The 57,671-nt window shown below is 72.1% G+C and carries 38 protein-coding genes and 1 pseudogene (2 of these 39 cut by a window edge); 25 read left to right on the top strand and 14 right to left on the bottom strand.

Annotation, left to right across the window (positions count from 1 at the left end; translation table 11 throughout):
- From ACGFNV_RS39230 to ACGFNV_RS39215, 4 genes are all read left to right on the top strand, one after another.
- On the top strand, nucleotides 1-1,416 hold the 3' portion of the coding sequence (locus ACGFNV_RS39230; RefSeq protein WP_393629443.1) for a protein kinase. Its footprint begins 477 nt before the window's first position; only the last 1,416 of its 1,893 coding nucleotides appear in the window; its start codon lies beyond the left edge, outside the window; its stop codon occupies nucleotides 1,414-1,416.
- Nucleotides 1,417-1,763: 347 nt separating this feature from the next.
- A complete protein-coding gene (locus ACGFNV_RS39225; RefSeq protein ID WP_393629442.1) occupies nucleotides 1,764-2,114 on the top strand; it encodes a VOC family protein in 351 nt (116 codons plus the stop codon).
- Between the two features lie 78 nt (nucleotides 2,115-2,192).
- Nucleotides 2,193-2,585 (top strand): MarR family winged helix-turn-helix transcriptional regulator, encoded by a 393-nt coding sequence (locus ACGFNV_RS39220; protein WP_393629441.1) that lies wholly within the window; start codon nucleotides 2,193-2,195, stop codon nucleotides 2,583-2,585.
- Nucleotides 2,586-2,712: 127 nt separating this feature from the next.
- Nucleotides 2,713-7,002 carry a trypsin-like peptidase domain-containing protein gene (locus ACGFNV_RS39215; RefSeq protein WP_393629439.1) on the top strand — a complete coding sequence of 1,430 codons (4,290 nt, stop codon included), beginning with the start codon at nucleotides 2,713-2,715 and terminating at the stop codon, nucleotides 7,000-7,002.
- Between the two features lie 135 nt (nucleotides 7,003-7,137).
- Here the strand turns inward: ACGFNV_RS39215 and ACGFNV_RS39210 are convergent, their stop codons facing one another.
- On the bottom strand, nucleotides 7,138-7,536 hold the full coding sequence (locus tag ACGFNV_RS39210) for an SseB family protein (protein ID WP_393629437.1): 399 nt from the start codon (nucleotides 7,534-7,536) through the stop codon (nucleotides 7,138-7,140).
- A 117-nt stretch (nucleotides 7,537-7,653) separates the two neighbouring features.
- A complete protein-coding gene (locus ACGFNV_RS39205) occupies nucleotides 7,654-8,640 on the bottom strand; it encodes an AsnC family transcriptional regulator (RefSeq protein WP_393629435.1) in 987 nt (328 codons plus the stop codon).
- 98 nt (nucleotides 8,641-8,738) lie between these two features.
- Here ACGFNV_RS39205 and ACGFNV_RS39200 point away from each other — a divergent pair, with 98 nt between their 5' ends.
- Both ACGFNV_RS39200 and ACGFNV_RS39195 read left to right on the top strand, forming a co-directional pair.
- Nucleotides 8,739-9,569: an inositol monophosphatase family protein gene (locus ACGFNV_RS39200; RefSeq protein ID WP_393629434.1), complete on the top strand. Its 831-nt coding sequence runs from the start codon at nucleotides 8,739-8,741 to the stop codon at nucleotides 9,567-9,569.
- Between the two features lie 9 nt (nucleotides 9,570-9,578).
- On the top strand, nucleotides 9,579-11,378 hold the full coding sequence (locus ACGFNV_RS39195; RefSeq protein WP_393629432.1) for an acyltransferase: 1,800 nt from the start codon (nucleotides 9,579-9,581) through the stop codon (nucleotides 11,376-11,378).
- Here ACGFNV_RS39195 and ACGFNV_RS39190 read toward each other — a convergent pair.
- A complete protein-coding gene (locus tag ACGFNV_RS39190; RefSeq protein WP_393629430.1) occupies nucleotides 11,270-12,535 on the bottom strand; it encodes an MFS transporter in 1,266 nt (421 codons plus the stop codon). The genes ACGFNV_RS39195 and ACGFNV_RS39190 overlap by 109 nt on opposite strands.
- A gap of 53 nt (nucleotides 12,536-12,588) precedes the next feature.
- On the opposite strand from ACGFNV_RS39190, the gene ACGFNV_RS39185 reads away from it, so the two are divergent.
- Together ACGFNV_RS39185 and ACGFNV_RS39180 are read left to right on the top strand one after the other, a co-directional pair.
- Nucleotides 12,589-13,338 carry an AraC family transcriptional regulator gene (locus ACGFNV_RS39185; protein ID WP_393629428.1) on the top strand — a complete coding sequence of 250 codons (750 nt, stop codon included), beginning with the start codon at nucleotides 12,589-12,591 and terminating at the stop codon, nucleotides 13,336-13,338.
- Between the two features lie 82 nt (nucleotides 13,339-13,420).
- Nucleotides 13,421-14,575, top strand: coding sequence for an FAD-dependent monooxygenase (locus tag ACGFNV_RS39180; protein WP_393629427.1), 1,155 nt, complete (start codon nucleotides 13,421-13,423; stop codon nucleotides 14,573-14,575).
- A gap of 7 nt (nucleotides 14,576-14,582) precedes the next feature.
- Here ACGFNV_RS39180 and ACGFNV_RS39175 read toward each other — a convergent pair whose 3' ends face one another.
- On the bottom strand, nucleotides 14,583-20,444 hold the full coding sequence (locus ACGFNV_RS39175; RefSeq protein ID WP_393629425.1) for a TIR domain-containing protein: 5,862 nt from the start codon (nucleotides 20,442-20,444) through the stop codon (nucleotides 14,583-14,585).
- Nucleotides 20,445-20,547: 103 nt separating this feature from the next.
- On the opposite strand from ACGFNV_RS39175, the gene ACGFNV_RS39170 reads away from it, so the two are divergent.
- Nucleotides 20,548-21,861 carry an SLC13 family permease gene (locus ACGFNV_RS39170; protein ID WP_393629424.1) on the top strand — a complete coding sequence of 438 codons (1,314 nt, stop codon included), beginning with the start codon at nucleotides 20,548-20,550 and terminating at the stop codon, nucleotides 21,859-21,861.
- 21 nt (nucleotides 21,862-21,882) lie between these two features.
- Here ACGFNV_RS39170 and ACGFNV_RS39165 read toward each other — a convergent pair whose 3' ends face one another.
- Genes ACGFNV_RS39165 through ACGFNV_RS39155 form a run of 3 tightly spaced genes read right to left on the bottom strand, consistent with a single transcriptional unit; the run spans nucleotide 21,883 to nucleotide 24,364 of the window.
- Complete coding sequence (locus ACGFNV_RS39165; RefSeq protein WP_393629423.1) at nucleotides 21,883-22,737, bottom strand: inositol monophosphatase family protein; 855 nt, start codon at nucleotides 22,735-22,737, stop codon at nucleotides 21,883-21,885.
- Nucleotides 22,709-23,371, bottom strand: coding sequence for a hypothetical protein (locus ACGFNV_RS39160; RefSeq protein ID WP_393629421.1), 663 nt, complete (start codon nucleotides 23,369-23,371; stop codon nucleotides 22,709-22,711). The genes ACGFNV_RS39165 and ACGFNV_RS39160 overlap by 29 nt, the downstream gene beginning before the upstream one ends.
- A gap of 27 nt (nucleotides 23,372-23,398) precedes the next feature.
- Entirely contained in the window at nucleotides 23,399-24,364 is a 966-nt protein-coding gene (locus ACGFNV_RS39155; RefSeq protein ID WP_393629419.1) for a hypothetical protein, read from the bottom strand.
- 230 nt (nucleotides 24,365-24,594) lie between these two features.
- Between ACGFNV_RS39155 and ACGFNV_RS39150 the strand changes: the two genes are divergently transcribed.
- On the top strand, nucleotides 24,595-26,040 hold the full coding sequence (locus ACGFNV_RS39150) for a glyceraldehyde-3-phosphate dehydrogenase (RefSeq protein ID WP_133933006.1): 1,446 nt from the start codon (nucleotides 24,595-24,597) through the stop codon (nucleotides 26,038-26,040).
- 305 nt (nucleotides 26,041-26,345) lie between these two features.
- On the opposite strand, the gene ACGFNV_RS39145 is transcribed toward ACGFNV_RS39150, so the two are convergent.
- Nucleotides 26,346-28,862 (bottom strand): ABC transporter permease, encoded by a 2,517-nt coding sequence (locus ACGFNV_RS39145; RefSeq protein ID WP_393629418.1) that lies wholly within the window; start codon nucleotides 28,860-28,862, stop codon nucleotides 26,346-26,348.
- Nucleotides 28,863-28,916: 54 nt separating this feature from the next.
- Nucleotides 28,917-29,687: an ABC transporter ATP-binding protein gene (locus ACGFNV_RS39140; protein WP_393629416.1), complete on the bottom strand. Its 771-nt coding sequence runs from the start codon at nucleotides 29,685-29,687 to the stop codon at nucleotides 28,917-28,919.
- A gap of 273 nt (nucleotides 29,688-29,960) precedes the next feature.
- On the opposite strand from ACGFNV_RS39140, the pseudogene ACGFNV_RS39135 reads away from it, so the two are divergent.
- Nucleotides 29,961-30,140, top strand: a pseudogene (locus ACGFNV_RS39135) (transposase family protein); the annotation flags it as partial.
- 90 nt (nucleotides 30,141-30,230) lie between these two features.
- Here ACGFNV_RS39135 and ACGFNV_RS39130 read toward each other — a convergent pair.
- Nucleotides 30,231-32,618 carry a phosphoketolase gene (locus ACGFNV_RS39130; RefSeq protein ID WP_393629525.1) on the bottom strand — a complete coding sequence of 796 codons (2,388 nt, stop codon included), beginning with the start codon at nucleotides 32,616-32,618 and terminating at the stop codon, nucleotides 30,231-30,233.
- A 354-nt stretch (nucleotides 32,619-32,972) separates the two neighbouring features.
- Here ACGFNV_RS39130 and ACGFNV_RS39125 point away from each other — a divergent pair, with 354 nt between their 5' ends.
- From ACGFNV_RS39125 to ACGFNV_RS39110, 4 genes are all read left to right on the top strand, one after another.
- Complete coding sequence (locus ACGFNV_RS39125; RefSeq protein WP_393629415.1) at nucleotides 32,973-33,437, top strand: Crp/Fnr family transcriptional regulator; 465 nt, start codon at nucleotides 32,973-32,975, stop codon at nucleotides 33,435-33,437.
- Between the two features lie 261 nt (nucleotides 33,438-33,698).
- Complete coding sequence (locus ACGFNV_RS39120; RefSeq protein WP_393629414.1) at nucleotides 33,699-35,819, top strand: SpoIIE family protein phosphatase; 2,121 nt, start codon at nucleotides 33,699-33,701, stop codon at nucleotides 35,817-35,819.
- A 107-nt stretch (nucleotides 35,820-35,926) separates the two neighbouring features.
- Nucleotides 35,927-36,631, top strand: coding sequence for a hypothetical protein (locus ACGFNV_RS39115; RefSeq protein WP_393629413.1), 705 nt, complete (start codon nucleotides 35,927-35,929; stop codon nucleotides 36,629-36,631).
- A gap of 149 nt (nucleotides 36,632-36,780) precedes the next feature.
- On the top strand, nucleotides 36,781-38,172 hold the full coding sequence (locus ACGFNV_RS39110) for a diacylglycerol/lipid kinase family protein (protein WP_393629412.1): 1,392 nt from the start codon (nucleotides 36,781-36,783) through the stop codon (nucleotides 38,170-38,172).
- Between the two features lie 15 nt (nucleotides 38,173-38,187).
- Here the strand turns inward: ACGFNV_RS39110 and ACGFNV_RS39105 are convergent, their stop codons facing one another.
- Nucleotides 38,188-39,288, bottom strand: coding sequence for a winged helix DNA-binding domain-containing protein (locus tag ACGFNV_RS39105; protein ID WP_393629410.1), 1,101 nt, complete (start codon nucleotides 39,286-39,288; stop codon nucleotides 38,188-38,190).
- Between the two features lie 281 nt (nucleotides 39,289-39,569).
- Nucleotides 39,570-41,420, bottom strand: coding sequence for a peroxidase family protein (locus ACGFNV_RS39100; RefSeq protein WP_393629409.1), 1,851 nt, complete (start codon nucleotides 41,418-41,420; stop codon nucleotides 39,570-39,572).
- A gap of 161 nt (nucleotides 41,421-41,581) precedes the next feature.
- Between ACGFNV_RS39100 and ACGFNV_RS39095 the strand changes: the two genes are divergently transcribed.
- Nucleotides 41,582-43,885 carry an FUSC family protein gene (locus ACGFNV_RS39095; RefSeq protein WP_393629407.1) on the top strand — a complete coding sequence of 768 codons (2,304 nt, stop codon included), beginning with the start codon at nucleotides 41,582-41,584 and terminating at the stop codon, nucleotides 43,883-43,885.
- Between the two features lie 116 nt (nucleotides 43,886-44,001).
- Complete coding sequence (locus ACGFNV_RS39090; protein ID WP_393629406.1) at nucleotides 44,002-44,355, top strand: VOC family protein; 354 nt, start codon at nucleotides 44,002-44,004, stop codon at nucleotides 44,353-44,355.
- Between the two features lie 16 nt (nucleotides 44,356-44,371).
- On the opposite strand, the gene ACGFNV_RS39085 is transcribed toward ACGFNV_RS39090, so the two are convergent.
- Entirely contained in the window at nucleotides 44,372-46,087 is a 1,716-nt protein-coding gene (locus ACGFNV_RS39085) for an IlvD/Edd family dehydratase (protein WP_393629404.1), read from the bottom strand.
- A gap of 47 nt (nucleotides 46,088-46,134) precedes the next feature.
- On the opposite strand from ACGFNV_RS39085, the gene ACGFNV_RS39080 reads away from it, so the two are divergent.
- Genes ACGFNV_RS39080 through ACGFNV_RS39070 form a run of 3 tightly spaced genes read left to right on the top strand, consistent with a single transcriptional unit; the run spans nucleotide 46,135 to nucleotide 48,923 of the window.
- Entirely contained in the window at nucleotides 46,135-46,959 is an 825-nt protein-coding gene (locus ACGFNV_RS39080) for an IclR family transcriptional regulator (RefSeq protein ID WP_393629402.1), read from the top strand.
- Between the two features lie 44 nt (nucleotides 46,960-47,003).
- On the top strand, nucleotides 47,004-47,864 hold the full coding sequence (locus ACGFNV_RS39075; RefSeq protein WP_393629401.1) for a fumarylacetoacetate hydrolase family protein: 861 nt from the start codon (nucleotides 47,004-47,006) through the stop codon (nucleotides 47,862-47,864).
- A 9-nt stretch (nucleotides 47,865-47,873) separates the two neighbouring features.
- A complete protein-coding gene (locus ACGFNV_RS39070) occupies nucleotides 47,874-48,923 on the top strand; it encodes a zinc-binding dehydrogenase (protein ID WP_393629399.1) in 1,050 nt (349 codons plus the stop codon).
- Here the strand turns inward: ACGFNV_RS39070 and ACGFNV_RS39065 are convergent.
- Nucleotides 48,907-51,030, bottom strand: a complete 2,124-nt coding sequence (locus tag ACGFNV_RS39065) for an alpha-galactosidase (RefSeq protein ID WP_393629398.1) — start codon at nucleotides 51,028-51,030, stop codon at nucleotides 48,907-48,909. The two genes, ACGFNV_RS39070 and ACGFNV_RS39065, sit on opposite strands and share 17 nt — an antisense overlap.
- A 116-nt stretch (nucleotides 51,031-51,146) precedes the next feature.
- On the opposite strand from ACGFNV_RS39065, the gene ACGFNV_RS39060 reads away from it, so the two are divergent.
- The 5 genes from ACGFNV_RS39060 to ACGFNV_RS39040 form a co-directional block, all read left to right on the top strand.
- The gene (locus tag ACGFNV_RS39060) at nucleotides 51,147-52,184 is read left to right on the top strand and encodes a LacI family DNA-binding transcriptional regulator (protein WP_393629396.1); all 1,038 of its coding nucleotides are present in this window, start codon (nucleotides 51,147-51,149) and stop codon (nucleotides 52,182-52,184) included.
- Nucleotides 52,185-52,256: 72 nt separating this feature from the next.
- The gene (locus tag ACGFNV_RS39055) at nucleotides 52,257-53,594 is read left to right on the top strand and encodes an ABC transporter substrate-binding protein (RefSeq protein ID WP_393629394.1); all 1,338 of its coding nucleotides are present in this window, start codon (nucleotides 52,257-52,259) and stop codon (nucleotides 53,592-53,594) included.
- Nucleotides 53,591-54,517, top strand: a complete 927-nt coding sequence (locus tag ACGFNV_RS39050) for a carbohydrate ABC transporter permease (RefSeq protein WP_393629393.1) — start codon at nucleotides 53,591-53,593, stop codon at nucleotides 54,515-54,517. The genes ACGFNV_RS39055 and ACGFNV_RS39050 overlap by 4 nt, the downstream gene beginning before the upstream one ends.
- On the top strand, nucleotides 54,514-55,341 hold the full coding sequence (locus ACGFNV_RS39045) for a carbohydrate ABC transporter permease (protein ID WP_393629392.1): 828 nt from the start codon (nucleotides 54,514-54,516) through the stop codon (nucleotides 55,339-55,341). Before ACGFNV_RS39050 ends, ACGFNV_RS39045 begins: the two co-directional genes overlap by 4 nt.
- An 88-nt stretch (nucleotides 55,342-55,429) precedes the next feature.
- Nucleotides 55,430-57,671, top strand: partial view of a CBM35 domain-containing protein gene (locus ACGFNV_RS39040; protein WP_393629390.1) — the 5' portion only. 224 nt of this gene lie beyond the right edge of the window; only the first 2,242 of its 2,466 coding nucleotides appear in the window; it begins with the start codon at nucleotides 55,430-55,432; its stop codon lies off the right edge, out of view.

Genomic DNA, 57,671 nt, shown 5'->3' with positions numbered 1-57,671 from the left:
CACACGGCCCTCACAAGAACAGGTTCCCCCGTCGGTACGCCCGGCTACATGTCACCGGAGCAGACGCAGGGGCTGGAGGTACGGGGCGCCAGCGACGTCTTCTTGCTCGGCATGGTCGTGGCATTCGCAGCCACTGGACGTCATCCGTTCAGGTCTGGATTGGGGGTGGACTACCGCATCGTGAACCAGGAGCCGGACCTGAGCCGCGTGCCGGACGACCTCGTGGCGGTGGTGCGCAAGTGCCTGACCAAGGACCCCGAGCACCGTCCCTCCCCCGAGGAACTGCGTGCCTGGACGGAGGAACACGGCACCGACACCGCACACTGGCCGCCCGCCTCCGTCGCGGCGGAGATTGCCCGAAGGAGCGAGCAACTGCTCAGCCTGGGGGCCACCGATCGGGACACGGGTCCAGGACACGACCGAGGCCGGGGGTCAGCACGCGCTGCGGCTGCTCCCCCCACCGTGGCCGTCCCCCCGGCCACGGTCGTCTCCCCCATCGCCGACCTGCCAACGGCCACAGCGGTCCCGGTGGCACCCGTTCCGCCGACGGTCACTGAGGACTCCCCGATCGCCGACTTGCCAACGGTCACAGCCCCACGAGCACCCGTCGATCCACCGGCCACGGCAGAGCCATCGACCGCCATAGCACCACCGACCGCAACAGCCCCACCGACCGGCTTCGCCCCACCATCCGGCTTCGCCCCACCATCCGGCTTCGACAGTCGGCCCGGCCTCACCGCCCTGACGCACGCAAGCCCATCGCCGTCACCCAGTTCGCCGTCGAAGGAGGCGAGGGGGTCAACGCGCACTGCACCGGCTGGTGGCACGGCAGAGCAGGTCCGGATAGCGCCCTGGGTACGCAGCTGGGCACTGGGCCACCCGCTGCTGAGCCTGTTCGGCTTGCTGCCGATGTTCGTGCTGTCGGTAGCGGGCCCCGGCCTCAAGGCGCAGGCTCGTGAGCACCCGACCACGGACAAGAACAGTCGTTGGTGGCAAGACCTGCACCACTGGGCGATGGACGACGACGGGTGGCGGGTGCCGTTGACGGTGGCCCTGATCGTCGCACTGGTAGGACTGCAGTACTTCCGTACACGGCTCGAACGCTGTTCCGTGGACAGCATCCGGACCTGGAGCGCGGCGACCGGCGGCTTCTGGCTGTTGTGGTCGGTCATGGTGCCGCTGACCTTCTTCTGGGTCATGGGGGCGGCCGACGGTGCCGACGAAGAGCTGATGAGCACTCGGCTCCTCATCACCGTGTATGGCACGTGGTGGATTCTGCTGGCCAACATGCTGGCGGCACCGTTCACAGCGGTGGCGGGTGTGATTCGCGTGCTGCGCGGATTCTTCGGTGACGTGGGGCGACCGACATTGCCTACTGTGGTGGCCGGAATGGGCGGACACTCCTCTCACGGCTGACATGAGGGCGTTTCCGGGGGAGGCAGTCACCGCGTGGGCGGTGTCCCACAGCCGGTCGACTGGACGAAGGTCCGCCGTCACGCGGTCCGTCGGCGGGCACCGGCATGACCCGCACCGAGGTGAGGTGCGGGGTGCTCACACAAGCCTCCCATTCGTCACGGGAAACGGACGGATGCTCCGGCCTGCCGCGACGAACATCGGCCGGCCAGGAACGTCCCCCCGCCCTGGCCGGCGCGCCGGGTTTGCGGTGGCCGGTCAGGATCGGAGAAGCGGTGGGGCCGGTCTCCGGCCTAGCGTGGGAACAGCGACGGAAGCCGTCGCTCTCATGTCGACCCGAGGAGTACGTCATGGCCGCCGCGCTGAAGACGATCATCTACCCCGTGAAGGACCTCGAGCGGGCGAAGGCCCTGTTCAGCGCGCTGCTGGAGGTCGAGCCGTACGCGGACGAGCCGTACTACGTCGGCTTCAAGTCCGCGGGGCAGGACGTCGGACTGGACCCGAACGGGCACGCCAGGGGGATGACCGGGCCGGTGCCGTACTGGCACGTGGACGACATCCGGGCGCGGCTGGCGACCCTGGTGGCGGCGGGTGCCGAGGTGCTGCAGGACGTCCAGGACGTGGGCGGCGGCAAGCTGATCGCCTTCGTGAAGGACGCCGACGGGAATCTGGTGGGGCTGACCCAGGATCCGGCCGCCTGAGCCCTCCCTCCGGACCAGTAGTTGCACAGCCAGTAGTTGCACAGTCAACTATGGCCGGATCGGTGTTACCGTGCGGGTATGGCATCGAAGACCGTCGACGCCGGGCTCGAGGAGCGGTGGCGGGACATCCTGTCGGTGCACGCGCGCACGATGTGCGAGATCGATCGCGCGCTGCACCCGCACGGCCTGGGCGCGAGCGACTTCGAGGTCCTCGACATCCTCACCTCTGAGGCACCCGCACCGGGCGATCTGTGCCGCGTGCAGAACCTCGCCGGACGGGTCCACCTCAGCCAGAGCGCGCTCTCCCGCCTCATCGCCCGCCTGGAGAAGGACGGCCTGGTGGAACGCTCCGTGTGCGCCGAGGACCGGCGCGGCGTCTGGGTCTCCCTCACCGCCAAGGGCCGCGAGCTGCACGCGGATGTACTGCCGTTGCAGCGGGGCGCGTTGGTGCGGATGCTGGGCGGACAGTAGGCCGGGGCCGGGCACCGGCGGCCCGTCCGGTTTCCTCCTGCGCCGTGCGGGGTGAGTTGTGCCTGGGGGCCCTGCCGGGGATGCTGACTTGTCCTGTGCCACGCGACAAGTCAGGGAGCGGGGGTCCATGGCCGCTGTACGGGGGAGCGACGTCCTGGAGGCGTCACAGGTTCGGATCTACTGTGCCGCCGGTACGGTGATCGGCGCGGGGTTCCTCGTCGCCGCCGACGTGGTGTGCACCTGCGCCCATGTCGTCGCCCGGGCACTCGGGGTGCCGGACACCGCGGAGGGCGTGCCCGAGGGGCAGGTGGGCCTCGACTTTCCGCTGCTGGGCGGTCGCCCCCGGGCGCGGGCCGGCGTGGTGTCGTGGCGGCGCGACGGGGTGGACGTCGCACTGCTGCGGCTCGACGCGGCGGTCGAGGGGGCCCGGCCGGTGCCGCTGGTCGACGGGACCGGCGTATGGGGGCACAGTTTTCGGGCACTGGGCTTCCCGACCGGGGCCGACCACGGCGTGTGGGCGTCGGGCACCTTGCGCGCCGGGCAGGGCCTGGGCTGGTTGCAGATCGAGGCGCAGGAACCGGGGCCCCGCATCGCGGAGGGGTTCAGCGGGGCGCCCGTGTGGGACGTGGCGCAGGACGGCGTCGTCGGCATGATGGTCGCCGCGCACCGGGGCGAGCCCACCGCGTATCTCGTGCCGTCGGCCGATCTGGTCGACGAACGGACACTGCGGCCACGCTGTCCGTTCAAGGGGCTCGCGGCGTTCACGGAGGACGACGCGGAGTTGTTCCACGGCCGCGACAGCGAGATCGCCCGCGTGGAGGAGGCCGTGCGCAGGCGTCCGGTGACGCTGGTGGCGGGACCTTCCGGGTGCGGGAAGTCGTCCCTCGTACGGGCAGGGGTGCTGCCCCGATTACGGGCCGAGGGCATGAACGTGTCGGAACTGCGGCCCGTGCCGGGGGTGCGGGCGGTCGCCGTGCTCGCCCGGGCGCTGACCGGAATCCTGGAGCCGGGGCTCGGCGAGGTCGAACGGCTCACCAAGGCCGAGGAGTTGGCAGGGCTCCTGGAGACCAGCGTCGACGTGCCTGCCGAGTTACGCGGCAGGGTCCTCGTCCGCGGGGAAGGCGCCGGGCACGTCCTCTTCGTCGACCAGCTCGAGGAGTACGCGGGCGCCGATCCCGTCGCTGCCCGCGACCTGTTCACTCTGCTCGCCGCCCTGGCGGGCAACGACGGCGCGGCCGTGCTGCGGGTGGTCGCCACCGCGCGGCCCGACTCCCTCGGTGTGCTGGTGACATCCGGCACGTCCGACCTGGTCGGCGAGGCCGTGGAGTTCCTCGCGCCGATGGCCGCAGAGGACTTGGAGCGGGCGGTGACGGCGCCCGTCGACGCCGTGCCGGGGCTGTGGTTCGAGCCGGGGCTGCCGGAGCGGATCGTCATGGACGCGGGTGACGAGCCCGGGCGGATGCCACTGGTCCAGTTCACCCTGACCGAGCTGTGGAGGCGCCGCACCCGCTCGATGCTCACCCACGCCGCCTACGACGACCTGGGCGGCGTCGCGGGCGCTCTCGTCGGCTACGCGGACGACGCCTTCGCCGCGCTGACGCAGTCCCAACAGGACTGTGCCCGGCGGCTCTTCGTCCAGCTGGCCCGGCCCGGGGAAAGTGGCACCTCCTTCGCCCGCAGACCCACCCGCACAGCCGACCTCGCTCCGGAACTCCTCGCTCTGGCCAGGGACTTGGCGCCCGGCAAGCTCGTCGTCCTCTCCCGCACCCCGGGTGACACCGAGGGAGAGGAGATCGTCGACCTGGCGCACGAGGCGCTGACCGAGCTATGGCCGCGCCTGAGGCAATGGCTCGTCGACTCCCGCGACTTCCGCTCATGGCAGGAACAATTACGAGCCGACCTGCACCGCTGGCAGCTACAGGATCGCGCGCCGGGGCGCCTGTTGAACGGCACCGACCTGGCCGACGCCCAGCGCAGGCTTGCCGAGCACCCCGAGGACGTCTCCGCCGAGGAGCGCGCGTACATCCAGCTGAGTCGCCGCCACTCCCGGCGCGGCGCCCGCCTCAGACAGACCGCTGTCGGGGGGCTGGCCGTGCTCACGGTGCTCGCCGTCGTGCTGGCGTTCTCCACCTGGCGCAGCCTCAAGACCACCGAGCGTCAGCTGCGGATTCAGGCCGCCGGCCTGCTCGCCCAGGCCGCCGAGGACCGCCCGGGCAGCGACCCCGCCACCGCGCTCCAGCTCGCCCTGGCGGCGTACCACACCGACCAGAACCCCAAGACACGGCAGGCCCTGCTCAACCAGTACGCGCGGGGGCAGTATTTGGTGGGCAGCTATCCGGGGTTGTGGAAAGGCCAGGTCGCCTGGATGGACGCCAGCCCGGACGGCCACACCTTGGTCGTGCAGTCGAAGCCCGGCGGCGGAAACCGGTCGACGTTCACCGTGGTGACCGGCGCTCTTAAGGGAAGGCCCCGGGCACAGCAGCTGAGCGGCGGCCCGGAAGGAACACCTCTGATGACGGCCGTCAGCCCGGACGGCCGCTTCTTCGCCGTGACCGCGGACGGAAGGGTGTGGCTGTGGCGGTTGAACGATCCCCAGCACCCGGCGGTCCTGGAGATCGGTGACCACGACCAGCCCGCGAAAGCCGGTGGCGGCCTGGACTTCAGCAGTGACGGCGAGCGGCTGCTCCTCACCATGACCGACAACTCCACGGAGTGCTACGAAGGCAAGCGGACGTGCACCCCAGCGTTCGCCGAGGCATGGCAGGTGCCCTCTCGCGCCCGCATCCCCGTATCGGACGGGCTCGTCCCCAGCACGGGACTGGATGAGGCCGCGTTCGCCTCCGACGCGAACACCGTCGCGACGATCAGCTCCGCCCGTGGGTCGAAACGCCGAGATGTCAGGGTCAGGGATCTCACTACCGGCCGACTGCGGTACACCTTCACCACCGTGGAGTCGGGCGAGGCGAGGCTGCGGGCCGGCGGCGAGGTCCTCGTCATGACGGACACCACCACCTCGTACGCGCAAGCACTCGGTGCCAGACCCGGGCACAGGACCGAGCTGCCGACCGCTGGGACTGTGCCGGATGCCACCTCGCAGTACAGCGTGGACGGCGATGCCTACACCTGGGACGAGGGGCTCAGAGCCGGGGGCTACGCCGAGCCGACCCTCACCGACCTGCGTACCGGGCAGGCCTACCGCACCAGCATCCCGACCTCGGGCGACACCCCCGCCACCTACAAAGGTGTCGCGGCCGTGCCGCGTGCGGGCGGCGGGCTCACCGTCCTCGTGCCCGTCGGCTCGACGCTGATGGCGGTGCGCGCCGAACCGGCGGGCGGCAAACAGTTCCTGAGCAACTCAGGGAAGTACAGCGTGTCGCCGGACGGCCGCTTCGTCGCCCTGGCCTCCACCCGGCGCCTTGAGGTCCTCGATGCCACGCGCACCCGCCACCAGCGGGTGTCGCTGCCGCTGCCTGGGCGAAAAGCGGACTGGACGGTTACGTGGACGGCCGACTCGCAGCGGATCGTCGTGTGGGGCACAGGGGGCAACTTGTACCGGTCGTACTCGGTGCGGGACCTGCGCGACTCCGTGCCGCTCGAGGACGTCGTCCCGGGGGCGAAGAAACTCGACAGTGTCCGTGAGTTCAGGGGTGGCGAAGTGGACAGTGTCGCCGCGCTGCAGGGCAGCGAGATCGTTCTGCTGACCGTGGACGGCAGACTCACCCGCGTCGACGCCGCTGACGCGGCCGTGCTCACCCGGCCCTTCCTCGTCCACCCCGCACCGAACTGGGCCGGCCTCGGCGGCAGCGACGGACTGGCGAAGAGCCAGCTCATCGCCCGCCCAGGGCATCCCGGACAGGTCGCCGCAGTCACCAGGAAGGGAACGCAGAGCGCCGAGATCATGCTGTGGGACGTCCGGGCTCCCCGACGCGTCACATCGTGGCCGGTGCAGGCCCTCAGCATCCCGACCATCACCCATCACACGACCCGAGCGATGGCCTTCGACGAGGACGGCTCACATCTTGCCGTGCTGCACACCGACGGGCAGGTGCGCGTCTGGGACGTGAACCACGGGAAGCAGCTCACCCGCGCCGTACCCAGCGCGGTCAACGACACGCTGGTGGGGTTCGGTCCCGACGACAGCATCGTCATGTACCGCTACAGCAAGTATCAGCTGCAGTTCTACGGCCTGACGGACGACGGTGCCTCCTACACCCTGCCGGTCGCGGGCGGGTACTGGTTCACGGGCTTCCTGCGCGGACACCGCCTCACCCTCGACACCGACCGCGTGCGCCAGACCTTCGACCTGCGCCCCGAGGTCCAGTTCCGCACCTTGTGCGCCGGCGCGGGGCGCGACTACACCGAAGCCGAGCGCAAGCTACTGCCGAACGGGGCCCCCTCGGAGCCGCCGTGCGGATGACAGTCAGTACACGGACGCCCTGCTGGAGTGTGTCCAGTACGACCGCCCGGGCGGAGCCCTCCGACCGCCCGCCACCTGGCACTGCTCGCACCGAGGCGGCGGTGGGCCGGCGAGCGGGTTACAAGGCCTCCACGCTCACCGCGCCAACAGCGTCCGTACGCCCTCGGAGGTGAGGGTCAGGCTGTGGTTGTTGGCCGCGTCGATGGTGAGCGAGAGGTCGCCGGACGGCCACTGCGAGGCGAGGGCGCCGAGGGGTACCAGGCGGTAGCGGGAGACGAACGGCAGCAGCTCGGCCATCTCGACCTCGGAGGTGAACACGGGCACCATCACCTCCCCGCCCGGCTGCTCCAGCACGGGCAGCGCGACCGCGCCGGGGTCGGTGGCGTCCTCCTCGCGGGCGTCGTCGGGCACCGGCACGAGCACGTCACTGTGGGCGAGCGTGTCCAGCGCCAGCGTGTCCTCCGTGTTGCGGGCCAGTGCGTCCAGCGCCTGCTGGGCGGGGGTGGCGGTGTGGTCGTTGGCGGGTGTCTCCATGGCAGGTCCCCTGGTAGCGAGCGGTGCGTCCCGCCGGCGTGTTCTGTCCGGACGGGGTCTGGCCTCGCGTACCCGACCCCGGAGGAAGCCAATCCTCCTGACGGCGGGGAATCGTGATCAGACGCGATCGGAGACGGCGAGCCGTGCGGGGAAAGGTGACCGACCGGGGCGTTTGACCGCCTGGCCGATGATGACCGTCTCCACGCCGTCCACGCCCAGGCCGCCGAGGTCCCGGGTGATGAACCGGTACAGGTGATCCAGGTCCCGCACCCAGACGGCCGCCTGGAGATTGGCCGTGCCGGTGGTCGCGAAGGCGCCGTGGACGGCCGGGTGGGTGGCCAGGGCGCGGCCGACGGGGTCGAGGCGGTCGGGCGCGACGCGCATCAGGACGTTCGCGTCGATGCACAGCCCGAGCCGCTTGGGGTCGACCACGACCTGGGTGCGCAGGCGGCCCGTGGCCGCGAGCCGGGCGATGCGGCGCCGCACGGTGGAGTCCGGGTGGCCGGTGCGCGCGGCGACCGCGGCCGCCGGGGCCCTGGCGTCGTCCTCCAGGGCGGCGAGGATGTCGCGGTCCACCTCGTCCGACGCACCCTGGGTGTCGCCCCGTGGAGGGGTCAGCGCCGCGCGTTCCGCGTCGCTCAGGACGCCGTGCCGCCAGTCGGACGCCTCGGCGAAGACGTGCAGGATCGTGTCCGCCGTCACCGAGGTGACGGCACGGGTGGCGGGCAGCTCCCGGAAGACCAGGTGGTCCCGGGTGCCGGGCCGGGTCAACGAGACGGCGAGGATCTCGTCCCCGGACGCCGAGACGTCGATGAAGGGGATGTCCGGGCGCGCCGCCAGAGCGGCCGTGAGGGCGTCCAGCTTGCTTCCGAGCACCCGGATCCGCAGGACCATCGCACCGACCGGGTCGGGCCGCGCCGGCAGCGCGATCACCCGGCACACCCCTTCCGCCGCCAGGGCCTGCCAGCGCCGGTGCACCGTGCGCGCGCTCATGCCGAGCACCTCGCCGGCCCGCTCGGCGGTCAGCCTCCCGTCGCACTGCAACGCACCGATCAGCCGTTGGTCGCGCTCGTCGAGTACGTGATCCGCCATCTTGTCCGCCATGAACGGCAGTATCGCTCACTTCGGCGGCCTTGAGCGCCGCCCCATGGGCGTCCCCGCCAAGGATGGGGACGTACACCAGCCCACCCAGGGAGAACAAAATGACGTACCAGGACCTGCTCACCACCATGACCGACACCGCGCACGAGGTCGGGGAACTGCTGCTGGCCACGCCCCGGCCGGCGCCCGCCGTCACCTTCGACGAACTCGCCGCCTCCTTCACCGAGGTGGAGGCCCCGGGCGACGCCGTCGTGCGGCAGCGACTGGGGGCGCTACGGCCGGGTGCCGCCTGGGCTGAGGAACTGGACAGCCTGGCCACGTTGCCGTCGGACGGCGAGGTGTGGGTCGTGGACATCGTGGACGGGGCGGTGCAGTTCCTGCAGGGGCTGCCGCAGTTCTGCGTCAGCCTCGCGCTGGTCCGCGACGGCGAGCCGGTCGCGGCTGTGCTGCACGCCCCGGTGCTGCGCGAGACGTACACGGCCGCCCGGGGGCAGGGGGCCGCGCGCAACGGCCTGCCGGTCGCCCCGTCGGTGAAGACGGACCTGGCCGCGGCTGTCCTCGCCACCAGCCAGCCGCCGTTCGTCGCCCGGCAGCCGGGGGCCGCCGAGCAGGCCGGGCGGTCTCTGGCTGCCGTACTGCCGCACGTGGCCGCCGTACGCAACCTAGGGCCCACCTCCTGGCAGATCGCCGACGCGGCCGCCGGGCGCCTCGACGGCTTCTGGGAGTTCGGCCGCGACGACACCAACCTCCTGCCCGGCGTCCTGGTCGCCCGGGAGGCGGGCGCCGTGGTCACCGACGTGGACGGCAAGACCTGGCGGGCCGGCTGCGAGAGTTTCCTCGTCGCGGGCGAAACCCTGCATGAAAGCCTGCTTTCCGTTCTCGCGGGGCGCGGCCCGGCCGAGCCCTTCCCCCGCACGCCCGCGGCTGCCTAGCGTGCGTCCATGGATCACCGAAAGCAGCCGTCCGTACGGCACTACGACCACTGCCCCTGGCTGTTCGCCTCGGAGGCCACCGAGAAGCAGCGCGCCGAGCAGCGGGAGGTGCAGCGGGCGATCGGTGGGGACAGCGAGGTGGGTGAGCGGTGTTACGTCGCCGAGTCCGCCGCGGTGTTCCCGGACCGGCTGCGGCTCGGGGACGACTCGTACATCGCCGCCCACGCCTATGTCACCGGGGAGTTGACCACGGGCGCGCACTGCACGCTCAACCCGTTCGCCACGGTGCGCGGCACGGTCGTACTGGGCGACGGCGTACGGATCGGCGCGCACAGTTCGCTGCTGGGCTTCAACCACTCGATGTCCCCCGACCGGCCGGTTTACCAACAGCCGCTCACCAGCCGAGGCATCAAGATCGGCGACGACGTGTGGATCGGCTCGAACGTGATCGTCGTGGACGGCGTGACCGTCGGAGACCACTGTGTCATCGGCGCGGGAGCGGTCGTCACGAAGGACCTGCCGCCCTGGACGGTCGCGGCCGGTAATCCGGCACGACCGCTACGGGACCGGCGGGACGAGGCAGGCGGTGCGGCACGGGGTGGGACGGGGAACAGGACGGGCAGCGTGGCGGGCCCTGCCGCAGCGGACCTGCCACTGGACCGTTTCGCGGACCGCGCCCGCGACCAGGCCGAGGACCTCCTCGCCCGCTGCTGGAACGGCGAGCGCCACCTCGACCGGCCCGGCGTCCCGCCCACACTCCGGGCACACTGCGACGCCGTGGAGATCGCCGACCTGCTGCTGGGCCGCGCGCCGGAGCAGTTGACCTCCGGGGAGCACATCGAGCGGCTGAGCGCGGCCCAGGACCCGGTCACCGGCCTCGTACCCGAACTCGGGGAACAGCCGCCCACGGTGGACGCCGACGGCTTCCTCGGCGAGGGTGCCGCCCTCTATCACGTCCTCTCCGTCGGCTACGCCCTCGACCTGCTGGGCGCCTCCTTCCCCCACCCGGTGCACGGAGCAAGAGACATGACGGCATCTCAGCTGATCGAGCGGCTGGACGGGCTGCCGTGGCGGGAGGGCGCGTGGAGTGCGGGCGCCTGGATCGACGCCTGGGCCACGGCTGCCCACTGGAACCGGCGGCACCCGGAGGCGGGAACGAAGGGCGCGCTGCGGCCCGGCACCCTGGAAGCGTTGTACGGCTGGCTCCTGACCCGCGCCGACCCCGAGACCGGGATGTGGGGCACACCCTCGCCCCGCACCGGTCGGCTCCAGGTCGTCAACGGCTACTACCGGCTCACGCGCGGCTCGTTCGCCCAGTTCGGCCTGCCGGTGCCGCATCCGGAGCGGGTCGTGGACGGCGTCCTGGCCCACGCCCGCGACAGTCGCCACTTCGGCGCGGGACAGGAGAACGCCTGCAACGTGCTGGACGTGGCCCACCCGCTGTGGCTGTGCACCCGGCAGCTCGGGACCGGTGTCGGCGGCGGCTACCGTAGGACCGAGATCCACGCGTGGGCCGAACGGCAGTTGTCCACGCTCCTGCCCCGCTGGCAGGACGGCCGGGGCTTCGGCTTCGGTCCCGGCGGGTCGGGGCCCGGCCCGGAACCGGGGTTGCAGGGCACGGAGATGTGGCTGGCCATCGTCTGGTACCTGGCCGACCTGCTGGGCCGCTCCGACGAGCTGGGTTACCGGCCGCGCGGTGTTCACCGCCCCGAACCGGCCGCGGGCGTCTTCGGCTCCGGCTCCGTCTTCGGCTCCGGCTCCGTCTTCGGCTCCGGCTCCGGCTCCGGCTCCGGCTCCGGCTCCGGCTGACGCTCCGTCATGGTCCGCACGGGTACGGCAGGTTCGCGCAGGTTCCGGAACAGCAGCCAGCTCAGTACGGGCATCAGGACCAGCGGCGTCAACGCCGTGCCCACGGACGTCGCGTCGGCGAGGGCTCCGACGAGGGGGCTGGTCAGGCCGCCGACGCTGACGGTGAGGCCCAGGGTGATGCCCGCGGCGGTTCCGACCCGGGAGGGCAGGTAGTCCTGGCCGAGGGTGACCTGGAGGGAGAAGGGCACGTAGAGGCCGGCGGAGGCCAGGGCGAGGAAGAGGTAGAGCGCGGGGCCGGGGACGGTCACGATCCCGGCGACCGCGACGGCCGTCGCCGGGTACGCCCAGCGGCAGACGGTCACCCGGTCCCAGCGGTCCGCCAGCCTGCCGCCGAGCAGCGAACCCGCCGCGCCGCCGAGATAGAGCACCAGGAGTGCCGCGGTGCCCGCCGCCCTGCTGCCCCCCATGCGCTGCTCGGCGAGGAGGGAGACGAACGTGCTCAGGCCGACGAACACGACGGACCGGCAGACCACCACGAGCGCCAGCCGCACGAAGGACGCCCGGTCGTCGCCCCGGGCCGGTGTCGCCGCGTCGGCGCGGGCGTCTTCGAGGCCCTCGCGCGCCCGCGTCGCGGGCAGGCAGAGCACGCTGCCCACGAGGGCCGGCAGCACCAGCAGCGGCGACAGCCGCAGGCTTCCGGTGGCGACGACCGCGTAGACCAGCACCGGCGCCAGGGCGAAGCCGATGTTGCCGCCCAGGGAGAACCAGCTCATCGCGCTGTGGCTGCCGCGCGAGGCGAGCCGTGCCACGCGGGCGGACTCGGGGTGGTAGGCGGCCACGCCGAGGCCCGACACCGCCACGCAGGCCAGCGTGAGTCCGTAGGACCCGCTGACGCCGCTCAGCGCGATGCCGACCCCGCCGAGCAGGGTGCTCAGCGGCAGCAGCCAGGGCATCGCCCAGCGGTCGGTCAACAGACCGAACACCGGCTGGGCGACCGAGGACAGGACGGACGCGGCGAGGACGACGCCGGACGCGGCGGCGTAGCCGTAGCCGCGCTCGGCGACGAGGAAGGGCACGAGCGCGGCCACCGCGCCCTGGTAGACGTCGACGCAGGCGTGGCCGACGGAGAGCAGGATGATCGACTTGTTTCTCGGCACGTCACCATCGTCGGCAGCACACGATTGTCGTGCTTCCAATAAACTGCCATCCAATGACGCAGATCCGCCATGAGCCGGTCGCGCCGACCCGGACCCAGAGGATGGCGACCGGCGCGGAGATCGATGCCCACCGGCACGACGACCATCAGATCGTGTACGCCGGGCGCGGAGTGCTGACCGTGACCACCGGCCGAGGCACCTGGGTGGCACCGGCGACGCGCGCCATCTGGGTCCCGGCCGGCACGGTCCACGCCCATCAGGCCCACGGCGAACTGGAGTTGCACCTGGTGGGTCTGCCCGCGGACGACAACCCGCTCGGGCTCGGTGAGCCGACCGTCCTGGCCGTCGGCCCGCTGCTGCGCGAGCTGCTCCTCGCCTACACGCGTGCCCCGCTCGACGAGAGTCCGGAGCGCGCCCGGCTGCGGGCCGTCCTGCTCGACCAGTTGCGCGCCTCGCCCCAGCAACCGCTGCACCTGCCCACGCCCACCGCCCCACGCCTGAGGGACCTCTGCGACCTGCTGCGCGCCGACCCGGCCGACAACCGCACCCTCGCCGTTCTGGCCCGGCGGGTCGGCGCCAGTGAACGGACCCTGTCCCGGCTCTTCCGGGCCGACCTCGGCATGACCTTCCCGCAGTGGCGCACCCAACTGCGGCTGCACCACGCCCTGGTGCTCCTGGCCGAGGGCACCCCGGTCACCGCTGTGGCGCACCGCTGCGGCTGGGCGTCGGCCAGCGCGTTCATCGACGTCTTCCGTCGGACGTTCGGACACACGCCGGGGGCGTACCCGGGCCGTCGGTCCTGATCCGGCGGAACTCCCGGCCGTCTCACGGCGTTGACCCGTGGTACGGCCGCCGGAGTCGTGCGGACGCGAGGGGGTTCGAGGCGTGGCGCGCATCATCGTCATCGGGGGCGGCACAGCCGGTACGGCGGCCGGACTGGCCCTGCACAAGGCGGGGTTCGAGGTCACCGTGTACGAGGCGCATCCCACCGCCGCCGAGGACATCGGCGCGTTCCTCACGCTGGCGAGCAACGGAATCCGGGCCCTGGCGCAGATCGACGCCTCCGACGCCGTCACCGCGGCCGGCTTCCCACTGGCCACGCTGCGTGTGCTCGACGGCACGGGCGCCGAGTTGGCTAACCGGCCGCTCACCGGGGCCGAGTCCGACGACGGGCTTCTGCGGTACCGGTGCCTGCGCCGGGGCGAGCTCAACGCCGCCCTCCAGACGGAGGCCGTGCGCCGGGGCGTCGGCCTCCGGCACGGCGCCCGGCTCGTTTCCGTCGAGGAGGGGCCGGACGCCGTCACCGCCCACTTCGCGGACGGAAGCACCGCGACGGGTGACCTCCTCGTCGGCGCCGACGGTCTGCACTCCACGGTGCGCCGGTCGTTCGCCCCGGCCACCCGACCCGTGTACGCCGGGGAGCAGGTTTTCTACGGCTACACCACTGAGGCGCCGGTGACGGAGGAGACCGGTCGCATCACGCTGATGCGGGGCAGCGCCGCCGCCTTCGGGTACGCGGTGAGTCCGGCCGGTGAGACGTACTGGTTCGCCCGTGTCACCGGCGAGCCGCTGCCGACCGAGGAGCTCGCGAAGGGCACGCCGGACCGCTGGCGCGAGCTGCTCGTCCCGCTCCTGCGCGAGGACGCCACCCCGGCCGCGGGGATCGTGGCGGCCACCGCCGACCGGCTGATGGTCACCCACGCCACAGAGATGCCTCTGGGCGCCCCCTGGCGCGCCGGACGGGTGCTGATCATCGGTGATGCCGCGCACGCCGCCTCACCCGCGACCGGGCAGGGCGCGTCGATGGCCCTGGAGGACGCCGTCGTCCTCGCCAAGGCCCTCCGGGACGCGCCGGACGTCGAGCGGGCCCTGACGGCCTACGAGGCGCTGCGCCGCCCGCGCGTCGAGCACAACATCGCCGTCAGCGGACAGATCTCCCGCCGCGACGACACCCGTCCCGGCCCGACCACTCCCCCGCCCACGGACGACGAACTGCTCCGGCACCTGGAGTGGAACGCGGACGTCTGGACCCAGGTGTGACCTCGCCTCACCCCAGCGGATCGTCCAGCGGCACGTGCCGCACCCCCGGCAGGCTGTCGTCGAGTTCGCCGGGTTCGAAGCGGCACATGCCTATCGCGTGCCAGAACTCGCCGGTGACGTCGCCCTCGTACTTGTAACCGCCGGACGGCGCCAGCGCGGCCCAGCCGCCCGGCATGCCCACCAGCGTGGCACGCAGCGCGGCCGGGGCGTCCGCGGGGACGTTCCACAGCCGTACGGTGCCGTCCTCGCCGCCGCTGGCGAGGAGGGAGCCGTCGGGGCTGAAGGCGACCGCGAGCACACGGCCGGTGTGGCCGGTGAGGGTGGCGCTCTCGCGGCCGGTGCGGACGTCCCACAGGCGGACCGTGCGGTCGTCGCCGGCCGTCGCCAGGAGGGGGCGCAGGGGGTGGACCGCGGCCGTCCAGAGCTTGCCGGTGTGGCCGGTCAGCCGGTGCAGGACCGCGCCGTCCTTCCAGATCACCGCCCGCCCGTCCCAGGAGGCACTGGCCAGCCAGGAACCGTCCGGCGCGAAGGCCACCGCGTACACGCGGTCGGTGTGTCCGTCGAGCACGGCGGTGATCCGCTGGTCCGCTATGTCCCAGATCCGTACCTTCCGGTCGTCGCAGCCGGTCGCTAGGACCGCGCCGTCGGACCGGAAGTCGATGGAACGGACCCGCCCGTAGTGCTCGTCGACGGTGGCGACGTGCGCGCCGGTGGCCCGGTACCACAGCCGTACGGTGTCGTCGTCGTTGGCGGTGGCGAGCAGTTCGCCGTCGGCGCTGAACGCCTCGGCCCACACGTGTTCCGTCTCGACGTCCATTTCCCGCTGGTACTCGCCGGTGGCGGCGTTCCACAGGTACAGGTCGCCGTCGCTGCTCGCGGTGGCCAGGTGGGTGCCGCCCGCAGGGCTGAACACGGCCGAGACCAGGCGGTCGCTGTGGCCGGTCAGTTCCCTGAGCCTGCGCCCCGAGGCGGCGTGCCAGAGGCGGACGACCCCGTCGTTGCCGCCCGCCGCGAGCAGGGAGCCGTCGGCGCTGAAGGAGAGGGTGCCGATGCGCCGGCCGTGGCCGCGCAGGATGCGTCGGCCCTGTCCGGTGGCGGGGTCCCAGAGCCGTACGACGCCGTCGTTGCCGCCGGTCACCAGCAGGGAGCCGGTCTCCGGGGCGGGTATGTCGCCGTGCGGGCGGAACTTGCACACCCAGACCGAGCCGCGGTGCTCCGTGGGCTGGCGGCTGAGCGGCACGGCCGCGGGCGGGCCGCCGGGGGCCCGGTCGGCCGCCGGTTCGACGCGCCACAGCCGGACCACTCCGGCGCTGTCCCCGGCGGCGAGCAGGGTCCCCTCGGGGTCGAACAGCACCTGGTACACGGCGCCGCGGCAGCCGCCGAGCAGCCCGGCCGAGCCTGAGGCGGCGAGGTCCCACAGCCGTACCTCCCCCTCGGTGTCGCCGCTCACCAGGAGGCGGCCGCCGGGGTGGAAGTCCAGGGTGTAGACGCGGCCCGCGTGTCCGGTGAACTCGTGCAGCACCCGCCGCTCGGCGATGTCCCACACCCGGACCGCGCCGGACCGCCCGTCGCCCATGTCCCCGGTGGCCAGCCGGGTTCCGTCCGGGCTGAAGCGGGCGCGGAACACCGCTCCCCGGTGCCCCTCCAGTTCACCGAGCAGCCGTCCGGTGGCGATGTCCCACAACCGGACGGCTGCGGAGGCGTCGCCGGTGACCAGGGTGGTGCCGTCCGGCCCGAAGGCCACCGTGTAGACGGGGGCGGAATGGCCGTGCAGCCGGTGCAGCGGAGTGCCGGAGGCCGCGTCCCAGAGGGTGACCACGCCGTCGGCGTCGCCGGTCGCCAGCAGCGAGCCGCCGACGTCGAGGACGACCGGCCAGACGCCGGAGGGGTGGATCGGCAGGCGGTGCCTGCACTGGCCGGAGACCGGGTCCCACAGTCGTACGGTGCCGTCGGCGCTGCCGGTCGCGAGCACCCGGTCGCGGAACTTGACCGCGTAGACCCGGCCGGTGTGGCCCTCCAGGGTGCGCAGCGGGACGCCGGTGACGGCGTCGCAGACCAGCACGCCGCCGTCCTCGCTGCCCACGGCGAGGAGTTCGCCGTCGGGGCTGTAGGAGATCGGCTCGGGCAGTCGGCTGGTGCGCATGTCGAAGCCGTACGGCACACCGACCGCGGAGGGCCGGAAGCCGGAGTCGACGGGCATCCCGGGGGCCGTCGCGGCGACCGCCAGTTCCGGGGTGCCCCGCAGGGCGGATCCGGTGGTCGCCGAGACGAGTGCCGCCCGCCGCCAGCGGCCGCCCTCGACGCGCGCGTTGGTCAGGTCGGTGCGGATCAGCCGGGCCCGCCGCAGGTCCGCTCCGCGCAGGTCGGCCCCCGTGAGGTCGGCACCGTCGAGTCGCGCGCCGGTCAGGCGGGCCTGCCGCAGCACGGCGCCGGAGAGGTTCGCGCCGATCAGCCGGGCGTCGGTGAGGTCGGCGCGGGTGAGGTCGACGCCGGAGAAGTCGCGGTACGACAGGTCCTCACCGGCGAGGGCCGCGCCCCGCAGGTCGGTGTGGGCGGGCACGCGCAGCCGGGACAGTACCTTCACGGCGTTGGCGCGGGCGATCTCCGCGCTGCCGGAGTCACCGGCGCTCAGCATCTGTTCGGCCCACTGCTGGCAGGCGCGGTGGTCGGCGAGGTCGCACAGGAACTCCACGGCCAGTCGGCTGAGTTGGCGCCTGCCGAGCAGCGCGGTGTCCCCGGCGGCCAGCCGCACCGCGCACTCGCGGGCGATGAGCCACTCCACGACCGAGCCGTGGATGAAGCGGAACAGTCCGTCCTCGGTGCGCACCAGCAGGGTGCCGGAGCCGACGGCGTGCGCGGTCTGCGGCACCGACAGAGGGCTGTCGGCGAGCCCGGTCAACGTCTCGGCGACGTCGGTGAGTTCGTCGAGGCGCAGCGAGTCCTGGCCGCTCTCCCACAGGCGCAGGGCGAGCGCGGTGACCGCGTTCCACAGCTGGTCCAGTTCGAGTCCGGGGGCCCGTCCGGTGGTGCCGCGTTCCTCCTCGAAGCGGAGCCAGGCGGTGAGCACCTCCTGGTAGAGCCCGGCGGGGCTGAGCGCGCGCCCCGCTCCGGCGACCGCGCGCAGTTGCTCGTCGTCGAGGTCGGCGACGAAGCCGAGCAGCCGGGGGTTGCGGCACAGGGCGTGCAGGTCGGGGATGGCGTCCAGGAGGCGTACCCGGCGGTCGGCGGCGCGTTCGTCGCCGTCGTAGCGGTTGACCAGGTACGCGCGGATCTGCTGGGGCGTGAACTCCTGGACCGCCAGTACCCGGCGCTGCGGGAGCATGCCGACGCGTTCGCCGAGCGCGGTCAGCACCTGGCCCTGGGAGCGGAAGTGCTGGGTGCGGCAGCTGACGACGATCTTGGCGTTGTCGACGGCGGAGTCCAGCAGGACCTGGAGGCGTTCGGCGGCGCGGTCGTAGGTGACCTGGTTGACGAGTTCGTCGAAGCCGTCGAAGAGCAGCACGATCCGGCCCTGCTGGAGCATGTACCTGAAGGCGCGCAGGTCGATGTTGTCGACGCCGTGGGCGGCGAGGTGGGCGGCGACCAGGCCCTCGAAGGAGTAGGCCCGGTCCAGCGCGTGGAGTTCCACCAACAGCGGTACCACGTGCGGTAGTTCGGTGGGGATGCGGCGGGCCAGCTCGCGCAGGGCGAAGGTCTTGCCGTGTCCGAAGTCGCCGAGCAGCAGCAGGAACCGGCCCTGGTCGGAGTCGAGCAGCCGGAGCATGCCGTCGACCAGTCCGTCGCGGTCCTCGGCGCCGAGGCGTTCCACCTCGCGGTACCGCTGCGGGAGGTACATGCCTGGTGGGTAGCGGGGGTCGGTGCGCAGTCGCTCGCTCTGCGCGGCGACGTAGCCCCGCAGGTCGAGCAGGCCCTGGAACTCGGTGAAGCTGCGGACCCGGATCCCCCTGCGGCGGCCCAGGTCACGCACGTCGCGGGCGGGCGGCGGGCCGTCGTGGACGAACTCGGCCTCGCTCTCGGAGTCCGCCGCGTGCAGGAGGGCCGCGAAGCGTTCGATGTCCTCGGTGGTGGGGGTGCCGATGTGCACGGCCACCCGCTGTTGGCGGACGAAGTCCGACTGGGTCCAGGTGGCCAGCAGTTGCGGGATCGGACCGGCCACCAGGCGGATCTGGGCCCCCTCGTGGCGGGTCCGGCAGACCTCCGCGACCCGGGCGAGCAATATCTCGGCCGGGGACTGCACGGCACGCGGCTCGGGCTCGGGCGTGGGGACGGCGTCCGGCTCCGCCGGTGCCGAGGGGTCGGTCGTGGTGCGGTCCGGCGGGTCCTGCGGGCCGGGGCGGAAGAGGCGGTGGGCGCGCCGCCACTCGACGCGGCGTCGCCGGGGTTCGCCGGGGCCGTCCCAGTCCGCCAGCCCGTCCCGGCTGATGCGCAGCAGCCGGTGCCGCCCGGGTCCGGCGGCGCCCAGCACCTGTACCTCGCCGGACGAGGTGGCCAGCGCGGGAGGCGTGCCCGGGCCTGCCGGGCCGTGCAGCAGCAGGTGCAGCCGGGGCGCGGTCAGCCGGGTCAGTACGTCGGTGTCGCGCAGCGGTGCTGCGGCGTCCTGGGCTCCGGCGCGCGCCGGGCCGGTCGTGCGCGCGGCGCCGAGCGGATGGCGCAGGGCGCCGAGCCGCAGCCATCCCTCGTCCTCGTACGGGCGCAGTGCCTGGGCGAACCAGGCGGCCTGTTCGGGGCCGACCATGCCGTACTGGTCGTCGAGGCGGTGGCTGTAGGCCATGGAGGAGTTCAACCCGGCGACGACGGTGTGGAGTTCGGGCACGGGGAACAGGGTCCACGGCTGGTCGCTGTCGTAGACGACGTCGAGGCCCTGGTAGAGCTCCTGGAAGAGCCGGGCGAAGTGGCGCCACTTGGGCCAGTACGGCGGCCGGGGCGGCAGCTCGTCGGCCTCGCAGGTGCTGAAGTAGGCCCGGCAGGCGGCCTGGTTGACGTCCCGGCCGCCGGGGACGAGGGCGACACGGTGCGGCTCGAGGCCGAGCAGAGCCCGCATTCCGGTGAGAAAGGACAGCGCCTGTTCGAACTCCCGGGGGCTGCCGGAGGCGGTCAGGTCGCCGGTGACCACCAGCAGGTCGGGCGCGGGGGCGCCGGCGTCGGTGAGTTCGACCAGGTCTCCCCAGATCGCCGCCTGCAACTCGGCGGGATCCTGCCCGCGCCCGAAGGCGGGGCCGGCCAGATGCAGCACGGTGACGTCCGCGCGGGCACCGGCGTCCGGGGAGAGCCTCGGGTACACCGGCGGAGCCGCCGGCCTGCGGCGTCCGGCCCAGCCGGGGCGGCCGAGGGGCCTGCCGGGCGGCGGGGCCGCGGGCGTCGTCGGGGCGGGCGGTGCCGGGTAGCCGTTCCCGCCCGGGTAGCCGGGGTGCAGGCTGGGCCGGGCGCGGCCGTCGAGGGCCTGGCGGACCCGGGTGAGGAGCAGGTCCCGCGCGGCCGACGCGTCGGTGACCGGGACCAGGTCGACGTAGGTGATGGTCGCGAGCAGGCCCTCCACCGGGATGTCCTCGACGCGCACGGTGAGCAGCCGGCGCTCGGGGGCGTCGGGGTCGGCCCGTAACGCGGCCTGCCACTCCATGCGGCCGTAGCGGGAGCGTTCGTAGTTGCGGGAGAGCACGGCGATCACGGCGGCCGACTCGCTGACCCCGCGGTCCATGAAGTCAACGAAGTTGGTGCCGGGCACGAAGTCCCATGCCTGCAGGACCGTGCGGTAACCCGCCTCCTCCAGGGTCCAGGCGATCCAGGACGCCCAGCGTTCGTCGGCGGGTGAGTAACTGACGAAGAAGTCCAATGGCCCGGTGTCCCCCGGGGCGATCTGACGAGCCACCATCCCCCCATGATGCATGGAGTTTTGCGGCGACTCATACGGTTTCTCCGGCCACTCCGAGCAGGCCCCGGTCACAGCGGGGCACGGATGTGCGACGCTTCCACCCGTGCGTGTCTTTCTGCGTCTGCATGTGCTGGACCGGGTGGCGATCGGGCTGCTGGCGACCGGACTCCTGTGCGTGGCCACGGGGCTGCTGCCCACCGGGTCCGCGGCCGACGCGATGACCCGGATCGCCCCGTTGCTCGCGTTCCTGGGCACGGTGATCGTGCTGGCCGAACTCACCAGCAGGGCCGAGGTGTTCGACGTGGTGGCGGCTCGCATGGCGCGGGCCGGGCGGGGCAGTTACGCGGCCCTGTTCCTGCTCTGCGTGGCCTTCGCCTCCGTCACCACCATCGCTCTCAACCTCGACACGACCGCCGTACTGCTGACGCCGGTGATGCTGGCGCTCGCCTCCCGCGTCGGCATCGCGGCCGTGCCCTTGGCGATGACCACGGTGTGGCTGGCCAACACCGCGAGCCTGCTGCTGCCCGTCTCCAACCTGACGAACCTGCTGGCCGCGGACCGGGTCGCGCTGTCCCCGCTGGGGCTGGCGGGCCGGATGTGGGCGCCGCAACTGGCGGCCGTCGGGGTGACAATGGCGTGCCTGTGGGTGTTCTACTGGCGGCGCGGACGACGGGGGGACGGTCTGCCGGGTGCCGGGCGGGCCGAGGCATCGGACGCCGATGCGGGCGTGCCCGGTCGCGCCGGTGCCCGGTCCGGTGGGCCCGGTGCCGCCCGCGCCGACGACGTACGGACCGGGGGCGCCGACCGCTACGCGCCGCCCGAGGTGCACCGGCCCGCGGACCCGGTGCTGTTCCGGGCGTGCGGTCTGGCCTGCGCCGGCTTCCTCCTCGCGATCCTGGTCGCCGACGTGGAGCTGTGGATCGCGTCCGCGACGGCCGCGGCGGTCGCCGTGGCGGCGTTCGCGGCGCGCCGCAGGTCGGTGCTGCGGCTGTCGCTGGTGCCGTGGCGGCTGCTGGTGATGGTGCCCGGGATGTTCCTGGTGGTGGAGACGGTCAACGCCAACGGACTGCACGACCTGCTCGCCGCCGCGGTCGGCCACGACAGCGGCCTGTGGGGCCTGTTCCGCGCGGCGGCGGTCGGCGGCGGACTGTCGAACGTCCTCAACAACCTCCCCGTCTATCTGGCCGGTGAGGCGGCCGTCCCGCTCGGCAACCACGACCAGCTCCTCGCGCTCCTCATCGGCACCAACGTGGGCCCGGTGGTCACCCCATGGGCGTCCCTGGCGACGCTGCTGTGGTACGAGCGGTGTCACGCGTACGGGGTACGGGTGCCGGTGGCCCGTCTGATGGGGACGGGCGCGGTGCTGGCCGTCGCCGCGGTCACGGCGTCGGTGGTGGCGCTGGCGCTGACCGGGTAGGCGGCGTCATGGCAGGCAGCGCTACGAGAGCCGGGTGAGGCCGGACGCCGCCACCGAGTCCAGGAGGTACGGCAGCGCCTCCGGACGTCCCGCGACGAAGGAGCGCCGGGTGTCCGGCCCGGAGAAGCCGCCGTCGAACTCCCCGCCGTCCAGGTGCCGTACGGCCACACCCGCCTCACAGGCCAGCAGCGCCCCGGCCGGCAGGTCGATCGCCTCCGGCCGGTAGCCCACGAACCCGTCGATGTCGCCGCGGGCCAGCATGGCCCAGCTCAGCAGTGGCGCCCACAGCTGGAGCAGTCGCCGGGAGCGGACCTCCAGAGTGTGGCGCAGGGCGCGGGCCCGGGGGTCGTCGCGGGGGACGGCGTGCCCCTGGGTCCAGGCCAGCAGGGGTCCCGCGGGCGACAGCGGGTGGGGGGCGCCGGTCGCGTCGAGCCTGCCGAGCGGCCCGTGGGCGCCGCCGCCGCGCAGCGCCGACCAGGTGCGTGCGTTCACCGGGTCGTGCACGACACCGACAACCGGCGCCTCGTCGACGCACAGGGCGATGCCCACCACGTAGACGGGCAGCCCGATCACCACGTTGTTGCTGCCGTCGAGCGGATCGACCAGCCAGGTGCGGCCGTTGTCGTCGCCGCTCAGCTCCCCCGACTCCTCGGCGAGGATCCGGTCGTGCGGGAAGCGTTCCCGGATGCGGTGCACGACGAGGCGTTCGGCCTGCACGTCCAGGTCGGTGACGACGTCGCCGCCTTCGCCCTTGGGGCGGGCGGCGCAGCCGTCCGGGAAGCGGGAGCGCAGCAACGCCCCCGCCTCCTCGGCGGCGGTCACCGCTGTGAGGCACTCGGGGGTGAAGTCAGGCAGGGGGTTCTGGCTCGGGTTCATGGATCCTCCTGACCGCGGCCCTGGCGATCCGGGCGGTCTGGGCCGCGTCGCACATGCTGCGGACCACCCGGTGGCCCGGGGCCCCCAAGGGGCCCAGGGAGAGGTCGGCCCGGCCGGGCAGGGTCAGCCCCAGCACCAGGGTGGCGGCCGGGCGGCCGTCGGGCACCACGGTGGTGTGGAACTCCCCTGCGGGGAGGGCGTAGGTCTGACCGCGTGAGCTCGTCTGTTCGGTGCCGGGCAGACAGCGCACCAGCCGCTCGGTGGGCCGCAGTTCGTCCACTCCGGACGGGTCGCTGTGCACGTCGAAGACGCGGTGGGTGGGGTGCTCGGTCTCGTCTCGGATCCGCATCCGCCGGTTGCCGAGCCGCCCGTAGAGCACCGTGCTTGTCAGCTCCCAGCTGTGGCAGTGGACTTGGTGGTCCGTCAGTACCGGATCGGCGGGGCCGAAGACGTGCACGCAGACCCCTCGCGGGCCGTCGCGCAGGACGGGCAGGCAGACGAACCCCAGGGGATGGCGTACCGCGCGCAGGGCGCGGCGGCCCGAGACGACCTGTTCGAGTTCCGATGCGGCGTGGCGCACCAGCTCGGTGGCGGCCCCTCGCCGGGCGGCCCGTTCCAGGGCCGGGTAGTCCATCGTCGTCCCCCTCGCCCAACTGGGCGCTCACCCGCGGTAGGGGTCCTCCGCGCGCAGCGCCTTGTCGATGATGTCGCCGACGTCCCGGTCGGTGAGAGTCGTCGGCAGTGGCAGACCGAGCCGGTCGAAGAGGCGTCTGACCTCGTCGACGGTCGGCTCGTCGCTCAGCGGCGTCGACTCCCGCAGATCGAGCTTGACCGCCTGCTCGCGGCTCTGGTGCAACTCGGTGACGTAGTAGTCGTAGAGCGGACGGCCCCGTTCCACGTACAGGCTCACGCGGCGCGGGTCGTCCTGGGTGATGATGAGTCCGGCGTCGGAGAGGTCGAAGCGCAGGGTCGGCGCCACCGAGGAGAGGTGCACGTCGACCTCCAGGGTGTCCAGTCGCTGCCGGTGCCAGGCAGCGGCGAGGACGGTGGCGTACGCCTCCTTGCGGGTGCGCTCGGTGGTCCACTCGCCGGGGGCTCTCCCGTCGGGCCGGTGGCCGAAGGTGCGCCGGAAGCGCGCGTAGGCGGCGCACACCCGGTCGTCGGCCGGGTTCACGATGTCGATCTTCATGCTCAGGGACCGGCGGCCCCGCTGGGCCTCGATGACGCACTCGGGCAGGGTGACGGCCCGCAGGTAGGTGCCGGTGCCGCCCTTGTACACCCAGCGGGCGGTGTTGCGGCGGGCGTGTTCGTGCGCGAGGCCGACCTCCGCGCCGGCCAGGGTGCGCACCATGGCCAGGTCCTCGATCGCGCGGTTCGTCCCTGCGGTCGCGGTGCGAATGTCGGCCAGTCGGCGCCGACGCTCGGTCAGCGATCCGAAGACCAGCGCGGCCAGGACCAGCAGGGTGGCCCCGGAGACGACGTTGTCGTTGAAGTTCGGGCCCAGCACCTCCAGCAGGCCGATGACCAGGGCGGCACCGATGGCGACGACGCCGTCCGCGTTCCTGACCGCCCAGGCGATCGAGTCCTCCAGCCGACGCCCGGACGACTGCGGTGTGTTGCGCGTCACGTCCCACCCTCCCCCGACGGTGACCTCCATGGTAGGAGGAACGCCGCCCGGCGGCCACGGTGCGTCCACCGTTCTCAACTCCGGGTGGCGGATGCCATGTTGGGCCCGCACGTGAGCACCGGACACGGGGGCCCGCGGACCCGTGCCGGTCAGCCCGCAGGACACCGCTTGAATGATCGAAATCGCCTGTGGTTATCATCTGAGCACCGCCTAGCTCGAAAGATAATCCTGTGACTGTCAACGAGGACTCGTTCACCAACTGGAAGACGCGCGAGGAGATCGCGGAGTCGATGATCCCGATGATCGGGAAGCTGCACCGCGAGCGGGACGTCACGGTCCTGCTGCACAGCCGCTCCCTGGTGAACAAGTCGGTGGTCAGCATCCTCAAGGCCCACCGATTCGCCCGGCAGATCGCCGGCGAGGAGCTCTCGGTCACCGAGACGCTGCCCTTCCTGCAGGCCCTCACCACGCTCGACCTGGGGCCCTCCCAGATCGACCTCGGCATGCTCGCCGCGACGTACAAGACCGACGACCGCGGTCTGTCGGTGGCGGAGTTCACCGCCGACGCCGTCGCCGGCGCCACGGGCGCGAACAAGATCGAGCGCCGCGAGGGACGCGACGTCGTCCTCTACGGCTTCGGCCGCATCGGCCGTCTGGTGGCCCGCCTGCTCATCGAGAAGGCCGGCTCCGGCAACGGCCTGCGGCTGCGCGCCATCGTCGTGCGCGGCGGCGGCGAGCAGGACATCGTCAAGCGCGCCTCGCTGCTGCGCCGCGACTCCATCCACGGTCAGTTCCAGGGCACGATCACCGTGGACGAGGCGACCAGCACGATCAACGCCAACGGCAACGAGATCAAGGTGATCTACGCCGGCGACCCGTCGGAGGTCGACTACACGGCGTACGGCATCAAGGACGCCATCCTCATCGACAACACGGGCAAGTGGCGTGACCGCGCGGGCCTGTCGGAGCACCTGCGCCCCGGTATCGCCAAGGTCGTGCTGACCGCGCCGGGCAAGGGCGACGTCCCGAACATCGTGCACGGCGTCAACCACGACACCATCAAGCCCGACGAGCAGATCCTGTCCTGCGCGTCCTGCACCACCAACGCGATCGTCCCGCCGCTGAAGGCCATGGCGGACGAGTACGGCGTGCTGCGCGGCCACGTGGAGACCGTGCACTCGTTCACCAACGACCAGAACCTGCTGGACAACTACCACAAGGCGGACCGCCGCGGCCGTTCGGCGCCGCTCAACATGGTCATCACCGAGACCGGTGCCGCCTCCGCCGTGGCCAAGGCGCTGCCCGACCTCAAGGCGCCGATCACCGGCAGCTCGATCCGCGTCCCGGTCCCGGACGTCTCGATCGCGATCCTCAGCCTGCGGCTCGGCCGCGAGACCACCCGCGAGGAGGTCCTCGACCACCTCCGCGACGTCTCGCTGACCTCGCCGCTCAAGCGCCAGATCGACTTCACCACCGCCCCCGACGCCGTCTCCAGCGACTTCATCGGCTCGCGCCACGCCTCGATCATCGACGCGGGCGCCACCAAGGTGGACGGCGACAACGCGATCCTCTACCTCTGGTACGACAACGAGTTCGGCTACTCCTGCCAGGTCATCCGCGTCGTCCAGCACGTCTCCGGCGTCGAGTACCCGACGTACCCGGCCCCCGCGGTCTGATCCCCGCATACGGCATGAGATCCGCGGGTCAGTGCGCACTGCAGGTGCGAGATGCGCACTGGATGCACACTTCCTCAAGTGGTGCGCACTGACTCCGCTCCGTAACTGAGCGCGTCGATCCGAAGTCGTTCGCCGCCCCCTCAGCCAGCGCCATGGCCAGCACGATTTCCACCGATGAGGACGAGCTTCCGGTCCTTCCATACCGCCGGGCGGGGAATGGCGCATCGGCCGCTGAGTCCCTGCTCGCCACGCGACCGTGCGGCTGCGGGCACGGTGGCCTGCAGCCGTACGGTGACCCGCTCGACCTACTCGGACTTGATGGCCGTGAGCATGTTCAGCCGGGCCGCGCTGCGGGCCGGCCACATGGCGGCCAGCAGGCCGACCAGCGCCGCCAGCAGCAGGAAGAGCCCGAACCGGTCCCACGGCAGCACCAGCGCGTATCTGGGGATGTCCGCCTTCGTGACCTCGCAGACGGCCCAGCCAAGGAAGGCTCCGACCGCGATGCCGATCGCCGCGCCGAAGAGGGAGATGACCACGGCCTCCAGTTGGATCATCCGTGTCACGCCCCGCCGGTCGAGCCCGACGGCACGGAGCATGCCGACCTCCCGCTGCCGCTCGAAGACGGACATCGCGAGGGTGTTCACCACCCCGAGCACCGCGATGACCAGGGAGATCGCCAGCAGTGCGTACAGAACGTTCAGCACGGTGCCGAAGGCTCCGCTGAACTCGTCGCGGATGGCCTGCCGGTCATCGATCTTGATCCCGGGCCGCGCGGCGAGAGCGTCGGCGAGTGCCTTCTGGTTCGTGCTGCCATCCGTCTTGAGGTAGAGCTTCGCGAAAGACGTGTCGGTGGCGTTCGGTTCGATCACGTCCGTGGAGACGACGACCGGCATGACGACATCGTTGGGGGCGAAGACGGCCCCGACGGTCACCTTGCGGCTCTTGTCGGAGTCCCCGTACACCGCCGGCAGGGTGTCCCCCACTTTCCAGCCGTGGGCCCGTGCTTCGTCATCGGCGACAGCGACCTGCCCCTTCGCGAGCGTGCCCTGCGAGCCTGAGACGACCGGGAGGCGGATGACCCTGTCGAAGTCCGCCGGGGTGACGGCGGAAACATCCTCCTGGACGCCGTCGAGTTGCATCCAGGATTGCTGCTCCTGCGACACCGTCGTGACGCCGGGGACCTTGCGCAGTGCGGTGGCCGCCGAGGTGTCGAAGCGCACCCCACTGGCCGTGGCCATGTAGTCGGCCCTGACGATGTCCGTGGTCATCCTGTCCGTGGACTGGCCGAGGGTGGTAGCGAGCACGGTCATAGCGCTGACCACCGTGAGCCCGATGGCCAGCGCGGAGGCGGTGGCACCGGTACGGCGCGGGCTGCGTACGGCGTTCTGGCCCGCGAGCTTGCCGGAGACCCCGAAGCCGCGCCGCAGCAGCGGCTGTACGACCGCGATCACGGGCCGGGACAGCAACGGGATCAGCACGATGACACCCATCACCGCGAGGAGGGCACCGAACCCGACGAGCCCCCTGCCCTCGGAGCCGCCGGCCCCGGCGCCGGCGACGACGACCGCCGCGCCGAGCAGCGTGGTGACGCCGCCGAGCAGGTTCCGCAGCACCAGGGACCTGGCGGTGGCGGGCAGGTGTGCGCTGCCGATCGCCGCGACGGGCGGGATCTTCGCGGCGCGACGGGCCGGCAGCCAGGCGGCCAGCATGGTGACCAGGACACCGACGACGACCGCGACCAGGACGGTCGTCGACGTGACGACCAGCGGCCCGTCCGGGATCCTCCCGCCGCCGAGATCGACCGTGGCACGTGCTACGGCTGCCATGGCGGCGCCGACTCCGAGCCCGGCGGCGGAGGCGACCGCGCCGACAGCCATCGCCTCGATCAGTACGGACCGGGTCACTTGCCTGCGGGAGGCGCCGACCGCGCGCAGCAGAGCGAGTTCGCGGGTGCGCTGGGCGGCCAGCATGGTGAAGGTGTTGGCGATCAGGAAGACACTGACGAAGAGCGCGACGCCGGCGAAGGCGAACAGGATCCCACCGAGCAGCCTGGCGTCTCCCTCCACCAGTTCGGCCTCCTCGTCGGCGAGTCGCCGACCCGTCTCGGCCTTCGCGGACTTCGGAAGCACCTTGCCGATGGCGGCGGCGAGGTGGCCACTCGGAACGCCGGGGGCGGCGGTGACAGTGACGGACTCATAGAAGCCCGGCCGCCGGAACAGTCGCTGCGTGACCGGCGTGTCGAACAGCACCAGGCTGCCGCCCCTCGCTACCAGGTCGTCGTCGGTGGTGAAGATGCCGGAGAGCTGGTACGTCTTGGCCGGACCCTTGAGGGCGACGGGCACGGTGTCGCCGACGTGGTAGCCACCCGTGTCGGCGGTGTCCTTGTCGAGCGCGATCTGCCCGGCCGTGGTGGGCCCGCTGCCGTCGGTGAACGCGTAGAGCGGGTCCTTGCCGTCCTTCCCCGGTGCGAAGTTGGCGGCCGCGTTGAACACGCCACTGGCGATGAGCCCGCCGTCCCTGTCGGCGACGTAGGCGCTCCCGGAGACCCGCCCGACGGCTTCGGCGACCCCGTGGGCCCGGGCGATCTGGTCGAGCGTCTTCTGACTGATGCCGGGGGACTCGCCGGAGTAGTCGGTGTTCTCCGCGACCTGGACGTCCACGTGGGCGTAGCTCTTGGCCGTCTGACCGCTGTAGGCGTTCTGGTAGGTGTCGGTGAAGATCAGGGTGCCGGAGACGAAGGCGACGCCGAGCATGACGGCGAGCATGGTCATCAGCAGTCTCGCCTTGTGCGCGAGGACGTTGCGCAGCGCTGTGCGGAACATGGTGGTGTGGTCCTGGTGAGGTGAGGGGAGGGTGTCCGGTTCGGTTCGAGCGGCTCAGTTCGTACGGAACTTGGTGTCGAAGGCCTTCATGCGGTCGAGGACCCCGTCCGCGGTGGGCTCGTACATCTCGTCGACGATCCGCCCGTCGGCGAGGAAGACGACCCGGTCCGCGTAGGAGGCGGCCACCGGATCATGGGTCACCATGACGACGGTCTGACCCAACGTCCGTACGGAGTCACGCAGGAACCCCAGGACCTCCGCACCCGCACGCGAGTCCAGGTTCCCGGTCGGCTCGTCCCCGAAGACGATGTCCGGCTTGGACGCGAGAGCCCGGGCGACGGCCACACGCTGCTGCTGGCCACCCGAGAGCTGGGCGGGGCGGTGAGTGAGCCGGCCCGACAGGCCGACCATCCGGATGACGCCGTCCAGCCACTCCTTGTCCGGGGTCCGGCCCGCGATGTCCATCGGGAGCGTGATGTTCTCCAGCGCGGTGAGGGTCGGCAGCAGGTTGAACGCCTGGAAGATGAAGCCGACCTTGTCCCGGCGGAGTTTGGTGAGCTGCCGGTCCGTCAGGGACCCCAGCTCGATGTCACCGACGCGGACCGAGCCGGAGGAGAAGGAGTCCAGCCCGGCCACGCAGTGCATCAGCGTGGACTTGCCGGACCCGGAGGGCCCCATGATCGCGGTGAACCGGGACTGCCCGAAGCCGACACTGACCCGGTCGAGGGCGACCACCTGGGTGTCACCCTGCCCGTAGACCTTGGACAGCTCGGTGGCGCGGGCGGCGAGGGTGGGAGTGCGGGGAGCGGGCGGCGAGGTGGTCACGGGGTCCTGCTCCGATCGGGGGCGCGGACAGCCCGGTGCGCGCGTACGGTCCGCACCTGGCCGGGGACTCCTTCATCGTCCGGTCCGCACCGCTCCCTCCGGATCAGCCGAAGTACTGACCACCTGAAGCTGATGTCGGAACGGGCCTCGTCATCCTCTGGTATGGCATTGCGTCGGCTCCGAGGAAGACACCCGGGAGAAGCCGTCCGAGAAAGGTGGGCCGAGATCGCCAAACCGACAAGCCCGTCCCGTCGCCGTCTCAGCCATTCGGCCGATGCACGCAAGCTCCGGCCCTCGCAGCGTGCCCTGGTCGCTCTGGTGTACCTGCGCGAGCACGACACCCTCGCGCAGATCGCGGCCGGCTTGCGGATCAGCGTGGGCACCGCCCACGCCTACGCGCACACGGTCTTCGATCTCCTGGCCCACCGTGCGCCGGGCCTGACCCGCGATATGGGGGTCATGTCGGTCCGATCAGCACGGTCGGGCCGGGGAACTGCAGGTCCGGCGGGTGGGGCGAGGTTCACTCGTCCCGCCCGCCGACGGTCATCCGTCCCAGCTCCAGTCCGCGACCTCGGGGAGGTCGGTGCCGTGGGAGCGGATCCAGTCGTGGTGGCGCAGTCGGGTGTCCTCCATCCGCTGACGTACGGCGGCGGCGCGCACGGCGAGGCCGGGGACGCGGTCGATGACGTCCATGACGAGGCGGTAGCGGTCGAGGTCGTTGACGACGACCATGTCGAACGGGGTGGTCGTGGTGCCGATCTCCCGGTAGCCGCGCACATGCAGGTTGGCGTGACCGGCGCGCTGGTAGGCCAGCCGGTGGATCAGCCAGGGGTAGCCGTGGTAGGCGAAGACGACCGGCTTGTCGGTGGTGAACAGGCCGTCGTACTCGAAGTCGCTCATCCCGTGCGGGTGTTCACCGGCCGGCATCAGGCGGGCGATGTCGACGACGTTCACGACCCGCACCGCAAGCTCGGGCAGGTGCCGACGCAGCAACTGCGCGGCAGCCAGGACCTCCTGGGTGGGGACGTCGCCGGCGCAGGCGAGCACCACGTCCGGTTCGCGGGTGCCGTCCTCGGTGCCGGCCCAGTCCCAGACCCCGGCGCCGCGCGCGCAGTGGACCTTGGCCTGTTCCATGGACAGCCAGTCGAAGCAGGGCTGTTTGCCCGCCACGATCACGTTGACGTAGTCGCGGCTGCGCAGCGCGTGGTCGGCCACCGACAGCAGGGTGTTGGCGTCCGGCGGCAGATAGACCCGTACGGCCTCGGGGCTCTTGTTCAGGATGTGGTCGACGAAGCCGGGGTCCTGGTGGGAGAAGCCGTTGTGGTCCTGGCGCCAGACATGCGAGGTCAGCAGGTAGTTGAGGGAGGCGATGGGCGCCCTCCACGACAACTCCCGTGTCACGTGCAGCCACTTGATGTGCTGGTTGACCATGGAGTCGACGATGTGCGCGAACGCCTCGTAGCAGGAGAACAGTCCGTGCCGCCCGGTCAGCAGATAGCCCTCCAGCCAGCCCTGACAGGTGTGTTCGGAGAGGATCTCCATCACCCGGCCGTGCCGGTCGAGGCCTTCGTCCACGTCCAGCGTCTCGGCCTGCCAGGCCTTGCCGCTGGCCGCGTAGACGGCCTGGAGCCGGTTGGAGGCGGTCTCGTCGGGGCCGACGAGGCGGAAGTCGCGGCGCTCGGCGGTGGCCCGCATGACGTGTTCGAGCAAGTCGCCCAGGACACGGGTCGGTTCGTGCACGGTGGCGCCCGGCTTGTCGACGGGGATGGCGTACCGCTCCAGGGGCGGCAGGGGCAACTCGCGCAGCAGGAGACCGCCGTTGGCGTGCGGGGTGGCGCCGAGGCGCGCGGTGCCCTCGGGAACGCAGGCGAGCACCTGCTCGCGGGGGCGGCCGTGGGCGTCGAAGAGTTCGTCGGGCCGGTACGAGCGCAGCCATTGCTCCAGTTGCCGCAGGTGCTCGGGGTTGTCGCGGACGGCGGACAGCGGCACCTGGTGCGCACGCCAGGTGCCCTCCACGGGCAGACCGTCGACCTCGGCCGGGCCGGTCCAGCCCTTCGGGGTGCGCAGCACGATCACCGGCCAGCGGGGACGTTCGGTGGCGCCCTCCTCGCGGGCGGCCCGTTGCAGGGCGGCGATCCGGTCCAGGGCGGTGTCCAGCGCGGCTGCCATGGCCCGGTGCACGGTCGCGGGATCGTCGCCGGTGACGTGGATCGGGTCGTGGCCGTAGCCGTTGAGGAGGGAGTCCAGCTCGGGCTCGGGGAGGCGGGCGAGAACCGTCGGGTTGGCGATCTTGTAGCCGTTGAGGTGGAGGATCGGCAGGACGGCGCCGTCGTGGACGGGGTCGAGGAACTTGTTGGAGTGCCAGGACGTGGCCAGCGGTCCGGTCTCCGCCTCGCCGTCGCCGATCACGCAGGCGACCAGCAGGTCCGGGTTGTCGAGGGCGGCCCCGTAGGCGTGCGAGAGTGCGTAGCCCAGTTCGCCGCCCTCGTGGATGGAGCCGGGCGTCTCGGGCGCCACGTGACTGGGCACTCCGCCGGGGAACGAGAACTGCTTGAACAGACGGGCCATGCCGTCGGCGTCGCGCGTGACGTCCGGGTAGGTCTCGGTGTACGAACCCTCCAGCCAGGAGTTGGCCAGTACGGCGGGCCCTCCGTGCCCCGGGCCCCACACGCACAGGGCGTCCTGGCCGCGGGCCTTGATCACGCGGTTGAGGTGGGTGTGGACCAGGTTCAGACCGGGTGACGTGCCCCAGTGGCCGAGCAGCCGTGGCTTGACGTGTTCGGGGCGCAGCGGCTCGGCGAGCAGGGGGTTGGCCATCAGGTAGATCTGGCCGACGGACAGGTAGTTCGCGGCGCGCCAATGGGCGTCCAGGGCCCGTAGCTCCTCCTCGGGGAGCGGGGTACTGGACGCCTGCTGCGTGTCGACGGACATGAAGGTCCCTTCCGGGTCGGTGTCGCCGGTGTCGTCGGGCTGGTGGGGCTGGTCGGCCTCGCCGGGCTGGTCGGTGTCGTCGCTGTGGCCGGTCTGGTAGGCCTCACCGGGCTGCTCGGTCTCGTCGGGCTGTTCCGTCTCGCCGGGCTGCTCGGTCTGGTTGATCTCTCGGGCTCGTCGGTCTCGTCGGTCGGAGGTGTCGCCGGTCCGTGGTCCACCTTTCCCCGCACCGCCGGGTACCCGACAGGGCCGTCCGGGCCACATCCGTCCCCGGCCGGACCGTTCGCCCCGGCACGGATCGGGGCGGACGCTGGTAGGGACGGCCCCACCCGGGCCCCACCTCTGGAGACAGTCATGAACGTGTCCGCCACCCCCAGCGTGCTGCGGGCCCTGTCCGCCCGGCACCGGACCCGCCTGATGTGCTTCGCCCACGAGAACGACATCCCGCAGGGCACCCGCCTGTTCGAGGAGGGCGGGCGTGCCGACCGGTTCTGGATCGTGCGCAGCGGCACCGTCGCCCTCGACCTGCATGTGCCCGGACGCCGCTCACCGGTCATCGAGAGCCTCGGCCACGACGACCTCGTCGGCTGGTCGTGGCTGTTCGAGCCGCACGTCTGGAACCTGGGAGCCCAGGCGGTGACACCGGTCCGCGCCCACGAGTTCGACGCCGTCGCGGTGCGCCTGGCGTGCGCGGAGGACCCGGAGTTCGGGCAGGCCGTCGACCACTGGGTCGGCCGGGTCCTGGCCCATCGCCTGCACGCCACCCGCGTCCGCCTGCTCGACCTGTACGCCCCGTACGGCAGCGGCGACAGGCCCTGAACCGCGGCCGCGGACGAGTTCCCCACCCACCCGGCCACGCGCGTCACGCTGCGTGACACCGGCAACCGGACTCCTCCTCGGCTCGGCCACGGTGACTCGGCCACGGTCGACGGTCGACGGCCACCGCCCTGCCGGACCACTCTGCGCAGTGGGCGCAGGCGTGCCGAGGCCGCTCCCGTATCGCTCCGTCGTACGCCCCGCGACCCGAGGACATCGCCGCGCCGGGGCGCCGTCGCCGCACATCGGACATAGTGTCGCCGTATGGGTGACGCTCAGCGGCTCGACGAACCCTTCGGGCGCCTGGTGCATGAGGTCGGAGCCTCGGTGGGCCTGCTGTACCTGCTGCCGCCCGAGGAGGGGGCCCTGCGGCTGACGGCGGTCTCCGGAGTGCCCGCCCGGCTGGCCGCTCCCTGGGCGCGGGTCACGCTCGACGCCCCGGTCCCGGTGGCCGACGCGGTGCGCGAGCGGCGCCTGGTGTGGCTGGGCAGCCGGGAAGAGGTGGCGCGCCGCTATCCCGCGCTTCAGCTGGTCCTGCCGTACGACTTCATGATGGCCACCGTCGCGATCAACGACGGTGCCGCCGTGTGGGGCGGGATCGTGCTGCTGTGGCCCCTCTGGCATCCGCCGCAGCTGAGCGCGGACGAGCACATCATGATCGATTCCTGCTGCCGCCGCCTGGGCCGGCTGCTGCGCGAGGCCGAGGAGGACGGTCACCCCGTGGTGCCGGGGGCCGAGCCGCGGGTGCTGTCCCCGCCCCCTCGCGCCACCACGGAACAGCTGGACGCCGCGGCCGCCGTCGAATTCGCCGAGCGCCTTCCGATGGGCTGCTGCGCGCTCGACCTGGACGGCCGGATCACCTTCGCGAACACCGCGGCGGCCGAGCTGCTCGGCACGGGCGCCTCAGCCCTGCTGGGAGCCAGGCCGTGGGAGGTGCTGCACTGGCTGCGCGACCCCGCGTTCGAAGACCACTACCGGGCCACGGTGATCGCCCGCCAGCCGACCTCCTTCACCGCCCTGCGCCCACCGGACACACGGCTGAGCTTCCAGCTCTACCCGGATGCCTCCGGGATCAGTGTCCACATCACGCCCGCCCCGGCCGACCAGCCCCTGACGGCCGTGCCGGAGCAGTCATCGGCTCCCGTCGAGCCGGTCGGTGCCACCGCGCACTACCACCTGATGCACCTGGCCGCCGCCCTCACCGAGGCCGTCGGCGCCCGGGACGTGGTCGAGCTGGTCGCCGACCAGATCGTGCCCGCGTTCGGCGCGCAGGCGCTCGCCCTGATGACCGCGGACGAGGGCCGGCTGCACATCGTCGGCCACCGCGGCTACCCGGCCGAGCTCATGGCCAATTTCGACGCCGAGCCGCTGACCTCCGACACCCCGGCCGTCCGCGTCGTGGCCACGGGCCACCCCAGCTTCTTCGGCACCTTCGCGGACCTCAAGCGCGCCTACCCGCCGGCCGTCCACCAGGACGGCATGGGCGCCTGGGCCTTCCTGCCGCTGATCGCCTCCGGCGGCATCGTCGGTTCGCTCGTCCTCGCCTACGACCGGCCCCGGCCGTTCCCCCCGGCCGAGCGCGCCGTCCTGACCTCGCTGGCCGGGCTGATCGCGCAGGCGCTGGACCGGGCCCGCCTCTACGACGCCAAGGACGAGCTGGCCCGCACCCTCCAGGCCGGTCTGCTGCCACACGCCCTGCCGAGCATTCCCGGCCTGGACGTGGCCGCCCGCTATCTGCCGGCCGGCCGCGGCATGGGCATCGGCGGTGACTTCTACGACCTCTTCGGCGGGCCCGCGACCACGGCCGTCGCGGCGATCGGTGACGTCCAGGGCCACAACGTCACCGCGGCGGCGCTCATGGGGCAGGTCCGTACGGCCGTCCACGCCCACGCCACCGCCGGCGCCTCCCCCGGCAACGTGCTCGCCCGCACCAACCGGCTGCTGACCGACCTCGAGACCGGCCTGTTCACCAGCTGCCTCTGCGTCCACCTCGACCTCGCCCGCCACCGCGCGTCCCTGGCCACCGCCGGCCACCCGCCGCCCCTGCTGCGCCATCCCGACGGGCACACGGAGGTCGTGGACCTGTCCCCCGGGCTGCTGCTGGGCATCGACGCCGACGCCGACTACACCACCACCGGGATCGAACTGCCCCCGGGCTGTGTCCTCGCCCTCTACACCGACGGACTCGTCGAGATCCCGGGCGTCGACATCGACGACACCACCGCGGAGCTCGCCGCCCGTCTGGCCGGCGCCCCGGACGGGTCGGGGGAAGGCACCGTGAAGGGCACGATGGAGAGCCTGGCCGACACCCTGGTCCAGCCCGCCGGACACATCGCGTCCCGCCACGACGACATCGCCCTGCTCCTCCTCAACCCGCTGAGCTGAGCACGGGTTGTCCGAGCCGGGCACCGTGGTGGAGGATCTTCGCCGGACGGGGTGGACCGGGGCTCCCCGAAGATGCCGAGTGCGAGGGGGCTGCCATCCTTTCGGTAGTGGTCAATGTGCTGGTCGGGCTGGCGACCAGTTTCATCGGTGGGGCGTGCGTGTGGCTGTGGGAGCGCGGCAAGCGGTCCCGGGTGCTGCGCCGCAAGGCGGACTTCTTCGGTGTCGTACCGGGCGAGACCTGCCTGGTCGTCATCGGCAGCAAGCACAACGCGCCGGGCGTCACCCCGCACAAGGACCTCCGCGCCATCATCGAGGTGGCGACCCTGGCCAGCCAGCTCGGCAGCGACGTCCACACGGAGTCCGGCAACGACTTCCGCGGCAGCAACGACGCCCGGACCGAGTTCTGCATCGGCGGGCCGCTCGGCGACGCCAACATCCGCGCGGGCGGGCACCTCGCCGCCCACCTGCCCGGCGTCACGATCCTCCCGTACGGCCCGGGCCCCGAGTCGGTGGGCTACGTCGTCGGCGGTGAGCGGTACCTGTGGGACAAGGGCAACGTGGAACACGCCCTCGTCGCCAAGTTCACGCCCCCGGAGGCCAGTCGCCCCGTCTTCCTGGTCTGCGGCCAGAGTTCCCTGGCGAACCAGGCCGCGATCCACTACCTCAAGCGCAACCACCGCGAGATCGCCGCCTCCCTGGCCTCCACCGACCGCTTCTGCCTCCTCATCAAGCTCGACCGCATCAGCACGTACGGCTTCCAGGGCGCCACCTTCGAACGCGACGTCACCACCGAGGCGTTCACCCCGGCCTGATCTCACGAGCGTGACCGTGTTTGCGAGGGGCAGGCGGAGGTCGGTCTCACCGGGGGCAGGTGGTGCCCGTGACCCGTGCCGTGAGATCTTGTCGGCGTCCCTCCGCGCGCTGGGTGAGGGACGGTGGCCCTCACACGGGGAAGGGGCTCATGGAAGCGGCATCGAATGAGCGACTGCACCATCGGCAGGCGTGGGCGGCCAGGACCGCGCTCGCCGCGACGGCGGCGGCGGCGCTGCTGCCCGTCCTGGTCGGCGGGGTGCGGGGCGTGGTGCTCCTGGCGGTGGGCGTCTCGGGGCTCGCCGTCGCGGCTGCCGCCCTGTGGTGGGCGCTGTCCCGCCGGGGCGCGGCCCGGGTGGCCGCGGCGCTGCTGACGGTCGCCGCGCCCGTCGCGGTCGTCGCGATGTTCGCCGCGATGAACCTGTTGTGGGTGGTCGTGCTGTCGGCGCTGCTGTGGTGCTTCGCCGTGTGGGCGGGCCGGTACGCCCTGCGCAGCACGGGGCTGCGCCCGGCCCGTATGAAGGAGCACCGGACGCCACCGCCACAGCGGCCCTTCCTGATCCTCAACCCTCGTTCCGGCGGCGGGAAGGTCGAGCGGTTCTCCCTGCGTGAGAAGGCCGAGAGCCTGGGCGCACACGTGGTACTGCTCGATCCGGAGCGGCAGCAGGACGTCACGGAGCTGGCGAGGTCCGCGGTGGCCCGGGGAGCGGACCTCCTGGGCGTGGCGGGCGGCGACGGCACGCAGGCCCTGGTCGCCGCCGTCGCCGCGGAGCACGACGTGCCGTTCCTCGTGATCTCGGCCGGTACCCGCAACCACTTCGCCATGGACCTCGGGCTCGACCGCGACGACCCGTCCACCTGTCTGGACGCGCTGACCGACGGGGTGGAACTCCATGTCGACCTCGGCTTCGCCGACGGGCGCCCCTTCGTCAACAACGCCTCCTTCGGGGTCTACGGGGCGGTCGTGCAGAGCCCGGGCTACCGCGACGACAAGGTGGGCACCGCGCTGGAGCTGCTGCCGGACCTGCTCTCCCGGCAGCGCGGCCCGCGGCTGACCGTCCGTGCCGACGACACCGCGCTCACCGACCCGCAGGCCGTGCTGGTCAGCAACAACCCCTACCGCACCGGCGATCCCTTCGGGTTCGGCCGGCGTGAGCGCCTGAACTCCGGGAAGCTCGGGGTCCTCTCGGTCCGCGTGGACAGTGCCGTGGAGGCGGCGGAACTGCTGCTGGACCCGAACCCGGCCGGTCTCGCGGCGCTGACCGCCCACGAGGTGGTCGTCGAGGCCGACGAACCGCACCTGGAGGTCGGGCTCGACGGCGAGGCGCTGCTGCTGCCGACCCCCGTCCGCTGCCGCGTGGCCCGCCGTGCGCTGCGCGTCCGGGTCCCCCGCGTGCGCCCGGGTGTTCCGGAGCCGCCGCCCCGCCTCGACTGGCGCCGCCTGCGCAAGCTCGCGGCCGCCGTGGGACGTACGGCGGTGCCCGGCCGCACGTCGCCCCCCACGGCACCGCCGCCCCGGCAGGAGAGTGGGTCACAGCGGTGACCAGGGCGCCCTCGCTCAGCCGGGAGACGCCGCGATCCGTACGCGGTCGCTGTCGTTGTCGGAAAGGAAGGACGCCAGCGCCCGGCCCTCGTCGGTGACCAGGGCACGGTCGGAACGGGAGAAGCGGCGCAGCGGGGTGACCGTCACGGTGTCGGCCTTGACGTCCCACGTCGCGGCGACCCGGCCGTCGACCAGGACGACGCGGGCGCCGGTGACCGACAGACCGCGGTGGGCGTCGTCGATGATCCGACTGCGGTCGTGGTAGCCGAGGATCGCATTGTCGAAGGCCGGCAGGAAACGCACCGGGGCGGGCGTGTCGCCGTCGGGGCGCGGCGCGTCGGGGAGGTCGAGCAGTTCCCGACCGCGCTCGTCGCGGAAGACGACCAGTTCATCGCGTAGCGCGGCGACCGCGGTCGGCAGTCCGGCGAGCCCGCACCAGGCGCGCAGGTCGGCGGAGGCGGCGGGACCGAACGCGGCCAGATAGCGACGTAGCAGCGCCTGACCCACGGGATCGGAGCCGTCCGGGGACGGCGGGTCGATGTCGCGGCCCAGCCAGGACGACATCAGGACGTTGCGCACGCCTGCCCTCGTGCGCCACAGCCCCCGCGGCGGTAGTTGCGCCATCGGGACGAGGGCCGCGATCACCATTTCCCCCAGGGCCCGGGGTCCGGCCGTCGGCCAGCGCCCGGTGAGCGGCCGCGCGAGCTCGGTCATCGAGCGGGGCTCGCCGTCGGCCATGACCGCCCGGCCCGCGGCGGCCAGTTGGTCGAGGTCGACGTCGGCGAGTTCGCGGCGGTAGGTCCCGAGCACCCGCTGGCGCAGCATGGGGTCGTGGCGGGCACGCCAGGCCAGGGCGTCGTCGGCGGTGACGAGGTGGACGGTGCGGCGCATCAGGTGGGTGCGGACCACGCGGCGCCGGACCAGCAGGTCCGACAGCCGCGACGGGTCGAACGCGGTCAGCCGTGACCACAGTCCGACGAACGGTTCCTGCGGTTCCTGTGCCTGGAGACCTCCGAGGTGTGCGACGGTGTCGAGGACCGGTGCCTCGGCACGATCGAGGAGCAACTGCCGGGCGAGCGTCGCGCGGTTGAGCGCCCGGGTGTCGAGAACGGTCATCGCGTCAGGCCGCGGTGCTCGTCCGCGGTGACGACGGTGACGACGGTGAACTTCACTGTGAGGCTCTTCCCTTCGATGCGTACTGGTCCGGCACCGACGGTCGCAGGAGATGCGGTCAGGGTGTGTCCGCGTCTCTCGGCATGGTGGGCGTCAGGCAGCGTCGCCGCCTGCCCGGGTGAGCCGCAAGGACGGCGCCCCCGCGCGGTGAGGCGCGGGGGCGTGCGGTGTGCCCATGAGAGGCGCGGGTGTGCCCATGAGGGGCGCGTGCTGAGGGCCGCCGCTCAGCTCACGGTACGTCCCGCCGTGTGCCACGGCGTGAAGGCGTTCGTCAGACCGGCGAGCGCCGTGCGCAGCTCGGGGTGGTGACGCAACAGCACGGTGATCATGCTGTTGTCGTCGATCCAGGCCATGCCGGCCTTGGAGTACACCTCGGGGGTGTAGTACTCGGTGAAGAAGCGGTCGCTGTTGAGCCGGCGTGACGCCATGAGGACGAAGATGCGGAACGCGGTGTCGCTGAAGGCGAATCCGGCCGGCAGCTTCTCCGCGTACAGCCCGACCATGAGGTCGACCTTCTCGATGTCACCGTCGTAGAGCTGCTCGATCTGCTCGGCCCACGCCCGGTTCTCCGTCAGCTCCAGGAAGGTCGCCGCGGGCTTGAGCCGCAGCAGTCGCCGGAACTCGTTGTAGCGGGGGACGCCCAGTTCCCGGGTGCGCAGGATGTCGGTGGCGGCGAGGTCCTGAAAGTGTCCGTCGGGACGCTGGAACTCCTGGAGGAACCGGGGGAAGTTGTGCAGGGTGACCAGCCCGGGGTGGAGCGTGCCGAAGCTGTACAGCAGGTCGGTCATGTCCGTGGTCTCCAGGAACTTCAACGCTCCTGGACCGGAGATGTCGCGCAGTGTGCAGTGGCGCAGCGTCGCGTCGTCGTCGGCGGAGCGCAGATGCCACTCGTCGCGGATGAGCGGGTGCATGCGGTAGACGGCTACGAACTCCTCGGTGAGGGCGTACGGGACGCCGTAGTGGTCCGTCGCGCCGCCGGGGATGCCGCTGAGGACCTCGCTGCCGCTGATCCGGCCGAAGAGCTTGTGGACGCGTTCGCCCGCGAGGCCCCACCAGTTGGCGCGCAGCGCCGTGACGGTGGTGGGGTGGCTGATGACGGCCGGGGTCCACTCCACGGTGTGGATCTTGGCGAGGAGTGCGGCGTTGACCAGCCGGGCGCGCTGGAAGAGCTCCTCGTCGTCCCACGAGGGGTACGCGGCGTGCAGGTGGTCGCAGATCGCGTTGTGCTCCCGCGCGAACAGGTCGTGCATCATGGCGAGGCCCAGCCAGAAGCCGGGGACCTTCGAGGGGTCGCGGGAGGGGTCGGAGGGCACCGGGGACTGCTCGCCGTCCCACAGGCGCAGCTTGCCCAGCCGGCCGGTGCGCGCCCTGCGCTGTTCGGTCTCGTTCGACCCGTAGATCTGTGAGCCGTCCCACCAGTGCGAGGACACGTTGACGCGGGTGTCGGGCGTGTCGGCGGGCGCGTGCGGGTCGCGGGTCGGGTCGTCCGGGGTCCGCATGATCCGCATGGGCTGTTCCGGCCACGGGTCGTCGTCCATGAGCGGTACTTCCCAGGGCCGGTCCGCGGGGCTCGTCCCGTGGCTGAACCAGTCGCGGATCATGAACTGGAGCCAGGCGGCGACCAGGGAGTTGACCGATTCGGCCGGGGTCAGCTCGTCACGGGTGAGCAGCGCGCGGCTGACGTCGCGGGGGTTGGGCCGGGACAGTACGTCCTCGGGGGCGGCCGGAGCGATCCGGTCCAGCGGGATGTTCCGGCCGAATCGGGTGCCGGCCATGCCCATGCGCGGGTCGCCGAGGTCGTTGTGGCTGCCGTCGGCCGTCCGGTTGACCTTGTGGGTCTCGGAGGGGGGCGCGGGATCGGGTACGCCGACCGAGGGCACCTGGCCGGTGTCGTGGAGGTTCTTCTGGCGGAGCGTGACGCGCAGTCCGAGGAGGGTCAGCAGACCGGGGAGCACGGGCAGTTTGTCCCAGCCGATGCGCCGGTCCACGTACTGGGCCGTACTGGTGACGATCCGCCAGGGCAGTGACGTACGGTATCCGGCCGAGGAACGCGCGGCGCGTCCTTGTTCGCTCATCGCGGTACTCCAGGGTGAGGGGGCAGGGGGCACAAAGCCACAAATCACCCCTGATCGACACGTTAGGGGAGCCGCTCCACCCCCGCACTTCGAGCAGTGACGACGGATACTGAGCGTATCGACGGACCCTGCGGGCTCGTGCTGACGGAAGGTCGCGGCGTATGCGGGCAGCATCCGGCTTCCACCCGGTCGGGAGGGTCATGGCATGGCTGCGGGCGCACGACCCGGAGCTGGCCGCGACCCGCAGGGCGGTGCGTGCCGCCGTGGTGATGCCGGGGCTGTTCGCGCTGTGCAGTCAGGTGTTCCACGCACCGGCGATGGCGCTCTACGCGGCGTTCGGTTCGCTCTCGATGCTGCTGTTCGTCGAGTTCACCGGTCCGATGGTGCAGCGGCTGCGGGCCCATGTGGGTCTCGGGGCGGCCTGGCTGGTGTTCATCTGTCTCGGCACCGTCGCGGCCCGGGAGAACTGGGTCGCGGTGACCCTCACCGTGGTGATCGGCTTCGTGGTGCTCTTCTCGGGTGTGGTCAGTTCCGTGCTCGCCGGGGCGTCGACCGCGCTGCTGCTGGCCTTCGTCCTGCCCGTGAGCACGCCCGCGCCGCAGTCGGTGCTGCCCGACCGGCTCGCGGGCGCCGGCCTCGCGTCCGTCGCCGCCCTGCTCGCGATCTCCCTGCTGTGGCCGCGGCCCGCCGCGGACCCGCTCAGCGCGCCCGCCGCACGCGTCTGCCGCGCGGCCGCGGCACAACTGCGCAGCGACGCGTCCCGGCTGGCGCACGACGCCGAGGCGGCGAGCGTGCGCGCGTGCCGGGAGACCGCCGACCGGGCCGCCGTGGCGGCGGCCGACCTGCGTGCCGTCTTCGGCGCCACTCCCTACCGGCCCACGGGGTTGTCCACCAGCTCGCGGGCCCTGGTACGGCTGGTCGACGAGTTGACGTGGCTCAGCACGATCGTGGCCGACAGCGCGCCCCCGCCCGTCGAGCAGCCGCTGTGCGATCCCGAGGCCCACGCCGTGCGGCGCGCGGCCGCCGTCGTCCTGGAGCGGACCGCCGACCTGCTGGACGCGCCGCACGGTGCGCCCGAGGCGCTGCGGACCGCCATGACGCGGCTGCGCGCGGCCATGGACCGCATGGAACGCAGCGCCACCGCCCTGCTGCCGGCGCACCTGCCCCGGCCCGGTACGCAAGCGGAGGTGCGCGCCTTCATCGGCGTCCTGGACCTGTCGTTCCGCGCCCAGGAACTGGGCTTCGCGACGCTCCGGATCGCGGGCAACGTGGACCTGGCGGCAGCGGCGGAACGGCGCAGCTGGCCGGAGCGGCTGCTCGGCCTCGAACCCGGTGGGCCCGGCCGGCCGCTGGCGTCCGCGCGGGCGCGTGCCCTCGCCCATCTGACGCCCGGTTCGGTGTGGCTGCACAACAGCCTCCGGGGGGCGGTGGGCCTGGGTGTCGCGGTCGCCCTGGTGAAGGCGACGGACGTGCAGCACTCGTTCTGGGTGCTCCTCGGCACCCTGTCGGTGCTGCGCTCGAACGCCCTGAACACCGGGCAGAACGCGATCCGCGCGCTCGCCGGCACGCTCGTGGGGTCCGTCATCGGCGCCGCGTTGCTGCAGCTCATCGGTCGGCACGACACCGCGCTGTGGTTCCTGCTGCCGCTCGCCGTGCTGATCGCCGGCATCGCACCGGCCGCCGTGTCGTTCGCCGCGGGCCAGGCGGCCTTCACCGTCACGCTGGCCATCCTGTTCAACATCGACCAGCGCCCCGACTGGCACATCGTGCTGCTGCGTGTCCAGGACATCGGGCTCGGCTGTGCCGTGAGTGTGCTCGTGGGCGTGTTCCTCTGGCCGCGCGGCGCCGCGGCCGCGGTCCATCGGGCCCTCGCCGAGGCGTACACCGACAGCGCCCGCTATCTGGCCGGGGCCGTCGAGTACGCCATGGGCCGCTGTGGCACGCACCCGTCCCCGGCGGAAACTCCCCTGGCGGAGAGCCGCGAGGCGGCGGCCGCCGCGCGCAGGCTCGACGACGCCTTCCGCGGCTTCCTGGCCGAACGGGGCGCGAAGCCCCTGTCGCTGGCGAACATGACCACGCTGGTCACCGGCATCGTCGGCCTGCGGGCCGCCGCGAACGCGGTGCTGGGCCTGTGGCAGCGCTCGGACGAACGCGACGAGGGTACGGACCGCGCCGAGGCGGGCCTGGTGCTGCTGCACTCGGCGGGCCGGGTGACCGGCTGGTACGAGGACCTGGCCGCGAGCCTCGCCCGGCACTCGGCGGTCCGGGACCCCATGCCGCACAGCGCCACGGCCGAGGCGAGCCTGGTGGCCTCCCTCCACCGCGACCTGCGCGACGCCGACGGCAGGGCCTCCGACACCGCCGTGCGCATCATCTGGACCGTCGACCACCTCAAGGCGGCGAGGCGCCTCCAGCCGAGCCTGGCGGCCGCGGCCAGGCACGACGGATCTCCCTCGTCCCGGTGAGCGCCCGTGAGGCCCTCGCGGCGAACCGGACGGACGACCACGGCGGGGGCGGCCGACAGAAGCGGACGAGGGTGTGGTGCCTGCCCACACGGTCGCCGTCCTGGCAGGATGGCGCCATGGAACGTGTGCTTGGAATCGGCGGATACTTCCTGCGGGCCGGCGACCCTGGGGCCCTGAGTGCGTGGTACCGCGATTGCCTGGGCCTGGACGCCGACGAACACGGCCTGTGGCGTCAGGAAGCCGGGGGGACGGTGTTCGCGACGTTCGAGTCCGAGACCGACTACTTCGGCTCCCGCGCCCAGCAGACCATGCTCAACTTCCGGGTCCGCGACCTGGATGCGATGCTCGCGCAACTGCGCGCCAAGGGAGCGGACGTGGCGCAGGAGACCCAGGACATGGAGGGCGTCGGCCGATTCGGCTGGGTCACCGATCCTGAGGGCAATCGCGTCGAGCTGTGGCAGCCCGTCTGAGCGTGTCGTCGATGCGTCAGTGCGACTCGCGGGTCACCTCCGAGCCGCTGGAGCCCAGGAGGAAGTCCAGGTCGGCGCCGGTGTCGGCCTGGAGGACGTGGTCGACGTAGAGGCGTTCCCAGCCGCGGCGGGGGTTGGCGAAGCCGGTGACGGTGGCCTTGTCCGGGGTCCTGCGGGCGAGTTCGTCGGCGGGTACGTCGACGTCGATGCGGCGGGCCTCGACGTCGAGGGTGACGAAGTCGCCGGTCCGCACCAGCGCGAGCGGGCCGCCGGCCGCGGCCTCCGGGGCCACGTGCAGGACGACGGTGCCGTAGGCGGTGCCGCTCATTCGGCCGTCGCAGACGCGGACCATGTCGCGTACGCCCTGTGCGAGGAGCTTCTTCGGCAGCGGCATGTTCGAGACCTCGGGCATGCCCGGGTAGCCCTTCGGGCCGCAGCCGCGCAGGACGAGGACGGAGTCGGCGTCCACGTCGAGTTCGGGGTCGTCGATGCGGGCGTGGAAGTCCTCGACGGAGTCGAAGACGACCGCCCGGCCGCGGTGGCGCAGCAGGTGCGGGGAGGCGGCGGCCGGTTTGACGAGTGCCCCGTCGGGGGCGAGGTTGCCGCGCAGGACGGCGATGCCGCCCTCGGCGACCAGCGGCTCGGCGCGGGTGCGGATGACGTCGCCGTCCCAGATCTCGGCGTCGTCGAGCGAGTCGACCAGGGGCCTGCCGGTGACGGTCAGGGCCTCGGGGTCGAGCAGGTCGCGTACCTCGCGCAGGACGGCGCGCAGGCCTCCGGCGCGGTGGAAGTCCTCCATGAGGAAGCGGCCGGCCGGCTGGAGGTCCACCAGGACCGGCACGCGGGAGCCGATGCGGTCGAAGTCGTCGAGGGTCAGGTCGATGCCCAGGCGGCCGGCGATCGCCAGGAGGTGGACGACCGCGTTGGTCGAGCCGCCGACGGCGGCGAGCGCCACGATCGCGTTGTGGAAGGACGCCGTGGTCAGGAAGGTCCCGGGCCGCCGGTCGGCGCCCACCATGTCCACCGCCAGCCGGCCGGTGTGGTGCGCCGCCTCCAGCAGGCGGCTGTCGGGGGCGGGGGTTCCGGCCACGCCGGGGACGACCGTGCCCAGCGCCTCGGCCACCAGCGCCATCGTCGAGGCGGTGCCCATGGTGTTGCAGTGCCCGCGGCTGCGGATCATCGCCGATTCGGAGCGGGTGAACTGCTCCTGGGAGAGCGTGCCGGCCCGCACCTCCTCCGACAGCCGCCACACGTCGGTGCCGCAGCCCAGCGGCGTGCCCCGGAAGGTGCCGGTCAGCATGGGTCCACCGGGGACGACGACGGCGGGCAGGTCCACCGAGGCGGCGGCCATGAGCAGCGACGGGATCGTCTTGTCGCAGCCGCCCAACAGGACGACACCGTCGACGGGGTTGGCCCGCAGCATCTCCTCCGTGGCCATCGCGGCCATGTTGCGCCAGAGCATGGCCGTGGGGCGCAGGTTCGTCTCACCCAGCGACACCACGGGCAGGTCCAGTGGGATCCCGCCCGCCTCGTACACGCCGTCGCGCACCGAGGCGGCCACCTCGTTCAGATGCGCGTTGCACGGAGTCAGGTCGGACGCGGTGTTGGCGATGGCGATCTGCGGCCGGCCGGTGAAGGCGTCCCCGGGCACGCCCCGCCGCATCCACGCCCGATGGATGTAGGCGTTGCGGCCCTGACCCTCGTACCACTGTGCGCTGCGGAGGCTGACCATGGAGTCCCTTCCAATAGTCGGTACGGCGGTCTAATGTTCGGAACGCCATGAAGCGTACGCAGACCTCCGACGAATCGACAGACCCCGTCGAGGACGGCGCGCCAGGAGCCGACAGCGGCCGTCTCGTGGGCTCGGACCGGGTGCTCGCCGTCCTCAAGGAACTCGCCCGGTATCCCACGGGCGTGGGTCTTGAGGAGCTGACCCGGGCGATCGGCAGTCCCAAGCCGACCGTGCACCGGGCCCTCGGTGCGCTGCGCCGGGCCGGACTGGCCGACCAGGACTCCCGCGGCCGCTATGTGCTCGGGGACGAGTTCCTGCGCATGGCCTTCGCCCATCACGAGGTCCGGCCCGAGCACGTCCGGGTCCGTCCCCTGCTCGACACGCTGGCGCGCCGGTTCGGCGAGACCGCGCACTACGCGGTGCTGGACGGTCGTGAGGTCGTCTACCGCGCGAAGGTCGACCCGCCCGCCGGCGCGGTCCGGCTGACGTCGACGATCGGCGGACGCAACCCCGCGCACTCCACCGCCGTCGGCAAGTCGTTGCTCGCGGGGCGGCTGACGTCGTCGGCGGAGGTCGAGAGGTGGATCGGCGACTCCCCGCTGGAGCGCCGGACGCCCCGGACCCTGGCCACGGCCGCCGACCTGCACCGGGAACTGACGGCCACGCGTGAACGCGGCTACGGCGTGGACGACCAGGAGAACGAGAAGGGGGTCAACTGCCTCGCGGTGCCCGTGTACCTCGTCTCACCAACCATCCCCTCCGGCGCGGTGAGCATCAGCGCGCTGGCCTACCGGACGCCCCTGGCCGGCCTGGTCGACCTGCTCGACGAGATCCGCCACCTGCTCGGTCCCCTCTGCCGACCCCACAACTGACTGAAGACCCGTCGGGACGCCCCTCAACCCTGGAGAAACGAATCGTGTACCTCATGCGCATCGGTGCCGCCGGCGCCGAGAAGCCCGTCGCCCGCGTCGACGACGAGACCTACGTCGACCTCTCCGACGTCGTCGTGGACTTCGACGAGGCGTTCTTCGGGTCGGGCGGCGTCGACCGCGTGCGCCCCGTCGTGGCCGAGCGGGCGGCGGCGGGCCGGGTGTCCCGCTTCGCCGGAGAGCGGATCGGCGCGCCGATCGCCCGCCCGCACCAGATCCTGTGCATCGGCCTGAACTACCGCGACCACGCGGCCGAGAGCGGCATGCCCGTCCCCGACGAGCCGATCCTGTTCACCAAGTCGCCCAACACGCTGATCGGCCCGAACGACGACGTGCGCATCCCGCGCGGGTCCACCAGAACCGACTGGGAGGTCGAACTCGGCATCGTCATCGGCAGGCGTACCGGCTACCTCGACTCCGTCGACGAGGCCCGCGACGCCATCGCCGGGTACGTCGTCGTCAACGACGTCAGTGAACGCGCCTTCCAGTTGGAGCGCGGCGGGCAGTGGGCCAAGGGCAAGTCCGCCGAGACCTTCAACCCCGCGGGGCCCTGGCTCGCCACCTCCGACGAGATCGACGACGTCCTCGCGCTGGACATGTGGCTGGACGTCAACGGCGTACGCCGGCAGACCGGCAACACCAAGACGATGATCTTCGACCCGTACTTCATCGTGCACTACCTCAGCCAGTTCCTCGTCCTGGAGCCGGGCGACCTGATCAACACGGGCACCCCGCCCGGCGTCGGCATGGGCCTCACCCCGCCCGAGTACCTCCAGCCGGGTGACGTGATGGAACTGGGCATCAGGCGCCTCGGCGCCCAGCGCCAGCATGTGGTCGGGCCCCGGTAGCCGCCGGCGATGCGCGCGTTCGTCCTGACCGCCCCCGGCGCGTACGAGGTCCAGGACCTCCCGGCGCCGGTGGCCGCTCCCGGCGAGGTCGTCGTCGACGTCGAGCGGGTCGGTGTGTGCGGCACCGACATGGAGTTCTTCACCGGCGCGATGGCCTACCTCCACCAGGGGCACTCCTCCTACCCGATGCGGCCGGGCCACGAGTGGGCCGGGCGAGTGGCGGTGGTCGGTGACGGCGTCGACCCCGGCTGGCTCGGCCGCCGTGTCATGGGCGACACCATGCTCGGCTGCGGCACCTGCCGACGCTGCCTTCGCGGCCACCCGCACGTGTGCGAGAAGCGGCAGGAGGTCGGCATCCGCGGGGGCCGGCCCGGTGCCCTGGCGGAGCAACTCGCCGTACCCGCCTCCTCGTTGCACGCCCTGCCCGACACCGTCGACGCCGTGCTCGGCGCGCTCGTGGAGCCGGGCGGCAACGCCCTGCGCGCCGCACGGGCCGCCGCACCGCGGCCCGGTGACCGCGCGCTGGTCCTGGGGCCGGGGACGATCGGGCTGCTGGTCGCGCTGTTCCTCCGTGCCGCAGGTGCCGAGGTGCACCTCATGGGTGCCACCGAAGGCTCCCTCACCTTCGCCCGCTCCCTGGGCTTCGCTCACGTGTGGTCGGAGGACTCGGTACCGGACCTGCCGTTCGACGCGGTCGTGGACGCCTCGAACGCCGCCCCTCTGCCCGCGAGAGCACTGGGGGCGGTCGAACCGGGCGGACGGCTGGTGTACATCGGACTGGCCGGAGAACCGAGCAGGATCGACACCCGCGCGCTCGTGCTGAAGGACGTGACCGCGGTGGGTGTCCTGTCCGCATCCCCCGGCCTCGACGCCACGATCCGCGCCTACGCGGCCGGAACGGTCGACCCGCGGCCGCTCGTCGCCGCCACCGTCGGCCTCGACGAGGTCGGCCCCGTCCTCGCCGGCGAACGCCCGCCCGGTGGGGGCCCCGGCCCCAAGATCCACGTCGATCCACGACCGGTGCACACCAGGACGGTCCCGCCTACCCGCCGGGAGTGAGCCGCACCAACACCACCCCCGGTGCCGAGGTCAGCGACACCCGCAGCGCGTCTGCGTCCCGGACCACCGGACCGGTGGTCGCGGCCGACGGGTGCAGGATCTCCGCGTGGACCTCACGACCCGCCAAGTCGCCGAGCGGCAACCGGAGTTCGTCCGTCGCCCCACCCCGGCGCCAGACCGTCACGTACGACGGGCCGCCCGGCACCCGCATCCCCAGGGCCAGCCACTCGTCGGTCCATCCCGGCAGCCCGAGCGGCCAGAACGGCACGGCCCGCGCGAGGTCGCCGCGGATGGTCTTGTAGACGGCCACCGCGTCCCGTACGAGGGACAGTTGGTGCTCGGACATGCGATTGAGGTGGCCGGAGAGATGGATGCGGCCGAGCAGTGCCCCGCCCAGGGTGAAGGTGATCAGGTCGTCGTCGAAGTCGGGCTGCGGATAGGCCCAGACGGCGCCCTGCTCGGGCGGCATCGCCGTCGGCGCGGCGGCGGCGATGGGGGCCAGGCGCAGGGGATCCTGCTGGTCGCTGGTGGACTGGAGCTGGGTGACGGCGAGCGTGGCTCCGTCCATCCGCATGCCGCCGGAGGCGCAGTTCTCGACGACGAGACCGGGGTGGCGGTCCTGGACCTCGGAGAGCCAGTCCAGGTAGGCGCGGGTGTGGCCGAGCAGGCCCGCTCCGGGCGAGAGGTCGCCGGGGGCGCTGGTGCCCGGGTCGACCGCGATGTTGTAGTCGAGCTTGAGATACCCGACGCCCCAGTCGCCGACGATCCGGTCCACCGTCTTGTCGAGGTGGGCCCGGGCGGCCGGGTGGCGCAGGTCGAGCTGGTGGCGGCCCTGCTCGCTGAGGCGTACCCCGTCGCGCTGGAAGAAGGCGTCCGCGGGGAGCGCGGACGCGATCGGGCTGCGGACGCCGACCACTTCCGGCTCCAGCCACAGCCCGGGCACCATGCCGCGCTCCCGGATGCGGTCGAGGACCGCCCGGATGCCGCCGCCCGGGAAACGGCGCGGTGACGGCAGCCACTCGCCGACGCTGTCCCACCAGCCCTCGGTGTCGTCGTCGTACCAGCCGGAGTCGATGCAGAAGTACTCCGCGCCGGCCTCGGCGGCCGCGTCGATGAGGGGCAGCAGCTTCTCGGTCGTGGGGTCGCCCATCAGGGTGTTCATGTAGTCGTTGAAGATCACGGGGAGGGCGGTGTGGTCCGCGTGGGGGCGGCGTACGGCCCGGCGGTACGCGGTCAGCGCGCCCATCGCCTCGTCGAACCCGGAACCGAGGGCCAGCGCCGCCGGCACGGTGGTGAACTCCGCGCCGGGCTCCAGCCGACTCCGCCACTGGTGCTCGGCGTCCGTGGGGCCGTTCAGCGCCAGATACGTACCGTGCGCCCGTTCGCCCAGGTCCCAGCGCCAGCCGGCCGGGGACTCGACCTGCCACAGCCAGGCCCGGCCGCCGTCCTGCTCCGTCAGCGCTCCCATGGCGAGGTGGCCGTCGGTGGGCCAGCTGCCGCGTCCGGTGAGGGTCAGCGCGGCCCGGCTGTCGTGCTGGTGGGCGTCGACGTTGATGTCGGCGACGGTGGCGCGCAGGGGCTCGGTGTACCAGCGGCACTCGGCGAGCCAGTCGTTGCGGGCCCGGTGCACATCGAGGGTGTCCGGGGCGGGCAGGCCGCCGAGCAGGAGGCTGCTGACGGACTGGACGGTCAGGGGCTGGGTGCCGTCGTTGCGCAGCCGTACCCGGGACCGGAGCACCGGCAGCCCGACGGGGGACGTCAGCTCGACGAACACCGTCAGGCCGGTCCCCTGGTCGTGGAGTTCGACGGTCAGCCAGTCCCAGCCGGGGCGGCTGCCGCTGTCGTGGGCCCGGTAGAGGAGCCGGGAGCCGAGGGCCGTGCCGGTGAAGCGGGGCCCCGACCAGGCGCTGCCGTGACCGAGGGCGGTCAGCTCGACGAGGGGGAGGGCGGCTTCCGGGTCGACGGGCTCGGCCGCGCCGGGAGGGCCCAGCCGGACCAGCCGCGGGGTGCCGTCGGAAGCGGTGGCGAACTCGACGGCGAGAGCCGACGGGCTCCAGCTGAAGTCGGGCCCTGCGGGCTTCCTCGTCGCATCCGCCGTACCGGCCAAGGCGTCTCCCCTCCCGACCCCGCCCGGCCCGTGCCCCGGCGGCGGTCCGCGTCAGTCGCGTGAATCCATCATTACGGTCTCTTGACGACCTCTGTGTGACCGGTCACAATCCTCGCATGAATGTGACCGGTCACACAAGGCGCCCGGCGAGCATCAGGGATGTCGCGACCGCCGCCGGGGTGTCGTACCAGACCGTCTCGCGGGTGATCAACGGCCATCCCAGCGTCAAGCCGTCCACGCGGGAGCGGGTGCTCGCCGCCATCGAAGAACTGGGCTTCCGGCGCAACGCCACCGCCCTCGCCCTGGCCAGCGGCCGCACCAGGACCGTGACCGTGCTCACCGCCAACACCACCCACTACGGCTACGCCTCCATCCTCCAGGGCATCGAGGAGGCCGCCCGTGCCGCGTCCTACGCGGTCGGGATCGGCGTCCTGGAGTCGACGGAGGAACCCGCCGTCGCCGCCGAGGTGCGGCGCGCGGCGGACACCGGCGGCGGACTGATCGTGATCGCCTACGACCCGGCCGGGGTCCGGGCGTTGGGAGCCGTGCCCGCCGAACTCCCGGTCGTCGGTGTGGTCGAGACCCCCGCGACCCCGCCCGGGGGTGACCGCCCCTGGGTGTGGGCCGACGACCGCGAGGCCGCCTACCGGGCGACCCGGCATCTGCTCTCCCTCGGCCACGAGACCGTGCACTACGTCGCCATCCCGTCCAGCACCCGGCGCACCAGCGCCCGCACCAGTGGCTGGCGCCAGGCGCTGGAGGAAGCGGGGGCGCCCGAGACCCGTCCGGTGCAGGGGAGTTGGGGTCCGGCGGGCGGTCACGCGGCCGGGCGGAGACTCGCGAAGGACCCGTCCGTCACAGCGATCCTGTGCGGCAACGACGACCTCGCGCTCGGTGTGCTGCGCGCCCTGCACGAGGCCGGCCGGTCCGTCCCCGGCGAGGTCAGTGTGGCCGGCTTCGACGACGCCCCGCACGCCGCCTATCTGACCCCGTCCCTGACGACCGTACGCCTGGACTTCACCGGCCTGGGCCGGGCCGCCTTCGCCCTGCTGCACGGGGTGCTGGAGGACTCCGCGCAGATCGCGCCGCACCCCGTCTCGGTACCGGAGCTGGTGGTGCGGGAGAGCTCGGGGCCGCCGCGCACCGGTCGCTGAACTCCCCGTACGAGCACCGCTGTTCTGACTCCTGCCCTGCCCTGAGCCCCCCCCGTTCTCGAAAGGCACGTGATGAAGACAAGAGCTCTCCCCGCCCTGGCGCTGATATGTGCCATCGGCCTGGCCGCGACCGCGTGCAGCGATCCCACGGCCGGGGACTCCGGCGACTCGGGCACGGACGGGAAGCAGACGGCCGTGAACCCGACGGCCCGCCTGGACGGCGTGAAGCTGACCATGTGGACCGCGCAGAACACGGTCAACGCGCCCAAGCAGGTCGTGGAGGCCTTCGAGAAGGCCACCGGCGCGAAGGTGGAGACGCAGGCGATCCCGGACCTGTACGAGCAGAACGTGCCGACGAAGCTCGCCTCCGGCGACCGGCCGGACCTGATGTTCTGGCAGCCGTCGATCTCCACGCTGCCGTTCGTCCAGCCGCAGCAGAACCTCCTCACCCTCGACTCGGAACCCTGGGTCTCGAAGCTCGGCAGCACCGAGAGGTCGCTCGGCGTCATCGGCGGCAAGCGGTACGCGGCGATCGTCACCAGCCCGTCCATGCTGGGCGTCTACTACAACAAGGACGTCTTCAAGAAGGCCGGACTGACCGAGAAGGACTTCCCGAAGTCGTACGACGAGCTGCTGGCCCTCGGCAACACCGTCAAGGACAGGACCGACGCGGCCGCCTTCTACGAGGCCGGCGGCGACAAGTGGCCCCTGCAGTGGCAGATGCAGGTCCAGCTCACCGATCTCGACCAGCAGTGGTGGGCCGGTCTGAACGAGAACAAGGAGAAGTGGACCGACCCGGTCGTCGTCGCCGCGATCAAGAAGTACAAGGAGAAGCTGCTCGACGCCGGACTCGCCCAGAAGAACTACCGTACCGGCACCTTCACCGGGCAGGCCGACGCCCTGTGGGACGGTGAGGCGGGCATGGTCCTCAACGTCACCTCGTTCCAGACCCAGTTGCAGGCCAAGCACTCCACCGCCGAGATCGACCGGAGGATCGGCTGGTTCCCGATCGCCAACTCCTCTGCCACCGGCATGTACTCCCCCGACCAGACCAACGGCGTGGTCGCCTTCAGGACCGGCGACGAGAAGCGGCAGAACGCGGCCCGGCAGTTCCTCGCCTTCTGGCTCGGCCCCGACTACGCCGACTACATCAAGACGATGAAGATCCCGTCCGTCCAGCCGTCCGTGCCGACACCCGACGGGCTCCCGCAGACCTCCAAGGACCAGGTCGCCGCCCTGCCCAAGGCGATCGGGGTCTTCCAGGCCAAGGCGATCGTCGCCCCGGACACGCACCTCTACCTCGCCGACATGCTCTACGGCAAGAAGAGCCCGCAGCAGGTCGCCCAGGCGATCCAGGACCAGTTCGCGCAGGTGGCCAAGGCCCAGGGCGCGCCCGGTTTCCAGCCATGACGGACACGGTCGTACCCGCCGCGCGCAAGCGGGCACCCGCACCAGGCACACCGAAGGGCGTGGGGCGGCTCCCCCGCGCCGCCGTGCACCACCCGTGGTGGTTCGCGCTCCCCGCGATCGCCGTCTTCGCGGGCTTCTTCCTGGTGCCGAACCTGCTCAACTTCTACTACCCGTTCACCAACTGGTCCTCGTACCACGCGGACATCTCCTTCACCGGCCTCGACAACTTCACGACGATCGCCGACGACGGCTCCCTGCTGCGCGCGATCCGCACGACGCTGTTGTACGCGTTCCTGGCCGCGCTGTTCCAGAACGGCTTCGGGCTCGTGCTCGCGCTGCTGCTGGAGGCGGACACCCGCTTCAACCGGTTCTTCCGCGCGGTCTTCTTCCTCCCGGTGCTCATCTCGGCGCTCGCGACCGGTTACGTCTTCCAGGCCCTGCTGGACCAGGACGGCGCCGTCAACTCCGTGCTGGGCACGGACGTTCCGTGGCTGGGCTCGACGACGTGGACGCTGGTCCTGGTGACCCTGATCCACGGCTGGAAGTGGATGGGCCTGTCCATGCTGATCTATCTGGCCGGGCTCAAGGGCATCCCCGGCGACATGCTGGAGGCCGCGCGGATGGACGGCGCCGGGCCGTGGCGGACCTTCTGGTCGGTGCGTTGGCCGATGCTCGCACCGGCCGTCACCTTCAACGTCACCACCGCGCTGATCGGTTCGATGAACACCTTCGACATCGTGCAGGCCACGACGGGCGGCGGGCCCGCGGCCTCCACGGAGGTCTTCAACATCTACATGTTCCGCATCTTCGGACAGGGCCTGTACGCCCAGGCCTCCGCGATGAGCCTCGTCCTGTTCCTGGTCGTGGTCGCCGTGGCGATCCCGCTGGTCGTCGGCCTGCGGCGAAGGGAGCAGCTGCTGTGAACGCGGTGGTGTGGCGGTACGGCCGCCCGGCCCTCGTCCTGCTCCTCGCCGCCCTCGCGGTGGGCGTACCGCTGTGGCTGGTCGTCGTCACCTCGGCGAAGCCGCAGGCGGAGGCGATCAGGCCGAACCTGGACCTGCCGGTGCACTGGCAGCCCGGCGGCAACTACCGGGACGCCGTCAGCGAGGGCGAGATGCTGCACGGCTTCGTCAACTCGCTGCTCGTGGTGGTGCCTTCGGTCGTCCTCGTGCTGCTCCTCGGGGCCGGCGCCGCCTGGGTCTTCGCCCGCCGGAAGTCCAGGCTGGTCTCGGCGGCGTACGCGCTGTGCATCAGCGGACTGCTGCTGCCGCCCGCCGTCATCACCATCGTGATGGAGCTGCGGCAGCTCGGTCTCGCGAACACCCGGCCCGGGATGATCGCCGTCTACACCGGGATGTACCTCTCCACGTCGATCTTCTTCATGACGGGCTTCATCCGCGCCATCCCCATGGAGCTGGAGGAGGCGGCCCGGATGGACGGTGCGGGGCCGGCGCGGATCTTCGCCCGGATCATCCTGCCGCTGCTCAGGCCGGTGATCGCCACCGCGACGATCATGGTGATGCTCTACGCGTGGAGTGACATCTTCTACGCGTTCTTCGTCCTGGGCGGCGGCGAGCGGGCCACTCTCCCGCTCAACCTCTACAAGGTCGCCAGCGCCCAGCTCTACCTCAACAACTGGCATCTCGTCTTCGCGTACGTCGTGGTGATGAGCCTGCCGATGGTCGCCGTGTTCCTCGTCGGCCAGCGAAAGATCGTGTCCGGAATCACCAGTGGAGCCGTCAAATGACCGGAGGTCCAACAGCGTGATCACCCCCACCCGCACGCGAACCCGTATCAGAACCGCCCTTGTCACCACCGCACTTGGAGTCGCCGCCATGGCAGGCACCCTCCCCACCGCAGCGCCGGCGGCAGCAGCCGACCCACAGCGCCTCTCCGTCGATCTCGCCGCCTCCGAGGGCCCGGTGATGCTCGGCGCCAACGGCGCGCTGTACGGGCTCGGCGACGACGGAGTCCCCAGCGACGCCATGCTGGAGCCCCTCAAGATCACCAGCATCTCGCAGAAGCCGGAGGGCGGCGCCCAGCATCCCAACGGCGACGCGCTCACCGTCTCCAAGTCGTTCTTCCGCAACGGCGGCGGCGAGATCAACGTGATGATGCAGGACATCTACGCCAAGTGGCCGTACGAGAACCTCGGCATCGACGACTACCTCACCAAGGTGGACAAGATCACCAAGGAGGTGTCGGCGGACCCGAACAGCGACCGCTTCGTCTACATCCCCTTCAACGAACCGGACTTCATCTGGTACAGCCTCAACGGCTCGGACCAGGCCCAGTACGAGGTCGAGCGGGACCGGTTCTTCGAGCACTGGAAGACGGTGTACCACCGGATCCGCGCCATCGACCCGGACGCGACGATCGCCGGTCCCAATGAAACCGGCTTCTACCCGCGCTTCGTGAAGGACTTCCTCACCTTCGCCAAGCGGGAGAACGTCCTGCCCCAGGTGTTCACCTGGCACGAGCTGAGCTCCGGCTCGCTGCGCGACTTCCAGGGGCACTACGACCAGTACCGCGCGCTGGAGCGCGAGGCGGGCATCGCGCCGCTGAAGATCAACATCGATGAGTACGCCAACCGCCGTGACCTGTCCGTGCCGGGGCAACTCGTGCAGTGGGTCTCGATGTTCGAGCGGAACAAGGTGTACGCCAACCAGGCCTACTGGGACGCCGCCGGGAACATGGACGGCAATGTGGTGCGCTCGAACATCCCCAACGGCGGCTGGTGGTTCTTCCGTTGGTACGCGGGCCTGACCGGCGACACCGTCAAGGTGACCCCGCCGCAGGCCAACACGATAGACACCCTCCAGGGTCTCGCCTCCCTCGACACCTCGCGCCGCCAGGCCCAGGTGCTCCTCGGCGGCTCGGCCGGTGACGCGGACGTCGTGGTGGAGAACGTCTCCCGCGCCGTCTTCGGCCGCACGGTCACCGCGACCGTCGCCGAGGCCGCCTGGTCCGGCTACGAGGGGCAGCACGCGACGCCCCGCGTCCTGACCCGTACGAAGCTGAAGGTCGCCGACGACGGCACGGTGAAGGTCCCGCTGCGCGGCCTGCACAAGATGTCCGCGTACCGGATCGTCCTCACCCCCGGCGGCTCCGGCACTCCGTCCGCCGCCTCCGTCCCCTGGTCGGCGTCGTACGAGGCCGAGGACGCGGCCATCACCGACGGCAAGGTCTACACCCAGGGCACGGTGAGCAACGCCAACGGCTACGCCGCCTCCGGCACGAAGGACGTCGGCTCCCTCAACACAGCCACCAGCAAGGTCGACTTCTCGGTGACGGTCCCGAAGGACGGGACGTACGACCTGGCGATCCTCTACGGCAACCAGTCGGGAGGACCGGCCACCCAGAAGCTGTCGATCGACGGCGAGGACCCGGTCACGGTCTCCTACCCCTCCACCGAGAACTGGACCTACCGCGCCAAGAAGGACGTCACGGTCCGGCTGTCGGCGGGCACCCATGTGCTGACGCTGGCCAAGGGCGACAAGGAGGTCACCCTCGACCGCGTCGACCTGACCGCGCGCGCCTCCCAGCCCTCCGCGTCGTACGAGGCCACGCTGGCGGACGTCAGCGGGAAGCCGTCGTACGACTACTCCTCGTCGGCCGGGGTGGGCACGGGTGCCCTCGTCCTGCGCTCGGGTGACAGGGCGGTCTTCGACGTCTACGCCCCGCGCGACGGCTACTACACGGTGGTGCCGCGGGCGTCTGCGGCGCTCCAGCTGGCGTTGCACGGGGAGACGGTAGCGGCGGCTCCGGGCCGGTCGCTGCGGCTGTACCTGGTGGCGGGCAACAACCGTGTCGCGGTGACGGCCAAGCACGCCGCCGTGCGCTCCCTCGACGTCACGGGCGACGGCTCCTCCACCGGCACGCTGTCCTACGAGGCCGGCTCCGCCACCCTCCGGGGCGGCGCCAAGCTCGTCGACTCGGCCCACGCCTCCGCCGGGTCGTACATCGGAGAGCTCGGCAACAGTGCCGCAAGCACCGCCGAGTTCACGGTCGACGCGCCCAGGTCCGGCCGCTACGTGCTGGTCGTCAGCTACGCCCACAACGACCGCCGCGACAACG

Origin of the sequence: Streptomyces sp. NPDC048751 (assembly GCF_043198595.1) — a bacterium.
Classification (GTDB): domain Bacteria; phylum Actinomycetota; class Actinomycetes; order Streptomycetales; family Streptomycetaceae; genus Streptomyces.
The sequence above is the reverse complement of the archived record's forward strand: the minus strand, read 5'-3'. Positions and strand labels throughout refer to the sequence as shown.

Coding starts and splice junctions, on each gene's coding strand:
- ACGFNV_RS39225 (WP_393629442.1), top strand. CDS start 1,764: ATGGCCGCCGCGCTGAAGACGATCATCTACCCCGTGAAGGACCTCGAG.
- ACGFNV_RS39220 (WP_393629441.1), top strand. CDS start 2,193: ATGGCATCGAAGACCGTCGACGCCGGGCTCGAGGAGCGGTGGCGGGAC.
- ACGFNV_RS39215 (WP_393629439.1), top strand. CDS start 2,713: ATGGCCGCTGTACGGGGGAGCGACGTCCTGGAGGCGTCACAGGTTCGG.
- ACGFNV_RS39210 (WP_393629437.1), bottom strand. CDS start 7,536: ATGGAGACACCCGCCAACGACCACACCGCCACCCCCGCCCAGCAGGCG.
- ACGFNV_RS39205 (WP_393629435.1), bottom strand. CDS start 8,640: ATGGCGGACAAGATGGCGGATCACGTACTCGACGAGCGCGACCAACGG.
- ACGFNV_RS39200 (WP_393629434.1), top strand. CDS start 8,739: ATGACGTACCAGGACCTGCTCACCACCATGACCGACACCGCGCACGAG.
- ACGFNV_RS39195 (WP_393629432.1), top strand. CDS start 9,579: ATGGATCACCGAAAGCAGCCGTCCGTACGGCACTACGACCACTGCCCC.
- ACGFNV_RS39185 (WP_393629428.1), top strand. CDS start 12,589: ATGACGCAGATCCGCCATGAGCCGGTCGCGCCGACCCGGACCCAGAGG.
- ACGFNV_RS39175 (WP_393629425.1), bottom strand. CDS start 20,444: ATGGTGGCTCGTCAGATCGCCCCGGGGGACACCGGGCCATTGGACTTC.
- ACGFNV_RS39165 (WP_393629423.1), bottom strand. CDS start 22,737: ATGAACCCGAGCCAGAACCCCCTGCCTGACTTCACCCCCGAGTGCCTC.
- ACGFNV_RS39160 (WP_393629421.1), bottom strand. CDS start 23,371: ATGGACTACCCGGCCCTGGAACGGGCCGCCCGGCGAGGGGCCGCCACC.
- ACGFNV_RS39145 (WP_393629418.1), bottom strand. CDS start 28,862: ATGTTCCGCACAGCGCTGCGCAACGTCCTCGCGCACAAGGCGAGACTG.
- ACGFNV_RS39130 (WP_393629525.1), bottom strand. CDS start 32,618: ATGTCCGTCGACACGCAGCAGGCGTCCAGTACCCCGCTCCCCGAGGAG.
- ACGFNV_RS39125 (WP_393629415.1), top strand. CDS start 32,973: ATGAACGTGTCCGCCACCCCCAGCGTGCTGCGGGCCCTGTCCGCCCGG.
- ACGFNV_RS39120 (WP_393629414.1), top strand. CDS start 33,699: ATGGGTGACGCTCAGCGGCTCGACGAACCCTTCGGGCGCCTGGTGCAT.
- ACGFNV_RS39110 (WP_393629412.1), top strand. CDS start 36,781: ATGGAAGCGGCATCGAATGAGCGACTGCACCATCGGCAGGCGTGGGCG.
- ACGFNV_RS39105 (WP_393629410.1), bottom strand. CDS start 39,288: ATGACCGTTCTCGACACCCGGGCGCTCAACCGCGCGACGCTCGCCCGG.
- ACGFNV_RS39100 (WP_393629409.1), bottom strand. CDS start 41,420: ATGAGCGAACAAGGACGCGCCGCGCGTTCCTCGGCCGGATACCGTACG.
- ACGFNV_RS39095 (WP_393629407.1), top strand. CDS start 41,582: ATGCGGGCAGCATCCGGCTTCCACCCGGTCGGGAGGGTCATGGCATGG.
- ACGFNV_RS39090 (WP_393629406.1), top strand. CDS start 44,002: ATGGAACGTGTGCTTGGAATCGGCGGATACTTCCTGCGGGCCGGCGAC.
- ACGFNV_RS39085 (WP_393629404.1), bottom strand. CDS start 46,087: ATGGTCAGCCTCCGCAGCGCACAGTGGTACGAGGGTCAGGGCCGCAAC.
- ACGFNV_RS39080 (WP_393629402.1), top strand. CDS start 46,135: ATGAAGCGTACGCAGACCTCCGACGAATCGACAGACCCCGTCGAGGAC.
- ACGFNV_RS39070 (WP_393629399.1), top strand. CDS start 47,874: ATGCGCGCGTTCGTCCTGACCGCCCCCGGCGCGTACGAGGTCCAGGAC.
- ACGFNV_RS39060 (WP_393629396.1), top strand. CDS start 51,147: ATGAATGTGACCGGTCACACAAGGCGCCCGGCGAGCATCAGGGATGTC.
- ACGFNV_RS39055 (WP_393629394.1), top strand. CDS start 52,257: ATGAAGACAAGAGCTCTCCCCGCCCTGGCGCTGATATGTGCCATCGGC.
- ACGFNV_RS39050 (WP_393629393.1), top strand. CDS start 53,591: ATGACGGACACGGTCGTACCCGCCGCGCGCAAGCGGGCACCCGCACCA.